Source organism: Staphylococcus sp. GDY8P57P (assembly GCF_017892585.1).
Classification (GTDB): Bacteria; Bacillota; Bacilli; order Staphylococcales; family Staphylococcaceae; genus Staphylococcus; species Staphylococcus borealis.
Window position 1 is genome coordinate 115344 of the sequence record NZ_JAESLK010000018.1, and the last position, 57671, is coordinate 173014.

Genomic DNA, 57671 nt, shown 5'->3' on the forward strand with positions numbered 1-57671 from the left:
AATTTTACTCATCGTTCCACCTCTGTTTATTAAAAATTCGTTCTGTCATTTATCTATGAATATATCTTTCTAAATAACCTTAAATCAAAAAGCGAAACATTGTGTATTATTATTCTTTTTATGTATAAATTATATTGCGAATATTAAAAAGGAGCAGGACAATGAAATAAATTTTAGAAAAATTATTTCTGTCCAGCTCCTTTTTGCTCACATACTATTAAACTAACGTTTTAACTACTTGTTGGCATCGTGGGCATAAGTGTTCTAATTCACCTACTGCGCCTAATGCTTCAGTGTAGTTCCAACATCTTTCACATTTTTCGCCTTCAGCGTGGTCAATTCTGATATCACCATGTTGGTAAGTCTCTGCATTGTCCACAGCATCTGTAACTTCAACTTGTGAAACTATGAATAATTGTTGTAAATCTTCAAATTGTTGTAAGAACGCTGCAGCTTTAAAGTTGTCGTTATTACCAATAACAACTTTTGCTTCGAGTGATTTACCGATTACTTTATTGTTACGTGCTACTTCTAATGCTCGGTTAACATCATCACGTAATGCCATTAATTGATTCCATTTATCAAGTAATGCTTGATCAACTTCAACTACTTTAGGCATATCAGCTAAATGAACACTTTCTTCTTTCACATGTGGTGTGTGTGTCCAAACTTCTTCAGCTGTGTGGACTAAAATAGGTGCTAATAATTTCGTCATATCAACTAAGATTTGGTATAACACTGTTTGCATACTGCGACGTTTATGCGCATTTTTCTCTTCGATATAAAGGATATCTTTACCATAATCTAAATAGAAGTTACTTAATTCAACATTAATAAAGTTTTGAACTTCTTGATAAATGTTTAAATAATCAAAGTTATCATAATGGTTAATTGTGCTTGCAGTGAATTCACGTAAACGGTTTAATAAGTAACGGTCTACTTCTAATAATTCAGATTCAGGAATTGCATCTGTTTCCGGATTGAAATCGTTAATGTTACCTAACATGAATCTTAATGTATTTCTAATTTTACGATAAACATCAGATGTTTGTTTTAAGATTTCATCAGAAATACGAACGTCAGCTAAGTAATCCGTACTACTAACCCATAATCGTGCGATATCAGCACCCTTTTGTTTTACAACTTGGTCTGGAACAATAACATTACCAAGTGATTTACTCATTTTCTTACCTTCACCGTCCATTACAAAGCCGTGAGATAATAAGAATTTATATGGTGCTTGTCCTCTTGTTGCCACAGCAGTAGTAATTGAAGAGTTAAACCAACCACGATATTGGTCACTACCTTCAAAGTATAAATCTGCAGGGAAACTTAATTCTGGACGATTTTCTAATACACCACGATGTGATGAACCTGAGTCAAACCAAACATCCATGATATCCATTTCTTTTGTAAACGTACCATTTGGACTACCAGGATGTGTAAATCCTTCAGGTAATAAGTCTTTCGCTTCTTTTTCAAACCAAATATTTGAGCCATGTTCTTCAAATAAATCTGCTACATGGTTAACCGTTTCTTTAGTCATGATAATATCGCCGTTTTCAGCATAAAATACTGGTAATGGTACACCCCATACACGTTGACGAGAAATAACCCATTCTCCGCGATCACGAATCATATTATAGATACGTGTTTTACCCCAATCTACTTTGAAGTCTGTGTCTTCAATTGCATCTAAGATATCTTGTCTTACCTTATTGATTGAAGCAAACCATTGTGGTGTTGCACGGAAAATAACTGGTTTCTTAGTACGCCAATCATGAGGGTAACTATGTGTAATAAAGTTAAGTTTTAATAAAGCATTTTTTTCAGTTAATAAATCAGTAACTGCTTTGTTAGCTTTATCGTAAAACATACCTTCAAATTGTCCGCCTTCTTCAGTGAACACACCTTTATCATTTAAAGGACTAATTACTGGTAAATCATATTTTTGTCCAACGATATAGTCATCTTCCCCGTGACCAGGAGCGGTATGAACACAACCTGTACCTGCATCAGTTGTAACATGGTTACCGTTAATTACAAGTGATACACGATCTAAGAATGGGTGTCGGGCTTCAACGTACTCTAATTCTTTACCTGTAAATTCTTTTTCTAATTGAATTGCTTCTTTATCCCATTCTAATGCTTCTGCTACATTTTCAGATAAAGCTTGTGCAATGATATATTTCTTACCATTCACGTTATATTGACCATATTTAAGTTCAGGGTGAACAGTAATCGCAACGTTTGATGGAATAGTCCATGGTGTAGTTGTCCAAATAATAAATTGTGCATCTTCATCTACAATACCTTTTGAATCTTTTACATCAAACGCAACATAAATTGATGCTGAACGTTTATCATGGTATTCAATTTCCGCTTCAGCTAAAGATGATTCACTTGAAGGTGACCAATAAACAGGTTTTTTACCTTTATAAATTAATCCTTTATCAGCCATTTCACCGAACAAACGAATTTGTGCCGCTTCATATTCTGGTTTCAAAGTGATGTATGGATCATTGAAGTCACCACGCACACCAAGACGTTTAAAGTCTTTCTTTTGTAATTCAATTTGTTCTAAAGCAAATTCTTTGCATTTTTCTCTAAATTCGGCAATTGACATTTTTTTACGATCAACGCCTTTTTTAGTTAAAGCTTGTTCAATTGGTAAACCGTGCGTATCCCAACCCGGAACGTATGGTGCATAAAATCCTTGCATCGTTTTATAGCGGACGATGATATCTTTAATGATTTTATTTAATGCATGTCCCATGTGTAGATTACCATTCGCATACGGTGGACCATCATGTAGGATATAAGATTGGTTACCTTTATTTTTTTCTAGTGCTTTTTGGTATTGGTTGTTAGCTTCCCATTGTTCTTGGATTTGAGGTTCTTTATTTGGCAATCCACCACGCATTGGGAAGTCAGTCTTTGGCATTAATAAAGTATCTTTATAGTTCATAATTGTTTTCACTCCTTAAATGTAAAAAAGAACTCTAAGTTCAATTAAAAAGGGACGGAATGACCGCGGTACCACCCTTGTTAACTCAACTTAGAGTTCTCTCATATATATCGTATTACTTTGTCTAAGTCAGTGATATAAGAGATAGACTTTTATTAGGCTTTCACCGACCCTAATTCGCTGTAAAAAGTTGATTATCTCCTACGTGTCTGTCTTATTTGATAACATTTATTTATTTGTATTTGATGTTGATTCACTTTGACTCACACTTGCCTCTGAAGCAACAGGTTCACTTGTACTAGTAGCGTCGCTTGTACTTAGTGAATCGGTTGATTGGCTATCACTTTCGCTCGTAACCGCACTTTCAGATTGCTGAGCCTGAGCTTTAAGTTGTTCCTCAGGTGTAATATCTTGACTATTTAAATGTTGAAAATTTTCTTGCGTAACTTGTTCTGCATCGATATCGTAGTTGAGTAAATAATCCCAATCGTCATTTTTTAATAAATCTAATTGAGCTTCCACTAACATACGGAAACGAGATCTAAAGATTTTAGATTGACGTTTCATATCTTCCGTTTGGAATGATAAATGACGCGCTTTCTCAATAGCATCATTTACGATTAAGTCTGCTTGTGCCTGCGCTTTACTAATCACAGCTTCCGCTTCTTTATTTGCTGCTTGTTTTGTTTCTTCGCCAGCTTGTTGTGCTTGAACAAGTGCATCGCTAACTGATTGATGTACTTGTTGATAAGATTTAATATTAGTATCTCTCTCTTCAATTACTTTTTCAAGTTGTTTTTTTTCATCTTTTAATCGTTCAATTTCATGACTTAATTGATTTAAATAATCACTTACTTCAGCTGGTTCAAGACCATTTTTCACTTTTGTAAATTCTTTATTTTTTATTTCACTAGGTGTAAAAGGCATCCTACATCCTCCTTAAATCAATTTTAAATTGACTTCTATTTATTACTTAAACAATGTTCGATAATTAATGTGTATTTTGTCTTTTTTAGTTCTACCACCTATATCAGTGATTTGGGCCCTTCCAAATCCTTGAATAGATAATAAATCATTGGTTTGTATTTGAAAATCTGGTGAATCAATAATCGTATGATTCACTTTGACACGTTTCTTTTCAATTAATTGTTTCGCAATTGATCTAGATTTATGAATCATTTCTTTTACGACGACATCTAATCTCAATGCGCTTACAGTACTTCCTTGAATTTTCCAATTCTCTACTGATTGTATCATATCTTTAAATGGAATAGAATTAAGTTTAACTGTAGCACCTTTAATCTTTGTTAATTCCAACATAATATATGATTCTAGTTGCTTTGTCAAAACAAATTGAATATGTTCTCCTACAATGATATCTCCGACTTGTTCTCTTTCAATTCCTAATGACATGAGTGTGCCTAACACATGCTGGTGTTGAAGATGAACAAACTTTTCAGGGTAATTAATCTGAATTAATACTTCTTCAAAATCGTCTTCCTCTGGATCAAAATAACTTGGTGCTATCATTCCTCTTCTTCTTTCAGCGTGATTTCCACCAAAAAATGTCACATGCATATCTTCATAACTGCCTGTGATAACTTCAAGAATATATTGCCCTCTCGGATCAAGAAAGTTTGTCAAAATAGGTGCATACTGCTGTTCGACCTGATCACACTTATCTATTAATTGATCGATTAGCACTTGCTCTTCATCTCTAAAATGTTGATAAATATCGATTACTGTTACACCTCTCTTATATCTAATTCAAATGATAAAAGAGGTTGAAACAAACATTTGTATTGTCTCAGCCTCTTCAACTTCATTAATTATTACACTAAATAAATAAGTATCATATTAAAAATACTTCTTAACCCAGCTTGGAATAATACAAGTACAAACAAAGCTACAAGTGAAGAAATGTCAATCATTCCAATTGGTGGGATAATCTTTCTAAATGGTTCTAAAAATGGTTCATATAATTTACCTAGTATTTGGCCTAATTTAGATTCTCTAACACTTGGTACCCAAGATGTAAAGAAATATATAATCATTCCAAAATAATATATTTGTACTAGAAATATTATAAAATCAAAAATAGTAGCTAATAAACCTACATCCATATAATGTCTCCTTATTCGTAGTGCTGCGTTTCCATTTGTTCAATGTGGTCTGTGATACTTCCCGCAACTTCCACGTTATCAGGTGTACAAAGGAATATGTCAGTACCTACACGTTGAATATCCCCACCAATCGCATAAACTGTACCACTTAAGAAATCAATAATACGTTTAGCTGAAATTTTGTCAATGCGTTGTAAATTAACTAATGTAGCGCGACGGTTTTTTAATTCATCTGCGATATCTTGCGTATCAGAAAATACACGTGGCTCGAATAAGCACATTTTTGAACTTTCGTTGCCACTATAGCTTTGCGACGATTGATTCATCGTCACAACATTTTTACTGTTTGACTTTGATGGTGGTTGATTCATACGCACATTCCTTTCTTCTGAGTTATAATTTCTTGATGCTTTCTTTTGCGGTACGCTCTTTAATTTACTTTGATTGCTATATGAACGTTCAGATTGTTGTGGTTGATTCTGCTGAACATGGTTTGTTTCTGTTTCTTCATTCTGAACTACACGACGTTGTCGCTCTTCAGGGCTTTCTACTTCCTCTTCATCATCCATTAGAAAAAAATTATTAAATAAATCTTTAATAGCCACGGGGCTCACTCCTATTCTCCAACAAGTTTAGTCCCTATTCTTATAAATGAAGCACCTTCTTCTACAGCAATTGCATAGTCATTACTCATTCCCATAGATAAATCATCACATGGTGCATAATCTAATTTAAGGTTTTTAATTTCATCTCGTTTTAATCGTAATTGTTTAAATAACTGACGAATATAAGCTGTATCATCTGTATAGGGTGCCATAGTCATTAATCCGACAATTTTAATGTTATCATATTGTTTCATTTGTTCTATGAAGTGATTAACTTCATTCAAAGCAATACCATGTTTAGATTCTTCACCTGAGACATTAACTTGTACGAAGCAGGCAATCTCATGATCAGCTCGTTTATTAATTTCCTTAGCTAGACTAAGTCGATCTAATGCATGCAGGTAATCAATGTCGTTAATTACTTCTTTTACTTTTCTAGATTGTAAAGAACCTATAAAATGCATCGTAACATCGTCAGGTAACGCAGATTTCTTCTCTAAAAAGCCTTCTAATCTGTTTTCACCAAAATGTCTTAGCCCAGCATCATAAGCTTCTTTAGCACGGTCTATTGTAACATATTTTGTCACTGCAATCACGTTTGGCAAGGAACTTGCTTCACTATTTTCAAAGTGTGCTTGAATTTCACTTTCAATATTTTTTAAATTATCTTTTACGTCCATATTCTACCCAACCTCTTTAACATTTGTTAAGTACAATGATTATTAATATTTGTTTTCACATACCTATTGTATTTCGACAATCATTACTTTAAATAGCTTATTTTTGTCCTATAAATGCCAACATTCTTCCTGTTTGGCCCTTTTCAATACGATATGAAAAGAAAAGAGACAAATCTTCTGATGTAGCATAATCAGTAATATATATATTGTCCATTGGCACACCATAATGATGAAGTAATAATGCATTAGCACGTTTTAAGTCAATGCCATGTCGATTTTCTCCACGTGTCTCAATATATGACTCTACATTAATTGGTAACGTTTCAAACTTCGATTTAATATCATCATTAATTTCATACGTCGTTGATGTCGATGGTCCTATCACTATATTTAAATCTTTTAAATCAAAATCAATTTGTTTTAACATTTCATTAACGATTTGGCCATAAGTACCTCGCCATCCTGCATGTGCTAAACCTATATAGTGGTGTTTCTCACTGTAAAAGTAAACGGGTACACAGTCTGCATAACACATAGTTAATAACGTATCAGATTCATATGTATACATCCCGTCGATACCATATAGTTCATCTGTTAAACTATTAATGTTAGTCCCACGATGACTTTGTGTAATCTCAATCACACGATTTTCATGTGTTTGAATCGGGAATACCCAATGCGCGCTTTCAAATCCAATTGCATCCGCCAATATTTCTTGATGTTTCGTAATATTTTCAGGTTCATCATCCACATATCTGGCCATATTAAATGACGCTTCAGGATATAGGCTATAGCCACCCTCTCTTGTAATGAATCCCAAATTTACACGCATCAAGTCTTTAGATTCATAATTTAAGTAATGGGGATACTTCACAAACTTCTCTGACACGAAATCAAACCACCTTAATTTTATGTTTTATATTTATCGATTTAAAAAGCCTTACTCTAAAATTGAATATAATTATATTATATAACAATCTTCACTTTACTTGAAAGTAAATAAAAAGGGAGCGAACATGAATCCACAAGTGAATTCGTCGTTCTACTCCCTTTTAGGAATGATTAAGACGATAAAAACACTTAATCATACAACGAAATATAGTCTAAACTTATTTGAATTAACGTCTAGTTCTTCTAGAACGTCTTTCTTCTCTATTTCTGATAAAGCTAGGAATGTCGTCATCTTTAGTAGTATGACTTCTTTCAGATACGCTTTCAGAAGAACGCGTGCTTGATGAACTTTGAGAGAATGATTCTTCTCTAGGTGTACTTGCTTGAGATGAAGTACCTGAAGTTGCACTTGTTCCGAAACCTGTGCTTGAAGCTTTACGTCCTTGTGAAGTTGGTTTGTCTTCAAAACCTGTTGCAATTACAGTAACTACGATTTCATCTTGTAATTCAGGATTGATAACTGTACCAAAGATCATATTCACATCTTCATCTGCTGCATCTTGTACGATGTCAGCTGCTTCTTGCGCTTCGAATAATGAAAGTGATTCTCCACCAGTGATGTTCATTAACACACCTTGAGCACCAACGATTGAAGTTTCAAGTAATGGTGATGAAATAGCTTTTTTAGCTGCTTCAACTGCTCTATTTTCACCAGAAGATACACCAATACCCATTAATGCTGAACCTTGGTTAGACATGATTGTCTTAACGTCAGCAAAGTCTAAGTTTACTTCACCTGATACAGCAATTAAGTCAGAGATACCTTGAACACCTTGGCGTAATACATTATCTGCTTCTTTAAATGCTTCCATCATAGGTGTTGATTTGTCAACGATGTCTAATAAACGGTCGTTAGGGATAACGATTAATGTATCTACAGCTGCTTTCATAGCTTCAACACCAGCAGCTGCTTGTGTTGAACGTTTACGTCCTTCAAATCCGAATGGACGCGTTACAACACCTACAGTTAATGCTCCCATTTCTTTAGCAATCTTAGCTACTACTGGTGCAGCACCTGTACCAGTACCGCCACCCATACCAGCAGTTACGAATACCATATCTGCGCCTTGGATAGCATCTTCAATTTGTTCACGAGATTCTTCAGCTGCTTTTTTACCAATTTCTGGGTTAGCACCTGCACCAAGTCCACGTGTTAATTTCTCACCAATTTGGATTTTAGATTCTGCTTTAGATAAGTTTAAAGCTTGTCCATCTGTGTTAATTGCAATAAATTCTACATTATTCATACCATGGTCGATCATACGGTTAACAGCGTTATTACCGCCACCACCTACACCGATGACTTTTAATGTCGCTAAATGATTAAATCCTTGTTCAAATTCTAACATTTATATTTCCTCCTAGTCTTAATGGCCCATCATTCAAATAGAGATTTCATAAGTTTTTTAAATTTACCCTCTTCTTTTTGAGGTTTTTCTTGATCATCATCATAATGTTCTGTCGTATCGTGATGAGTTTCATGGCTTTCATACTTATCATCGTCGCCTACTTTTTCTGTTCTTTCATGTGGTTCGTTGTAGTCTTCTTCATAAGTATCTTCATTTTTATTTGACTTACGTTTAAACCAGTCAAATCCACCAGATTTAGAAGTATGCTCTTTTTCGTTATCTTCAATAACTTCTTCTTCAAATTCATCATTATCTTGATAACTCATTGTAACATAATCTAGCAGCTCATCAAAAGTGATGCTACTAGATATAGTAGAAATCGCTGATGTGAATTCTGGTTTTCTGATACCCATTTGTGATGGTGTATGAATTCTGATTTTTTCATTTACCATCGTATTGAGTAATTCTTTAACGCCTAATAAATTTGAAGAACCACCTGTTACAATGAAACCGCCGTTTACTCGTGTTAAACCTAAGTCGACTAATACATCAAATACCTCATCAAAGATATCTTGCATTGTTCTCTCAATTACTGCACTTAAGTCTTTTTGAGTATATTCTACTAATTCATCACTATCTACTTGGTCAACGCTGAATACATCTTGTTCTGATGCTGAATTAGCAAAAGCATGACCATACTGATGTTTAATCTTTTCAGCTGTTTCATATGTAGTATTTAATTCTTCAGCAATATCATCAGTAATATCGCGACCTGCTAATTCAATTGAATCAGCATCTACTAATTCGCCACGTTCATAAAAGGCTATTTGTGTTAAATCTTCACCAATATCAATAACACACGCGCCTAATTCTTTTTCAGTGGCAGTAAGAATTGAACCATAGTTATATGCATCTGAATAAACATCTAAAACGTCTACGCCACATGATTCTACACATTTAATCATGTTGATTAAAATAGATTTGTGAATTGCAATAACCCCAGCTTCAACTCTCAATGAGTGTCTAGCAATTAATTCTTTAGGGTCTGATACTTCGTTATCCCCATCTACTATAAAACGAATCGGGAAAACATCAATGACATCAGTATCCGCTACATCATTTTTTTGACGAATACCTTCTAGCACTTCTTCAATATGTGTGCCGTTTATTTCAGTATCTTCATAAAAATCAATTTCATTTGCTTCATCATATACTTCTGTACCTATGATAGGTAATTTTAAGAAAACTTCTTTAATGTCTACACCTGATGCGATAGAAGCTTTTTTAATTGTATCTTTAACTGCTTGTTTAGCAATGTCGAAATCATCAATTAATCCGTTCTTAATACCGCTAGTGTAGGTTTGTCCTGTACCTATCACATTGATACCATTGTGAAATTTCTCGCCTACTATTGTTTTTACACTTGATGAACCAATATCTATGCTTACATAGTAATGTTCCTCCATAGATAGGCACCTCCTGACAAATTACTATTAAAATACACTATGTTTAGTTTACAATACGTCGAAAGGCTTGTGAACTATAAACACATATTAATATCGAAATTTTTTAATTATTTGAATCTGATTGTTCGTTAATTTTATTTAATGCACTTTGTAACTCATCTTTTGCATCTGTTTCTTGTTGTGATTTTTGACGAACATTTTGATCAGATTTAGAATCTCCGCTACTATTTTCATTATACGGGATAAATGATGCACCTACAGATAAATCTATATATCCTTGTGTTTTTAGATTTCCTGAATCATCTTTCGCTAAAGATTGTGACATTTGAGGGTAATATTTAATTTTATTAGCAATTGTTTTGATATTACCTACCACTTGCATGTCATCTTGCATATATAAAAGAATTCGATTAGGACTGTTTTGTTTGGGTGCGTAACTCACCTCTGAAATCATATCTCTCACTTCTGGAGACATCTTAGACAACGCTTTAATCATGTTATCTTTTTCTTTACCTTTAAATCCATCTATAATTGGACCGCTACCGGCAATATTACCATCAAAGTTTTTCAATTCTTCGTTGCCTTCAATGATTGGCACATATTTATTTTTCTCTTTGACAACACCCACAACTTGATTTTCAGTTATTTGTACTTTCAATGTATTAGGTAATTGTTTTTTAATTTTAACGTCTTTGATTAAATCGTTTTTCTTCAGATTTTGAATCCCTTTACGTTTACTATACGTATACATCCTTGAATTGTCTTTAACATCTAAAGCTTTTTCAACTTGACTATCAGTTACGTTGTTATTTCCACTAATTTTAATATTTGAAATTCTACTTAGTGGTGTAAACATATAAAGTAAAAATAAGATAATTAACAGTATTAAAACGGTTAGGATAATATACTGAACTCTTTTTTGACGTTTCCTTCGCTGAATTCTTAGTTGTTCTTTTCTTTCTTGAGGTGATAAATGATCGAATCGAGCATCCTTTTCACGCTTTCGTCTCTTACGATTATCGTTAAATTCTTTCAACCTATCTTTGACAGTAAATTTGTGCGTAGGTTCTTCTGACTGAGTAGAAAGCGTATGCCTTTTCTCTGGTTTTTCACTATCATGACTATGATTATTCTCGGCTTTTTTCTCTATGCTTTTATGCGATGGATCACTAGATGTATTTTGTTCTAATGATTCAGAATCCTTGATTTGGCTTTCCGTTTTCTGTGTGTCTGCTGAATTGTTCTCATTTTCTCGATTTGATTCATCAGTTTGCTTTTTTATTTTATACAATTGATCATCATCAGTGGGTAAGTCATTATTATTTACATGATTTGAAAGGTGGTCTTCATTATTTAGTTCTCGATTTCTCTTTTCGATAAGACTTTGAATCGAGCTCACCTTATTATTTTTACGTCGTTTATCTTTCACTTGATTTCACAACCTTTAATAAGATGGTAAGTGGGCACGGAAGCTCTCTATAAATCTTTCTCCACGTTCTTCAAATGTATTATATTGATCCCAACTTGCACAAGCTGGAGATAATAAGACAACATCATTCGGTTCAACTACATCTTGTACTTTTTTCACTGCATCTTCAATATCTGTAGCTTTGACGACGATTTTGCCTTGACTATTGCCAAGTTTAGCAAATTTTTCTTGCGTTTGACCAAAAACAACCATAACACGAACATTTTTCATATAAGGGATTAATTCATCAAATTCATTCCCACGATCTAAACCACCACATAACCATACTATAGGTTGTTTAAAGGAATTTAATGCAAACTGTGTTGCTAATGTATTCGTAGCTTTAGAATCGTTATAATATTTATTCGTGCGATTGGCGCCAATATATTGCAATCTATGATCTATGCCGGAGAATGTCGTTAAACTATCAACGATGGCCTTTATTGGGACACCAGCTAGAATAGAGGCCAATACCGCAGCTAGAATATTCTCTAAATTGTGCTCACCTGGTAGAACTAAATCATCTATATTTATGATTCTTATGCCCTTATAGATAATAAAGCCATCTTTAATGTAAATACCGTCAACTTCCTGATGTGTAGAGAAATACAGTGTCTTAGCTTTTAAATTCTCTGACTCAATTAATTGTCTTTGATGATAATTACATATTAAATAATCATCTTCGGTTTGATTTTTATAAATTTGTTTCTTAGCATTTTGATAATTTTCAAGCGTTTCGTGATAATCAAGATGCGCTGAATATATGTTTGTAATAATTGCAATATGCGGACGATATTGCTCTACACCTAATAATTGAAAAGATGACAATTCAGTTATAAGAAATTCATCTGGCGACGTTTCTTGTGCTACTTTAGATGCCACATAACCTATATTTCCAGATAAACGACCAGTCAATCTACTTTTCTTGAACATATCTCCTATTAAAGAAGTGGTAGTTGTTTTACCATTGGTACCAGTAACTGCAATAATAGGTGCTTCAGATATTAAATAGCTTAATTCGACCTCAGTTAAAATCTTTAAATGACGTTGATAAGCCTCTTTAATAATAGAAACGGTGTATGGGATACCAGGGTTTTTGACAATAATAGGATTATTATCAAGTAACGATAAAGGATGACCACCATCAACAATTTTAACACCTAATGCTTCTAAATCTTTGGCATGTGGATCTTGAGATAAATCTTTGCCATCATTGACTGTTACATTTGCACCTAGTTTAATTAGTAACTTAGCTGCTTCATATCCGCTTTTTGCTAATCCTACCACAAGGACATCTTTATTTTCTAATCCTTTATAATCGAGCATGCTAATGCACTCCTATCCATAATCCGATTAATCCTGAAATTAAACCAACTGTCCAAAATACTGTTACAACTTTCCATTCTCCCCAACCACTTAATTCAAAGTGATGGTGGATTGGGCTCATCTTAAAGATACGTTTTTTTGTAAGTTTGTAAGAAGCAACTTGTAACATAACTGAAGCTGTTTCGATTACAAATACTAATCCAACTAGTAATAATGATAATTCTTGATTTAACATAATTGAGATTGTAGCAAAAATACCACCTAAGGCTAAACTACCTGTATCACCCATAAATACTTTTGCAGGATTAAGGTTATATGGTAGAAAACCTAATAAAGCAAAAATCATTATGATACAAAATGCACCAATTGCTGGTGAATCTAAAACAAAGCTCATAATGGCATACATTGTAAAACCAATGATTGATAGTCCTGTTGCTAAGCCATCTAAACCATCTGTTAAATTCACAGCATTTGAGAATCCAACTTGCCAAAATACGATAAAAATAACGTAAGCAAATGATAATGGAATGCTAATATTTGTAAAAGGTATATTTAGATCAGTTGAAAACGCTATAAGATGAAATACGTCACTAAGTACAAAGAATACTATTGCAATAGCGATTTGTGCTAAAAATTTCTGTTTGCTTGTTAAACCTTGATTGTTCTTCTTAACTACGATGATGTAATCATCTATAAAGCCAATCAAACCAAAACCAATGGTTACAAATAATAATAATATGATTGGATTTGAATTATCTACAAAGAAAATTGCAATAATTGACGTAATGATAATACTAATTAAAAAAGTCAAGCCACCCATTGTAGGTGTTCCTGTCTTCTTCATATGACTTTGCGGACCTTCTTCACGAATACTTTGTCCAAATTTCATTCGCTTAAGTGTTGGGATTAATATTGGTACTAAAATAAAAGTAATTAGTAGTGCGATAAACGCGAGTATAAAAAGCATAATGGTCTCCTTTATATATTTAATTTTTAAACGTTGTACTCTGAGTTAACTTCGTTATAATATCTTATTTATTTTATCAATATTTGTAAGTGAATTCATTTAAATATGAGTACAGTATTGAATGAAACACTTTGATGATGCGTAATTTATAAAAACATCAGTGTTCATCCAATACCTGTACCTCATCATCTACCTTTTCAAGACAATGTCTGATTACTTACTAGCGTTGTGCGTCGTACTGGACTACTCGTCTTGGCCAGATGAACGAGATGAATCTTCTTTGTTGTCTTCCCCACTAGTGTCAGAAGACGAATTTGATTTGTCTTTATCTGACGAATCATCACTTGATTGTTCTTTATTAGAAGCATCATTTGATGTTGAATCATTAGCACTAGCATTTGTCGACGTGTCATCAGGGTCTTCAGTAGATAATTCAATTTCAACTTTACTATTATCTTTTAATGTTATTCCACTCGTAACCGATTGTTTTGTGACGTAACCACTACCTTTTGTTGTAACGTTAATGCCGGTTAATTCTTGGAAGGCAAGTACATCATCTTTTGTCCAACCCTTCATATTTGGCATTGTGATATCGCCATCGGTTAATAAAAGCACTTTACTATTAGGCAATAGTTTTTTGTTTGGTTTAATCGATTGCGATTTAACATTATCTCCATTACCAATAACTACTGCTTGTAAATCTTCAGATTGCAGACTTTCTTTCGCTTTATCTGTAGACTGTCCTGATACATTCGGAACTTTTGAATATTGTGCTGATTTTGTTTCATCAGTTTTAGAACCTACATTTAAATATTTAAGTGTATTTTCCATGATTGGTTTAAATGCTTTACTTACACCCATTTCATAGGCTTCTTGGTCGTTTTTCTGAGCTAAACTCATTCCAGCATAAACGATAACCTTAGGATTTTTCTTAGGTGCGTCGCCTATGAAACTTACAAAGTAAGGGTTCTCACCTTTAACATAACCGCCACCATTTTCATCTGCTACTTGGGCGGTACCAGTTTTACCTTCAATATCATAGCCGTCTACTCTATAGTTCATCGCATGACTTTTCTTACTATTAACTACTTTATCTAGTTCAGTTTCTACTTTACTTGCAGTTGAAGCAGTGATGGGTTTGCCCGCAAATTCTTTTTTGCCTTGATAGAATGTTTTCTTAGAAACTGGATTGTTAATACTTTCAACAAACCAAGGTTTCAACATATTGCCATCATTAAAGAAAGCAGATTGTGCCTGAATCATTTGTACTGGCGTTACAGTTGTAGATTGTCCAAATGATGATGTTTTTTGTTGTAATTCATTTGACCAGGCAATATGGCCTTCAGCTTCACCATCAAATAGGCCGCCTGTTTTTTTACCAAAGCCAAATCGTTCATACCAAGATTTCATTTTGTCAGCACCTACAAGGTCTTGTAAATGCATCATCAATGTATTTGAAGAGTAAGTGAATCCAAGAGACATTGGGATTTCTCCCCAACCAGTTCTATTCCAGTCAGAAATTCGAGACCCCATAATATCACGGTGTCCAGACTCATATTTCTTATCAGGATCAAACTTACCTTCTTGTATAGCTGCTGCTAAACCGAATGATTTAAATGTTGAACCAGGTTCATACGTATTTTGATATAAGTCGTTTGCCCATTTTTTTCCAAAGTTTTCGCCAGTTTCTGGGTTAAACGTAGGTCGTTGACTAAAAGCTAAGATCTCACCCGTTTGTGCATCCATCACAACAGCAAATAAATCTTTTGGTTGATATCGCTTAACCATATCATCCAGTGCTTCCTCTACGAACACTTGAATATTAGAGTCAATCGTTAAATGAACATCGTCGCCACGTTTAGGTGATTTTTCATTTTTAGTATTTGGAGCTATATATCCCCAAATATCTTGAATATACGACAACGCACCTTTAGTACCACTTAAATAACTGTCAAAGATTTTTTCTACACCAAGTGCACTTTTTAATTCGCCTGTATCCGGATTTTTCTGAGCCATCCCAATTAAATGAGACGCGAAATTACCATTTGGATAAAATCGTTCAGTTTCTGGATATAATGTGATGCCAGGTAAATCCATTTTTTCGAGTTTTTGCTTATCTTGATACGTTAAATTGGTTCCTTTTTGCCCAAATTCTACTTGGAATGCTTTTTTCTGATTAAGCCTTTTTTCAATTTCTTCAGGTTTCATATCTATAATTTTAGATAATGCTTTAGCAGTTTTTTTCTTATCTTCAACATAGCGTGGTTTATCACCACTTTTACCTGCACTTTTATCGACAACAGCCACAACTTTGTATCTTTCTACATCTTCTGCGAGAATTTTACCGTTTCTATCGTAGATCTTACCTCGTTCCGCCTGTTCATTGGTTTGAACAAGATACTTTTCATTTGCCCGCATAACTAAATCTTGTCCATCTGAATGACCTGTAATCATTATGTACGCATATCTTAAAACCAATATAAAAAAGAGCAGTCCGAATATACCAACAAGGAGGACTGCTCCTAATTTATTTTTTCTAATTTTAATTTTTCGCTTCGCCATTTGTACGCACTACCTTTACATTGTCGTTATTTAGGCTCATACCTTGTGCTTTAGCCTTGTCGTAAATGCGTTGGTAAGAAGAACTTTTCTTTATTTCAGATTGAATCGCGCTATTTTCACTTGATTGTTGTTCAATTTTAGAATCTAAATCTGCAATTTTTCCATTAGTATCATACGCATCCATTTTTAAAGATAGCATATAGATAGCAATAACTGCAATTGCAGTAACAAGTGTTATGTATAAGTATTTCTCAAACCTTGTGAGTTGAACTACAACCTTTTTTGTGACAGTTCGTGTTTGTGGTTTGGGTTGAGGTTGTTGTTTCGGTATACTATTGTGCTGGACGTCTTCATATGGTTCATATATTTCTTCTACAGCCATCGTCAATTACTCCTTATTTTAAAATTTCTGCAACACGTAATTTTGCACTGCGCGCTCTGTTATTTTCATCCAAATCTGTGTCAGTTGCCGTTATTGGTTTACGATTTACTCTTTTAAGTTTAGGTGTGTAAGCTTCAGGAATAATTGGTAACCCTCGTGGCACTTCAGGACCCTTTTCATACTCTTGGAACATTTGCTTACATAATCTGTCTTCTAAAGAGTGGAAAGTGATTACTGAAATTCTGCCTCCAACTTTCACAAGCTCAATCGCTTGTTCAATTGAATCCTCGAATGCAGATAACTCATCATTGACTGCTATACGTATAGCTTGAAATACACGTTTTGCAGGATGACCACCTTTTCTTCGAGCTTTAGCAGGAATGCCTTCTTTGATGATGTCAACTAGCTCTAATGTAGTTTCGATAGGCTGATGTTCACGATGTGCTTCGATTCGTCTCGCTATTTGTTTAGAAAATTTTTCTTCTCCATAACGATAAAAAATCTTAACAAGCGCTTCATATGGCCATTGATTGACTACTTCATATGCGCTAAGTTGCTGCGTTTGATCCATTCTCATATCCAGTTTGGCATCATGATGATAACTAAATCCTCGCTCTGGAACATCTAATTGTGGACTCGAAACGCCTAAGTCATAATAAATTCCGTCTACCTTTTCAATGTTCAAATTTTTCAAAATGTCAGTCAATTCTCTAAAATTACTATGTACGAACGTGACTTTGTGTAGATGATCTTTCAATACTTCTTTAGCATTATCTAATGCTGTTGTGTCTTGATCAATCGCAATTAATCTACCGTCATCGTTTAATTGATTTAATAAATAGAGAGCATGACCCGCGCCACCAAGCGTACAGTCTACATAAATACCATCTTCCTTGATGTCTAGATAATCTATTGTTTCGTTGAGCATGACGCTAATATGATGAAACACGACTTATTCCTCCATTAAAAATCAAAATCTATTAAATCTTCAGCAATATCTTCGAAACTTTCCTCAGATTCATCATAAAAATCTTTCCAAATTTCTCTGTCCCAAATTTCAATTCGATTTGAGACGCCTATTACTGTACATTCTTTTGTTAAATTAGCGTATTTCCTTAAATTTTGAGGAATATTAATACGCCCTTGCTTATCCAATTCCACTTCAATCGCACCTGAGAAGAACATACGCATAAACTTACGTGCGTCTTTTTTTGTCATAGGTAAGGTTTTCATTTTGTCTTCTATTTGTTGCCATTCTTCAAGTGTGTAACCGAATAAACATTTATCAAGGCCTCGTGTGATAATAAAACGTTCGTTTAAGTCATATCTAAACTTAGATGGAATTATCATACGTCCTTTAGCATCAAGTTGATGCTCGTATTCTCCCATGAACATTATTATCACCTCACCTTATTTATAATTTACCACATATCCCCACTATCCTCCACTAATTCTGTAAAATATCTTAAAATTCTTTTTTCTATACAAAAAAACCCTATTTTATCATTTCGATAAAATAGGGCTAATGCCTGATTTATTAAGGTTTTACAATGATTTGATCAAATGTGTATTCAAGTGGTGGATAAGTGGAGGGACTGAACACATCAATCCCAAAATCATTCATAATTTGGAGTGGATTCCAAATTCTTTCTTGCAGTCCGTGGTGAGGATGTAATACGAAATCCAATTCTCTAAATTGTCTCATGCTAATATCATTTTCTCGTTCAATATTTAATAAATAGCGCTTAAGTAAATAATCAAATTGTTTATGATGAATGTCTCTATTTTTAGTAACTAAATTTAAATTGTCTTGATTTCCTTGAACTTCATTTAATAATTGCTCATATACATTGTCATGTTTAGCTTGCAATTCTTCTACTTGTTGAATGAAGGTGTTGGATGCTTTTTCTCGTACAAATTTATTTTTGTCATCATCAATACCAGTTTGAATTACTTTTTCAACATTCAAATTGTATTGCTTCAATAGCTTTTCTGTTCTCTCCATCATATAAGTGATTTTCATACGTGGTAAAACAATAGGCATTTCAACATCTAGTAATTGGAACACACCATTTAATTCTGCCCAATACTTAATCTCACTTGGGCCACCTATGAATGCTACAGTATTGAATAACCATTCTTCCATGACTGGTCTTGTGACAACGTTGTTTGAGAATCGCTCTGGCTCAGCTTCTATCAATTCCATGAGTTCCTTTTCTGAGAAAGTGCTCTCAGACTTACTTAATTTAAAATAGTCCCCATCTCTTGTAATTAATTGTCGCATCCCATCTTCATGAAGGAATAAATGAACATTCGTGTCAGTCTGAATCATTTGTGTTAACCCAGCCTCAATAGTTTGCTCTTGTGTTTGTCTAAATGCCTGATTAATTTTAGCGTGATGATTTACAATTTCTTTTAATAATGGTTTCTCCAGTTGTCTAAGGTTATTATTTTGTGCATCAATGAGTAACAAACCGTAATCTTTAAAGACTTCATGTAATAAAGCTTTAAAGATATCTGTCCATGTATCAAACGTATTAATAATATCCACACATAAGTTATATAAAGGTTTAGAATGCTTAGTTTCTTTTAATTCTTTGAAGAAAAGATTTAATGCATTGATTAGTGCTTCCTTATCAGGTGTATATCTTGAAACATTAGTTTCTGGTGGTGTCATTGTATGATATTTAACTTTCTTTACTTGTGCCTCATTGCCATTATATGCATACGTATGATTGACTTCATCAAAGTCATGATCTTCCCCGGCAATCCAAAATACTGGTACAACCGTTTCACCGTATGCTTTAGTTAGTTGATTACTTAACGTAACAATTGAAAGTATTTTATGGAACGTATATAAAGGTCCACCAAATAGACCGGCTTGTTGACCACCGATGACTACTTTTGCACCTTGTCCAAGCGCCTCTATGTGCTCTAGTTGAGAAGTCGTTAATTTTAAATCTGCCATTTCGTCTTTAATGATTTGTGCTAATTGTTGTTCTCTACCATTATTTGGACGTTCCATTCTCGCAGTGAAGCTAGATGATGCAACAGGATCATACTGATAAAACGCTAATAATCGCTTGTCACTTTCTTTTAATTTTGAAATAAATAAATCTTTTTCTTTAAACTGAGTTACTCGACAGTCCATATCCATACTCCTTCAACATAGCTATTACTCATATAGTATAAAGATTATAGCACTATATGACAATTTTACGGCTTAAAAAATTATAAATAGTATTGTAAAAGATGTCTTTGCTAAGGAAAATATAATTGAATGAAATTTACATATTATTTAAGTTATAATAAAACTAAAGAAATAAGGGGGATAACGAAAATGAGTGAAGTTAAACATCTTGAAATTAATTATAAAACAGACGAGTTATTTGAAGCTTTTAGAGCGTTTGGAAACAAAGATTTATACATGGTAGAAGAACTACAAGGTCAAATGATAGACGCTAGTTCCGATTCACCATTCTATGGCATTTTCCATGGTGAAAACCTTGTTGCGCGTATGGCGTTGTTAAAAAAAGGTGATGTTGAGGAAATTTATTTTCCAGAATTTGATGACTATTTACTATTATGGAAATTGGAAGTATTAGAGAAGTACCAAAATAAAGGATACGGCCAATCACTCATTGATTATGCCAAATCTTATAATATGCCTATCAAAGCGATTGCACGTCAAAATTCTAAAAACTTTTTAATCAATCAAGATTTTGAAGATGTTCATGCCAAAAACCCTGAAGGCCACGATGTACTTGTTTGGTCTCCTAAATAATCGTTTCATAGCGTGAACAAAAAAGTGATTCAAATCATTTCTATATAAAAACCAAGATTCAATTACTAGAAAAAAGCCAGTAAATGTGTTTTGACTTAATTCATTTACTGGCTTTAATTTTTGAAAAACTGAGAATTAATAGCTCACTAGCACAACTTGACATATGTGTGACGTTTCTGTTTGGAACCTGCTACGTTAAGCCCCGCACTCAGCTATGTTTCATTATCCATTTCAATTAATTTAACTAATTCGTCTAATGATTTAATTTCATAATCCGGCTCTATGTTAGAGGTGTTCTTCTTGTTTCTTATATTAAACCAGCATGTAGCGATATTAGCATTTTTGCCTCCTAATATATCTGAAGTTAACGAATCTCCTACGATAATGGCACTTTCGCGTTTCGCTTCACCAATTTCATCGAACACATAATCAAAAAATTCTATCATAGGCTTTTGATAGCCTGTCTCTTCTGAAATAAACACACCCGCAAATGTATCTATAAACTGTAATTGCGCAATACGTCTTTTTTGCGTATCAGTAACGCCATTCGTTACGATATACAGTTCATTATTTTGAGCTAAGCGATCTATGGTTTCTAAAGTTGAATCAAAGTGCTTAATAGGTGCCTTTGCTAATTCATCTCTAAACATAATATCCGCTTGTTTACCATCAACTTCTATACCATAATGATTAAAGTATTCAATAAAACGGTGGGATAGAACTTCTTCTTTAGTAAGTTTATTTTCTTGAAATGCCTCCCAATGTGCTTGATTAATTTGTTTAAAAAATTAAAAGTCTTCAGCTGTTGGATAATGTTGATAATGCTTTGCCATATTATGAAATGCTTTATCTTCAGCATCATAAAAATCAACTAAAGTATCATCGAAGTCTAATAGAATTGTATTATATTTCATCGTTTCATCCTTACTCATTATTTACTACTATGTATTTTAACAGAAATTGATCTATAAATTAAAAAAAGACCAGAGCGCTTGCCCTGGTCCATATGACTTAAAATTTATATTAGAAACCGAAGATTTTACCTAAAGCACTAATACCGTTTTCTACGATACCTACGATGTCAGTACCCATTTTACCCCAGTCTTTATCTTGACCTGATTGAATTGCTGATGCAATAGATTCTGCTAATTTTTGCATATTTATCTCTCCATTTCTGTTTGTATATTTATGATATTAACTAAGTTTTAAAAAAAGCGTTGAATTAGAAACCAAAGATTTTACTTAATTCTGTTACACCGTTAGAAATTACATCTAAAATGCTTGTACCTAATTTAGTCCAGTCTTGGTTTTGACCTGCTTCAATTGCACCTTTGATTGCGTTTGCGATTTTTTCCATGATAATAATCTCCTTTATAATGTAGATTTATATTTTAATGAAATGTTATTAGTCGAAATATTAGAATCCGAATAATTTACCTAAAATGCCAACACCGTTTTCTACGATACCTACAATGCTTGTACCTAATTTAGCCCAATCTTGGTTTTGGCCTGCTTGAACTGCATCTGAAATTGCTTGTACTAATTTTGACATTTAAATCGCTCCATTTCTTTTTAGCTAGAATATTTGAATCTTAATGCACTCGTTTGTTCGAAATACATTAAGCTATTTCTTAAAACTAAAAACGATGAATTGGTAAGTTTTTGTTTACCTATCGTTTTGATACTTATACTATATACCGATTTGTTGGTTTTGCGTTCTATCTTTCTTAACTCAAACATTAAACATCAAAACTGTAGGCATTTGATTTATTAGAATACACTTAGGCATTCATATATGTTGTACAAAATCAGACAATTCTGCAAACGTTTACAATACCTTTACATTCGCTTAAAATTAGATTATAAAAGCCTCGCTTAAACAGTTTATTTCATCAATTATAGTCCTTGCTAAGTTAATCTGTGTCTATTTTCATTCATAAAACAAAGCATAATCGTAAATAAACGCGTATTAATCAATGATCATACTAATTAAATGACATTACTTTATCAATACCATTCCTGTTCACGCATTTCATTGTACTACTATTGATAACTAACGTTGAAATTCAAAATCGGCAGATAGTATATAAAAGGTTTAACGTCTAATTTTGGTCAATTCGTTTCGTAAGAGTTACAAATGCGCATAATTAGTGAAAAATATAAACTTTTTTTATATCAAAGCTATTGATAAATAAGGTTTCTTTAGCTATAATTATTCTTGTGTTAAAAAATCATGTCCTGGTAGCTCAGCTGGATAGAGCAATGGCCTTCTAAGCCATCGGTCGGGGGTTCGAATCCCTCCCAGGACGCTATTAACCGAAAATTAAACACTTTTCGAAATTAAGAATCCCATAACGACGGGGTTCTTTTTATTTTGCCTATTAATAACACACCATATAATACAAATTTTTAGGGACTTTTTAGGGACCCGAGTCCCTCGCATAAAACCACGCTCATAAGAACGTGGTTTAACCTCATAAATAAATCTTAAAAATCTCTACTATCACAAATTGGGCATGCATCTATTATAACATAAAATAGCCATACCCCGAATAGAGATATGGCTAGATCAATACGTATTGGAACATTTTCAAATGAATTGTTCCTTGAGATCATTACGTTTTTAACTGGGTGTAAACCCCTTGTGAGTTAATTATAGCATATTTAACTTTATTTTGTTTCGATTACTTCTTCTAATGTGAATATATCATATCTCATTTTAAGATATGATAATGCTTCCTCATATTTTTTGAAGAATATTCTATCTTCGACTTCCTCATTGTCCCAAATTGCACGTTCAACTTCATCTTTAAAGTAATCTTCTTCTATTTCAATTTCATCAGCATATTTAAATTCTATTTCGAATAATTCTTTGTCATTAACTTCTACTTTATTAATACTCTCAAAGCTAATAAAGTAACCGTTATTCTCATTATTAGTATTAATCATGCTGTAATTAGTATATAAACTTTCTACAAATTCTATTTCACTTTCAGGATCTACCTCAATTTGTTTTGCATTTGTATATAAGTCCCAATCATTTTTGAATTGCGCTAGTAATTCAGCGTTCTTTAGTGATATATTATCTAAATTACGTTTGCCACTTCTTAAATTACTAATAACACTTTCACCAATACCTGTTTTCTTTGCAATTCTATAACCTGTAACTTCGCTTTTTAATAATTCTTCGATTTGTTTTCTCATTGTAATAACCGCCTTTGTTTTAATTTATATACTTATAATAATTTAAGTATCATATATTGTCAATACTTTTACTTAAATTTCTTTAAGTATTTTATAACAGGCATAAAAAAACAGGGACAAGCACCGTTATGCTTATCCCTTTACGAACTAATAGTGAAATGTCATCTGAGTGTATTATATCATATTAATACCAACTAATCTTACCATACAACTCTTTAGTTTCTGATTTAATACGTTGCTTTTTATCGTGTATTCTACAAAGCGCTACATAAAAGTATTCACCTTTATTATCAAATTTAAAACGACACCACCAGTAACCGTCCTTTTTGATAATTTGGTCAAAGTCTGTATAATCTCCTGCTTTGAACCATTGTTTACTATTTAACACAGTGCCAGTTAGTCCTGGTTTTTTGCGTACCTTCATTAAAGTTGTAAAATGAATATGTCCTTTCCAATTCCAAGTAGTGTTTTTAGGTTTACTTTGTTTTGCGTCGATTTGTCTACCGTGAATAGCCTCTGCAATCCGTTTAGTAAAGCTATCTAAGTGATCATTGATGTAATTCATATCCTTTTTAGATGTGATGAAACCTAATTCAACTAATCGATAGTTAAGATTTAATTTACCAGCTACATTTGCATTTAATAAATCGTTACGTGCTGTTACTCCTCTGATTTTACCAACCGTTTTGTCTAACGCACTACTGATTGCTTTATCAATATTATCAGCCGGGTATTGATTGTTAATAATCACATGTCCACCACTTGCACTAGCCCCTGCTGCATCTAAATGGAATTCAACGATTACATCTGGTTTGACGTTATATTTAACCCAATATAAGCCATAGTCAGTATAGTTACCAACTTGTTGACCGTACTTTGTATCTTGATATAAATCTTGGTTCATTGTTGAACCACCGTATAAAACAACGTCGTGTCCTACTTTTTCAAGATACTTTTTAACTTTAGGTATGATATTTTTTCGGTTAAAATCACGCTCATTATAACCATTCGCTACTGCACCTGGGTCATTAGAATATGCCCCTTTACCGTGACCGGCAACAAGTAAAATCTTTTTACCTTTCTTTTTAGTAGCTTTAGCAACTGGTTTAGATTTGCTTTTAACCTTATTAACAGTCGTTTCTTTTGCGTAAAATGGACGAATAAACCACATTGGAAAATCATAACCATGAACACGTTTAGTCGTAACTTCCGGTGGGTTCCAGTACGCACCACCAAGCCAATTTTGCTCTAAGATTTGTATTGAGTTTAATGTAGCACTTAATACAATACCAACATGACCGTAACCTTGCCCGTAATTACGGTTAAAAATAACTAAATCGCCTGGTTTCGCTTGGAAGGTAAGCGTATTCTCATATACCGTAGCTTCACCTGTAAAATTATTCCATGTAGGTATATCTGCTGCACCTACACCTTTTAATGTATGATTGAACAGATACAACCACCATTGGTTAGCTAAATCAAAACACTGAAATCCATAGCTTCGGTCCGGGTTGTAAGCATTACCTTCCATTGATTTTAAATATTTAATAGCATCTTTATATGTCCTTTTACTTGCCATTTAATCATCTCCTAACGGCGAACCAGTACCACCAGTCACACCTGCTTTAGATTTATTGATTTCTTTTTGACCTTTATGCGCATGTTGAGTAAAGTTGTTGTTTTTCCACCAAGCTAAAAGTGATACTACGCCAGTAATCACTGTGCTTATCGTCATTTCATCGACTGGAATGGGTGATATTTTATTCATAGCTAAAATTTGATTTATCCACGCTAATGCTAAAGCGATTGTACGTGCAATTGAACCTACATCTGTTTTCATCTTCGCTTCACTCCTTATTCAAAATAAAAAGCCGACACATAAGTGCCGACTTAAAAGAACGCTGCAGCAAAGCCAATCGAAGCAATAATTACACCAAAAATTCCTGTAACCACTGCACCTACTACCGTCGCATTGTAGTTTTTCTTTTGTTTGATAGCTTCACTAACCATTTTTAATTGTTTACTGTGGTCCTTTACTTGATACTCCATATCAACAAATTTATCTCCAAAATTCCCCATTGTTTCCGATAACTTTTCGAGATGTTTCTCTGATTTTTGTTGGCTCACTAGAGATTGCTCTTGTAAAACACTTTGCCGTTCCACTTTGACAGATAAATCGTTTAAAGCGTCAGTATGCTTTCTATCTATCTTATCAATTTTTTTATCTACTTTAATGTTGTTATCGAGCCATTCTGTACGTGTTACAAAACGGCTATCGTTTTCTGACAACTGCAGCACCCCCGTAAAAACCTATTAAAATATTGATTGTGGTAAACGTTGCAAATTGCAAAGGTGTCAACCAATTAATCGCATTATATATAGATGCCGAAGTCATTAAAAAATAGAAGATACCGTTCCCGGTACCTCCTATTAAGCATAGATAATTAAATTTATTATTGATATGTTGCTTAGGTAAAAAGAAAGGTGCAATGATGATGAGTATACTAAAAATCATACCCATTACGCCCCACATCCAAATTGGCATAATCTGATGAAGCGCCATATAAAAATCGCTATCATCTAGCACATCATTTTGTTCTTTCGTCCAAAAAAAACCACGTTCGAACATAAGCAATCCGAAACCAAATAAAAAAATGACTAGAATTTTATAATTAATCGCATTTTCTTTCACATTCTCAACTCCTATTCTGCGTTAGTTTCAGTTGTTTCTTCCACGTACTCTAGTGAAGTTGTTAATTTTACTGGTTTAACTGTCACTTTTTCAGTAATAATACCAAATTCATAATTTAATTCATTTAAACTATTTAAACGTTCTGCAAGTGCTTTAACTTTATTTAAATCATCGAATTTAGTTGCGATATTCACGTTACTAGTTGGGTAGAATTGACCTCTGAAGTCATTATCTAAAACTGCTTCTTCTCCTTTTCCATTCACTTGTACTAAGATGTAACTTTCTGTGTTTTTTACGATTTCATTTGCCATGATAAATTCCTCCTAAAATTTGGTATAAAAAGAGTGCTAAAGGTTACTCTCCTTCAGCACTTACAGTATCTTTATTTTGTTGTTCTTCTTGTTCTCTGATTACTGCTCTTAATATTGCGTTTTCTTGTGAAAGTTTAGCGTTTTGAGTAACTAACTCCTCGATAACATAACTTGGATTAGCTTGTAATTGATTTTTCATTTAATTGTTCCTCCAATTTATCTACTTTTTTAATTAATTCTTGTATCGCTTTAGTGTTCCAAAACATTACCTCATTTCCATCAAAACCATCTCCATGTCGCCATTCGATAGGCAGCTCACGTTCAATAATAACACCATGATGATTGCGAATGTACTTACTATCTTTTTCTGATTTATATTTATATGAATACAATTTAAGATCATTTCTGTATGCGTCTAATACACTGTAATTCCATTCTTTAATATCGTATTTGAACTTTTCAGATGACATAGCGTACCATTTACCAAAACGTATGTCTTGGTAACCTGTATTTCCATCGTTGTAATGGTTGTTATTTGTTATTCTTAATTCGTTATAACCAACACCAAAATAAACATTGCCACCACTATGATTTGAAAAAGCAGAAGCCTTCATAGTGTTTATAGCGTTCACTCTTAAATCTTTGTATTTTGTATTATCATTTTGATAACCATTTCTATCTGTAACACGTAATTCACTGTCTACCAGAGCATAAACATTAGTCGTTTTTGCCCACCAATTACCCATAAAATTATTACAGTAGAAATTGCCAGTACCGATAACACCTGTTGAATCGGTTGCGTAAACAGTTGGATTTTTAGGACTTTTGTCAAAACGAATACCAGATCCGAAACTGTTAGGGTCAATACCCCCACCTTCATAATCAGTAAGATTTCCGTAAGTTAAAACGCCATCTGTTTCTGCCTCTGTATCTCTTTCTTTAGTCCAAAATCTAAATTCATTTTGTCCTACACGAGTGTTTTTCATAGGCCTTACATACACTGAGCCTATTTCACTTTCAAGATGTACTGTGGAAGCAGCGTCTAATACAACTCTGTGACGTTCAGAATGTAACGCTACTGTTCCTCCAGCACTATCAATAGTAATACCTCTAGCGTCTTGCCCTCTCGCATAACTTGTATCCCAAAATTGAATAGTACCTGAACTTAAATCTTTATCCCCGTCAACAAAAGTTGAAATACCAAAGTCTGAATAATATAGCGAACGCGCTCTTGAATTATTTCTAAAACGTAATAAACCATTTTGCGCTCTCATGTATACATTATCTTTTTGTGTATCGCCACGCCATGTACGTTGGAACGTTCCAGCCATTTCAAATTTATCTTGACTTAAATAAGTGTAGTTGACACTATCGCCACCACGTAATGCGACTTTATTCACATCAATATTTAAACCTTCGGGACTTAAATTAATACGGTTTATAATATCGTCTTTACTTACTTTGTCATCGACACGGTTAGCTACAACGTTGAAATCTTTATTAACCGTAATATCTACTTTATCTCCTCTAAGTTGAATACCGTTTCTATCCATTGTGTATGATTGGATATTACCATTCTCATCGTAACTTAAATTGATACCTTTGGTTGTCGCTGATATTTCTGAAATAACTTGAGATAGCGTTTTTCGACTAGCATTAAAATCTTGTTGACTAACTCTTTGTCGAATTTCTCTACCGTTTTGACTGATAGAGGTTTCCATTTGGCTTAAACGATAATCGTTTGAAGTTACTTTTTGATTTGCATAATATTTTGCATCTGCTATTCCATAGTTTAATTCGCTTAGCGATACTTTATCTGATATTTTATTTGATAATTGAATACGTTCACTATCTGCGTTATTTAAACGTTGAACGATATTATCTTTATCCAAAGTGTAATCTCTTTTAGAAACTTTACTATCAATTTGAGTACTTAATACGTTTAAATAAGCATTATTTTGATTTACTTCTGTTTTAATAGGTTGTAATTGTGAATTTAATGTTTGGATAACTTCATCTTTCGTAGCAGTCGCGACTAATGCGTCTTTTACTATATTTAAATCAGCATTTGTTTTAATGGAAGTAATATTTAAATTCGTCAATGCTTGGTGGTTATCATAATTATTAATTTCTATCGAACCAACATTTGTTCCTTTAGCTAATTGGAAAGCTTTTACTAATACTCTCTTAAAATATGAAGATGTAATTAAACTAATACCTTCCGTCTTACCTTCGTTAGGTGTGAAAGTTATTGATTTTATAATCCACTGTTTACTAGGGATAATAACAGGATTGATAGAATGTATTGTTTTGCCATCATCTATTTGTGTGATAGTGACATCTGTATAGCTATCATTATAAATATCAAATGAAAAAGTATAAGATTCATTAGAATACTGTATATAATCAAGTGTCCCAAAAAACATTTTATTGTCACTATAATATTCAATAGCTTTCACCTTATCTTGAACACTAGGATAATCAATTTTATTATCCGGCAACTCATTAGGGGGTGTTGTAGATGTTTTAGTACCTACTACTTTTATTTCATCTCTACCACTTGTTTGAATAGTTTCTTGACGGTTTCTTGTTTCTCCAGTACTCGCACCATTAACATACTTTTCTTCCCAAGTAACAAGCACTTCTTTGTTGATACCACTTTGTCGAACGTATGATTGTTCAGGTGTTATAGAATTATCATATTCAGTACGACTTACAAATGGTGTTGAGTTCGTAGTGCTTTTTTGCCGCCATTCAGTTGTATCGCTTTTAGTACCTACTACCTTTATCTCATCTTGGCCATAATCTTGTATCGTTTCTGTACGATTTCGTGTTTCGCCAGTACTAATTCCGTTTACATATTTTTCTTCCCATTGTATTAATATAACCTTATCTCTTCCATGTTGTCTTATATGCGATTCAGAAGGATCTAGTGAACTATCATATTCATTTTCACTTTTGTAAGGCGTTGAAGTAGTTGAACTTTTACTTCGCCATTCTACTTGTTCAAAACTACTCGCTTCCATGTACACGCTCACATTGTAGTAATAGCCAGTTGGTGCAAATGCAGTATTATCTAGTACAAGAAACTTTCCATTTGCTTGAAATGGTGGAGAAAATGAAAAGTTACGACCTTGAACGTTTACAAGTTCTATTTGAGTGGCTTGATTAATTCCGCTTAATTCACTTTCACTTGCAGCTGAAATATATATTTTAGTTGCGTCTACATTAACATAGACGGTATTTATTAATTTCCTAGCCATTGACATCCACCTCTACAATTGCTGACGCTTTATAATAACTTGCATCTTTAAAGTTTAAATTATTACTGTATCTATACAGATTTTTAGTTGTATCAATTTGATTTACTTTGTTTTCAATGCTACTTACATTTGCATTGATTTGGTCTTTAGCTACGTTCACTTTACTATCTATTGTGTTTGTCAATTTATCTTCTAACGATTGAATATTACCGTCTGTATAGCTTTTTAGAGCAGTCCTTATATTTTCTAATTCTTCTTTATTAGGTATGTCTGCATATAATTGTTGGTTTTCACTATCCCAACGACCATTAGGCAATGATTGAGCTATTTTATCCATAGCATCATTAAATTTCTCATCAGTATATTGTGATTGAAGTAACTTCAACCGTTTATCAATAGAAATTTTAGCGTCAGTAACGTATTTATATAATGTTTGTAACTTTTGACGATACACTGTAAATAAAGTTTGTGTATCGACTAATTTTCCTATTGTAGCTGTATCTTCGTCCATACTATCCAAATTAGTTTTAATCTCTTGATATACACCGTCTACATCCAACAATGCTTGGTTTAAATTACCTTTTAAATCATCATCGACAAGATATTCACTATTTAAAACATCATACACATCATTTTGTAACTTACTGTGTTGGATAGTTAAATTGATGAAACTATTATTTAAATCTCGATACATTACTTGCTCACGTCTTAAACCGCCTATTTTTTCTACATCATCGGCTGTTTGAGTTATCCATTTTCCGTTCCAATATCTTCGTAATACTGCAACATCCGGGTTTGATGTATCGTACCAAAGCATGTCATTTACTGGGTTCTCTGGTGACGTATTGCTTTTAATTATCTTACGTTCATAGTATTCAAGTTCCCCGGCAATCGTATCGTTAACAATAGTGTTTATATTTGTGATACTATCATTTAACTTTTTATTAATTGCATCAAAACGTTTATTAAAAGCATCTCTTAACTTACTTTCTTCGTATTCAACTACATTGCCAAATTTATAAGTACTTTCATCATTCAATAGATCATAATCAATTGCAATGACTTCTGCATCTAAATACAAAGGCGGTCTGAAATCTCTATCTTTAACTCTTACAGTATCATGCAAACTAATTGTGATATCTTTATAAAATTTATGAATATCAGTTGAACCTATCTCATAACTAATAGCCGATTTATTACGTTTGTTAAGTTCTGTTTTAGCTAGTGTGGTTAAGCGTTCAAGTGTCATATTTTCGTCATCACTTTCTGGCTCATACACACTCCATAAATAACGACCGGGTAACCCAAATTGCATTTGTGCATCATCATCTGTCACTATTTTTTCTAAACGCTCACCTTTTTCTTTTTCAGGACCAACTGCATACAATGCCGTACGTACTTCCGACATATCAACTGTACGTGTCATCCCTGTTAAATCTTTACCTTTAGTAATTTCTTTACCTTTAAATAGACTAACTGGTTTTTTAAGAGATACATAACGGTGTTCAACCGTGTGGGAACTCAATTCGATATAGTAATCTGCAACCATACTATACGTTGTACATAGTTGGTTGATTAACTCATAAGGCGTAACGTAAGAGGTCCAACTTGTTGTACGCATACCACCATGTTCAGTGTCATCTGATAACTCCCAACCCGTATTACGTAATGTTTCGTTTAATGCTTGCGTTGTACTATAAGCGCTATATTTTCCAGGTTTAATCGGCTTAGATGAACCGATATCTTCTAAATACGATGCGTTACTTTCTATTTCAGTTGTACCGTCAAAGTTATCAACCACATGTGTAACGATAAACTCCCTATATAAACCATTACTATCTTGTGCAATGATACGATTACGTTCTCTTAAATTATCAGCACGTTCATTTAAAACGGTAAAATCAAAGGTTTCTGATTTCTCATCTGCGTTTATACTCATAACCGCATTGAGTAAGGCCCCGTCATCACGGCTTATATAATCTATAATTTTATCGTTAAAATCTAATATATGAATACCTGTTTGTTTCACTTTCACACCTCCTTAGTAGAATCTGTCCTGCCAATAAACAGTAGTGTCAAAAGTTTTTTCTGGATAAATAATACATTCGTTGTAACCACTATCGATATTAAAAAAATCACTGCCAAATGTTTTTAAATCAAGGGCTGGGTCTTCATTGATCGTCACTGTTTTATCCTGCATATTAATGTTGATTAAATCACCTTTTTTAATAATCATGTCTCTAGCTTTAGGTGGTTTAGGCAATTTCTCATGGGTATAACTACCTAACACATACGTAGGCATGTGATAATTATTACCATTCTTAGCAACATAAACACTGACCGCTGCGATAGGTCGTTGATAAAACTTCCCGCTATCTTCCCATTGTTTTTCATGCACATCCACAGGAACAACACGTTTAGGGTATTCAACTTCTTTGTATTTCCAAGTTTTTACTTTGAATGTTGTACCAACACGTTCAAGTCGCATATAAATAACGATATCGTCCCATTTATAAAACTTAGGTAGATTTGTATATTCGTAAATTTTCTTTTGAACCCCTAGTTGGTCAAATAGAGTGACGACAATACTGCCTATTGCTTGACTTGCTCTAGCATTACGGTAACCAATACTTGCAATTAGGCGATTATCTGTATCGTATAAATATTGGGCAAAATGCGTAGAACCTTTTTTCTTCTGATTAACATGAATTTTGCAGGTTGATGCAAAGTCTTGCGCAGATTTACCAAAACTATGCTTGTATTCTGCACCGTTCCAACCGGATGTGGCGGTAATGCTACTACTATTCAATACAAAACTTTCTTTCGAGCCACTCAGTTGCATTGAACCGCCTGTCGCACCACCTGTGTAGTTATCATTAATTGCGCCATTACCCTGCTTAGTCCACCCTGTAAAGTTACGCATTTCGTTATTCCACAAGATAGGTGTGTAATCCTCAACTTTTTTGTCTAGATCATCATCGCCAATCATAAAATAATCTTCATCATTTTTAGTAATCATATAATAACTTGCGTTTTGTAATGCAGTAGCTTGTACAATAACCGGACTATCTGCTGTTCCTGTACTTACTACTGATACTTGGTCAGAAATAGCTGTGTTTTTAGTACCTTCGACTGCGTATTTATATGGATCAGCTAAAACTACATTAATACTGAATTGCCAAAACGTTTTACTGTATTTATCTAACTCAATCGGTCCTTCAAAGTAAGCATTCCAGTACCAATCTTGTGATTTAAACTGTAAAGGTACAGCATGGTCATAATCAAACAGCTTAACTAACTCATTTAATACTTCATCATGTGTTTTTATACCACCAGATGAAAGATAATCATTTCTGATGATTAGTGGAAGTTCGAATTTATATTCTTTAAGTTGTCTTTGCTTAACTACACTTCCACTTCTACCTAATACTTCTTCAGTTTCAATACCAAAATTAAAAGAGGGTATTTTAAACCCTCTTTCAACTACTAACCACGGAAGTGTCTTGTTATTTACTTTTATAGTATCAATCAATTATGTTACCTCCCCCGGTCTAAATCTCGATTTTCTTTGTTTTTGCCTATTGTATTTATCAATAGAATTAAAAACTTGTTGTTCATGTGTATATTTATCAATCGTTGGTTCAAAGTTTTTATCTGCAATTGTTTGATTACTTGTTACAATTTGAGTTAATAAAGCGATTTGTTGTTGTTGTGCTTGTAGCATTTGCAACAACACATCATTGTCATTACTTCCACTTGGATTAGGCAATGAATTAGGTCGTTTATTACCTCTTGCACTACTTTTTTTATCAATATCATGTGCTGCAAGTGCTAACAACTTCATAGCATCACTGCGTCTAGCAGGGTCTGTAGGAATAATCCATTCAGGATATCCACCTTCTGCAAGGTTGTACCAACCTGCGTTTTTGATTAATCCACCTGTGGCATAACCATGACCGTGGCCGATAACTTGTAACATTCCAGTTCTTCCGTAACGTTTTTTAGCGTAATTGATAGCTGCCATTGCGTTATCTAAACCATTCATGATATTGCCGTGACCCGGTAGTTTATTTGCAGCGAACGTTGTAGGTATAACTTGGAGCAAACCTCTTGCTGCGTTTGGTCCACTGTTTCTATCTTGAACCTGTTGTCTTGCACCAGCGTTACCGCCACTTTCACTTTGTACTTGTCTTATCCATGCATTGACATAGTTACTGCTTGTTGGTAAACCGTTAGCTTTTAACGCTTTGATAATTTCCGGACGCCACTTACTTGCTGCACGTGAGCCACCAGATTTACCTCCACCTTTTGATTGTTTTTTCAAGAAAGGCATAGGATCAATTGGTTTACCGTTTTTTCGCATTTCATAGTGTAAGTGCGGTCCAGAACTCATACCAGTATTACCAGATACACCTAAATAACTACCTGGGTGTACCTTTTTAGAACCGTGGAATGCCAGTTTGCTCATATGACCATAAATGATGTCATAGATACCAGATTTTATCCACATTGAGTTACCAAAACCACCGTTATATCCTGTTTTTGCGGTAGCTGTACCATTGTGAGTTGAGTATAATTTGTCATACACATAGTTTAAGTCTACACCCTTATGTGGATAAGGGAATGGATACCCAGGTGCTCTACCATGCGGGCTAAATGGGAAGTTGACGCCTTTGCCAATATCAACCCAACCGCCTTCGCCGCCACCGGCTTCATCGAACCATTCAGTGAATTTATCTTTTATGCCGGTCTTTATTTTTTTAAACATCGCTCTCATCATGTTGAACGGTAATTCTGCACTTTTAGTTATGCCAAAACCGTCAAGACTGACACCAAACCCTTCAAGTATCTTATCTACTAATTTACCAGGTTTGTCGAACCAATCCATAACGTCACCAATCGCGCTTTTCAACCAGTCTTTGCCTTTGCCTGCAGTTTCTAAGGTCTTACTAACTACTGCTTTACCACTATTTACTACTTTGCCGGCTAGAGCTTTAGTACCGTTTAGTACATCACCCACTAGATTGTCATCATGCTTATGTTTCTTAGGTTTTTTACCCCCGCCTAAAAGATTAGACAAGGTACCACTAGCAAACTTAGGTATTGTACCCATACTAAACTGTGGTCGTGTTAACATTGCATGAGTTTGGGCACCGTTTAAGATACGTGTACCTTTTGATAAAGGCATAGTAGTATCTTTCGCAGGTGTAATGAAAGGTTTACCTTTAGGTGGGATTACTGTTTCATGTCTAAATCCACCAGGACCGTTACCTTTACCTTTATCACCAACAGTTGCCAATGTATCGCGGTTTAATTTACCGTTTGTTACATAATTTTGTGTGTGGGTAGTTTCAGTACCTGTATGCAATTTAATCTTAGGTAGTTTATCCATGCCTAATTTACCAGCTACCCAGTTTACACCGTCAATCAGTTTATTCAAACCGCTTTTAACCGAATTGACCATGCCACCAATATGCCCTTTAATTTTACCAATGATAGATTTGAGGCCATCACGCATATTAGTGAAGGTTGATCTAACTTTAGACCATAAAGCTTTTGACATATCAACAACAGAATTTTTCATACCACGCCAACTAGCTTTGGTACTACTAGCTATTTTAGACATTGTGTTATGTGTACCGGATTTCATACGATTCCAAGTTCCACGTACACCGTTCCATAATGATTTAGCTAAATCAGTGACTTTATTTTTAATAGAACGCCACGTATTAACGAGCCAATTTTTTAATTTGTTAAAGATATTCTTAGTACTTGACCACAAATTATTAAATGTATTTTTAACGCTAGAATATAAAGATTTAGCTAATTTTACAACGCTATTTTTCAGTGAACGCCAAGTATTTACTAACCAGTTTTTCAACTTACTAAAGATACTTTTAGTTGAGGACCACAGACTAGTGAATGCTTTTTTTACTCCTGAACTTAAAGCTTTTGCTAAAGAAATCACTTTATTTTTTATAGAAGTCCAAACTTTATATATAAATTGTCTTAAACCACTAAAAATTGTATGTGTAATATTCTTAACTGCAGTAAACCATTTTTTTACTCCATTAAATATAGCTTTTACCGAATTTACTATAACGTTTTTTATTCCACGGAAAACAACGCCTATAAATCTACGGACTGCACCAAAAATTGTTTTAGTTATCCCTAAAATTCTTCTAAACACTGTGCTAATAATATTCCATATAAATCTTAAGACAGTGCTAATGATTGTTTTCACACCATTAAATGATTTACTAATAACTGACTTAAATAAGCCGCCAAATATTTTTACAACTTTCAATATTTTTCCGATAAACCACAATTGTATTAAGTTCCAAATTAAAACTAATGCACCTTTAAATACTTGTTTGACGCCTTCCCAAACTAATCTCCATTGACCTGTGAAAATGCCAGAGAAAATTTTAACGATACCCAGTATCACATCTAATGCAGCTCTAATGATGTTTTTAATATTATTCCAAGTGTCTACTACTAGAATCTTAATTAAAGGCCATACAAATTTCATTATGCCTAAAATAATGTTCATAGCGCCCTTAATTACTGGAACAATAACATTCATAAATATTAATTGAACTAAGTTACCTAAATCTCTCAAATTTGGCCCAATAAGATCTTTGAGATATACAAAAAAGTCAACGAAGAAATTTCCAATATTTTTTAAAGCTTGTATAATTGTATCGCCATTTTCATTCCAGAAATCTGTTAACTTTTTGCCAATTTCTTTAATAAAATTAAATATAGAGTTAAAAGTATCTACAAATAATTGACGAATTTGTAACAATCTCATTGTCAATTTAGTCGCTGTTTCTTTCGGCATTATCTTTGAGAGCAAATCAAGTGTCGGCAAGAAATTTCCAGACAATAATTTTTTTAATGCTTCAAATATGGTTTTAACTACTCCCCACATTTTTTTGAAGCTATTAATGACTGGCTCTATTACAGAATTAACAATATTTCTAAATGTTTCAGATTTCTTATAAGCAACCACAAATGCCACACCTATCGCTGCAATAGCTGCAACTGCAATTCCTATTGGTCCAGTTAATGCAGTCATCAGTCCACCTATTAATGGTATTCTAGTAATCAGCCCACCTATCTTAGGTAGGATTCCCTTAATATTAGCACCAAATTTAGTAAAGAATGCTTGTCCACCTTCAGTAGCCGTTAATAAGGTTACCGCTTCTGAAATGCCAACAATACTGTGAGCAAGTATCCCGGTTAGTACCAGTAAAGGCCCTATAGCAGCACCTAAACCGACAAATATTGTGGTTAAAACAATCAATGGTGTTGGCATGTTGTTGAACTTCTCTACTAAAAAGGTTACCGCTTTAGCTAACCCTCTTAATACTGGTGCAAATGCAGTACCGATTGTGATACCAAGTGATTCAAAAGCACCACCTAATTGTTCAAGCGACCCTTTTAAATTATCTTTCATTTTATCTGCCGCTTCTTTTGAGGCACCATTTGAGTTTTTCAACGAATCACTGTACTTTTTAAGTTTAGCTGGACCTGCGTCAATCAATGCTAAGAAACCACTTGCAGCTTCTGTACCAACAATTTGTGCTACATATGCAAGTTTTTGGTCTTTAGTCATACCTTGTAAAGCACCTTTAAATTGACCTATCAAATTAGGCATACCTACAAATTCACCTTTAGAATTTGATAAAGAAATACCCAATTTATCAATGGCTTTTTGAGATTGAGCGGATGGTTTTGCTAGTCTGATGAAAGATGCACGTAATGCAGTACCAGCTTGTGAGCCTTCAAGTCCACTATTACTCATAACTTCAATTGCTGCAGAAGTATCTTCTAATGTAACACCTAATGAATGTGCAGGTGTACCCGCATATTTAAGTGCATCGCCCATATATTGAACGTCTGCTGCACTATCATTAGCTGCAGTTGCTAGTAAATCTGCAACATGACCTGAATCAGAAGCTTTTAAGTTAAATGAGTTTAAAGATGAAGCCATAATTGTGGCAGTTGTTGCTAAATCTGAACCACTTGCTTCTGCCGCACTAATAACACCTGGCATAGCTTTCATAATCTGATTAGTATTCATACCTAATGCTGCTAATTCTTCCATGCCCTTTGCTACTTCTGAAGCAGAGAGTGAAGTTTTAGCACCTAAATCAACTGCTTGGTCACTCATAGCTTTTAATTGCGATTTAGAAGAGCCTGCAATAGCGCCTACTCGTGACATTTGCCCTTCAAAGTCTGCACCCGTTTTAATTGCCGCACCAAAACCGGCTACAACTGGTAACGTAAAGTACATAGACATGTTTGAACCAACATTACGCATTGATGATCCTACGTTATTAATCGAATCTTTGTACTTGTTTACTGTTTGAATACCTTTACCAAATCCTGAACCACTCAAATATTGAGCCTGTTTTTGCTCTTGTGCCAACCGTTTATAGCTTTGAGTTGTTTCATCAATTTCGGTTTCAAGTTCATTCATCTTGATTTTTTGTTGTGTAATAGCACTAGCCAATTCTCGTGCTTCTTGACTGTTTTCACCTTGAGCATTTGCAACATGCTTATACTGAGCACTCAATTCACGTAACACTGTACGTTGCTTAGTTAAATTACCACTTAAAGTGTCTAAATGAACTTTATAAGCTTTAACACTTTCGCCTGCACGCGATAAATTACTACGAGATAAAGCTAAGGTATCATTAAATTGCGTCATCTTTGCTCTTATTTGAGACATAGATGAGATGCCTTGCTTTTGTTCCATTTCAAGTCGATTATGCGCTTGTGTAGTTTGTGTAAGTTGACCGTTTAACTCTTTTAACTTCACACGTTCTTCAGTTAATTTAGCATTTAGTTGTTGTGCTTCTTGACTTGTAGCACCGTATTGCTTTTTAGCATAGTCATATTGTCTAGATAGATTTTGAACAATGAGTTGTTGTTGCTTCATGCCATTATTTAATTCGGCTATGCGTGCTTTATAAGCCTGTGCAGTTTGTCCACTAAGCTTAAATTTATTAGCACTGATAGTTAATGATTGAGATAATTGCGTCATCTTTGCTCTTATTTCACTCATTGATGAAGTTAGCGTTTTTTGTTCAAAAGAAAATCGCTTAGCTTCTGCAGTTGTCTTTTTGTATTGGTTATCTAATTGATTTAAAGAATTTTTCTCTTGCAAGATTTTTTCTTTCAATTCAAGTGCTTCTTTACTCATAACACCTTGTTCACGTACTACTTTTTGATATCGACTTTCTAAGACTCTAATCGTGTTTTGATGTTTTTGAATAACTGTGTTTAACTGAGTTAAATAGTTTTTATAACTTGTAGTTGACTTCTCTGCACTTTGAAATGCCATGTTTGCGATATTCAATTGACGTTTCATTGTACCTAACACTGTGTTTATTTTTTCCATTGAGAACAAAGTTTGTTTAGAAGTTGTACCAAATTGTTTCATTTCGGATTGCGTAGAGTTTAATTGACGTTGATACATTTGCAACGCTCTATGCTGCTTACTGTATTCTTGACGTAACTTCTCTGCTTCCACACTTGTACGTTGCTCTTCTAGAGTCATTTTTTTCAATTGACTTGAGATATCTTTCATTGAATTTTCAGTCACGTCAATCGCTTTATTTAACTCTTTTGTTCTTGTTTGGAAAGACTGCATAGACTTTTCAGAGTTTTTAAAGTTAGCATTAGAACGACGCATTTCAGTATCTAATGTTTTAAACTGACTACGTATCTGTTTCATAGTCCTATCAATACCAACATCACGCATATTCATTAATATGGACATGCCTTTAAATCTTGATTCCGCCACTCATTGTCACTCCTTTCTTATTTTAGGTATAAAAAAAATAAGCCTTAGTGTTGATAACTAAGGCTATAAGGCAGTAAATAACGCATCTGCTCTATCATCAGTATCAACAGTATTTAGATGACGTTCATCTAAAATTTGAAGTATATAATAAAATGGCATTTTGAGTACTTGGTCGGCAGGTGTGCCATTCTCAATCATCTGTTTAACAACTTTGTCCAAGTTCTTTTTCATGCCACGATACGTTAAATCTTCGTCTTTTATTTTATTTAACTGATGCTCTGAATAAACTTTTTTGTCTCTTCGTCTTGTTGCCCATTTGCAATGAATTCAACTTGCTTTTGTAAAGTTGGAATTGCATCAGGTGCATGCAAACGTGTTCTAATATCTTTAGCTGCAAATTGTCCACCATAAATTTTTACAACTACATCAATTAATTTATCTAATTGATCTTTGAATGATAATTCGATTTCTCCATTTTCAGCTTGTTCTAATTCTGACATTACGTCAGTTGCTTCATATAATACATCTAATGGAATGAAATGAGGTGTTAAATAAGTTTCTAATTTAATTTCTTCTGCTTCAGGATTTTCTACTAATCTAATATAATTACGTTTTAATTTGTTTGACATGTCTAAAAAACTCCTTTTTATTTCGAAATAAAAGGACGGCTCTTACACCGTCCTAAGCTTTACTATTCTTCTTCAATGCGTTCAAAAAACGGTAATTCATACCCTTTGTTTTTCAAACGCTTTTCAAAGTCGTTGATATCTTTAACTTTCTCTTCCACAACTTCGTTTTTACGATACTCTTTATCGGTTTTTAAATTAATCGCATCTTTTAAGACTCTAAATTTAGCCATAAGTCAAAACTCCTTTTTAAGCTGATGCAGTACCAGCACTTGTTTCAACTTTTTCGTCGTAAGCACCTTTTAATAATTTTTCAAAGAATGAATCTACTTTGGCGCCTTCACGTGCGCTATCGAATAAAATTTTACGTACGTCATCATTGATACGGTGCATTGCAGTACCTTCTGATTCTTCAGAACTGAATTCCCAATCATCTTCTGCAGTTTTACCTTCTAAGTTTGGATCTGCGAATAACACTTTAGTTAAGCCAACCATTTGGAAAGTGCCATCACGACGTTCACGTTTAAACCAAACTGCCACATATTTATTTTGTTTACCTTTTAATTCTTGGAAAACTCCGTTTTCATCATAAACTTCATTGAAGATTAACTCACGAATTTCTTGTGGGAATGCGTGCATTGTCATTGAAATTTTACCTTCACCATCAGTTGTACCAGATTCAATAATAGTACCATCTGCATAAGCGTTTACTGTTTCCCCACCTGTTTCAACTGAAATCTCTTGTAACCCACGAGTTTGAGTTACGTTTGTGTATTTAACATTATCTTGCTCATCTGTATCTAATAGAGCGAAACCTAAGTCTTTAATATTAATAAAAGCTTTTGGTGTTTTTGCATATTTAACCATTTAATTTTCCTCCTCATAAAAAATCGCTTCATACCGTCTTGTAGAACGATATAAAGCGAACTGTTTATCATATTCATTACCTAAATTACTTGTTTGCCCTGCTTTCAATTCTTTCCAGAGCAAGTCACTGATACGTTGGGATATTTCATTTCTACGAAGCCTTGCATTGTAGCTATCATTTGCCTTAACAAAAACATCAATTTGAACAATGTAGTTATAAGCTACTCGGTTACCGTCATAGTGCAATTCCGGGATAGGATCATCAAAATCATCAATCACTACATAAGGTTGCGTTATATCCTTAACATCAGGATAATCATTGAATTTGATGTTATTAACATTGAGTAACTTCATTAGTTTTTCGTCATTTTTTAAGACGCTATAAATTGTATTTAAAATATCAATCATAATAACTTTTCAACTTCTTCCTGTACTTTTTTATAAAACGCAACTTCTGCAGAACGTAGTGCTTTTTCAATCGCCCCAAAGCCTTTAGGTCTAACAAACTTACCGTTTCTAGCATAAAAACCTTTTTCGTTTAAATGCACGACTGAATATCTATGATGTGGACCTTCCCAATAAATACGGACTGAGCGCACGCCTTTATCCCAATAAGGTTTTGAGATTTTAGCTTCTGCATATTCGGCACCTGTGTCTCTGAAATATCGGATATTCGCTTTAATCGCATCTAAAACTATTTGACCCGCTTCTAAAAGCGCATCATCAATAATCTGTGTAATACGTTTACGATTAAAACGTCTATCAAGTTCTTTTTGCAATTCATCTAACCCTTCTGCACGAATGCCTGAAAAGTTTTTACTCGCCATTAGTTACCACCCCTGCAGTTAGCATTAAAAATTGTTCGTTCTCTACATCAGGTTGTACTAACTTAATATTCAAATCTTGATGAATATATGGCGACTCTATTGCAACGTAATGCTTTTCATTCGGAACGTACTGACCATGTGTTTCTCTTATAAAGATTTTAACGTCATGCTCAGTTCCGTTTGATATAGCTTGTTGAAGTTCAGTCATCTTCCATTGGGGCACATAAGCCCAACAACTGTAGAGTTTAACTTTACGTTTGACACCGGCTTCAGGGCCTTCATTCTCTTGATATGAATAAAAATGAACACGAGTATTTAATTTTTTAGTAGTAATAAAAGGCTTTTTAAAATTACTCTTCATTGCTATCACGCTCAATTCTATTTATAAAACCAAAATTAAGAAGATCATCTTGATAATTGTCGTTAAAAAACTCAAGTAGGTCTTCATAATCATAACGAGCTCGTGCAAAAACTAAGCTTTTACCATTTAAATTACTACTTAAATCAAACTCCCCAAAACGTGATATCAAATTGTTATAGGACATAGCTAATACACGTTTTAAGTGTTCATCTTCTGTATCATGAGATATCTTTGTATATTCTTTAAATTCGTCTAGAATCTCATTTGATATAGTGATGTTTTCCATTTACATCACCCCGTTTCTATGCTTGAGCTTTACCGTCTGTAGTGCCACCAGCTGGTGTTGAAGTACGAACTGCAGTAGATAATTTCAAGTCATAAACACGAGATGCGTTATTATCTGCAGGTTGTGCATAAGCAAACGTTTTAGCAGTGTATAAAATACAATCTTCTAATGCTAAAGTTTGGTCGAATTTTTTCACTGTTAATCCGCCACCACGTACTGCATCATAACGATCTGATACAAAAGCTACTAATTTATTAGCAGGTACGAATTCAGAAGTTACAATTGATACGTTGTAAGGTAAAACAGTTACAAAACCACCATTGGCAGTTAAATAAGTGTATCGAGCTTGGATATCCCAAGAATCTTGTGGATTAACAACTAATACAACTTTTCCATCAATTTTTACTGGTTTACCATCTTCTTTAACTGATAAGCCTTTTAATACATCCTTTAATTCATTCACAGTAGTATCTGCATCAGCAAAAGTTAATGTGCCTGATGATGTTTTATCTACAACGCCGCCGTTACTTTGAATATCTTTCATTAAACCAACTGGTTGGTTTTTAGCAGCACCTTCACCAGTTAAGAATCCTGCTTCTAATGCTACTGAAATAGCTTCTTCAATTTGAGTACGAACAAAGCGCTCAACCCAATTTGGTCCAAACATTGTTAAATCGTCAGGTACAACTACAAAACAAGTTAATTTAGATTGTTTGAATTCTTCTTCGTTGAAAGCAGCATCTAATTGGCCTTTAATTTCGCCAAAGATTTTACCCCAAACTGCTTGACCTGTTGCGTCAGCTTTAATGATACGAGTAACTAAGCCTGCATTTTGGATGTTGATTTTAGAAAGTAATGGATGTTCGGTTGATAAGTCATCAAATACACGTTCAATAACTGTTTCAGGTAATAACTTTTCTTCTTTGTAGCCAACTTCAGTATTGATTTCGTTGAAGAATTTACGTTCTTCAGAAGTTAAAGGCGATTGTGAACGTTTTGCTAAAATACCATTATCAACCACACGGTTGTTTACTTCAGCAGAGATTTCATCTCTTAAATCATTTGATAATGCATCGAACATCTCACCAAATGCTTTTGATTGTTCTTCATCAGAAGCACCGTTTTGTACTAATTCTGCAAAATGTGCTTTATGATCTTGATAGCTTTTTAATTTGTCTTTGACCTTAATAGTCATATATAAATTCCTCCTTAAATTAATGCATAAAAAATAGCCGTTAGTTTCTATTACTAATAGCTAGTTAAAATGCGAACCTTTTAAATTTGTTGTTTTGTGGTGGTGTAGGTTCTTTCTTTTCTTCTTCACCTTCACCATCTTCGCCTTTTTCTAATTTATCAAGACGAGATTTGATGTTTTTAATATCGTTTTCGACATCTGCTACACGTTGTTCTAAAGAATCATCACTTGATGGTTCCTTAGGATCTTCTTCCGCTTCATCAATCATAGCTGTGATTGTTTGTAATTGTTGCTTAAGCATTGCAACATATTTAGTGTCTTTCACGTTATTGACCCCCTCCTTATTTTTATCAATCGATTTACGAGATGATTTTTCATCTGCAAAACCTTTTTTAATCGCTTCATCTGCAGTAAACCAGGTCTCGTTTGTAATCAGATTAATAATCTCATCACGGTCTAAACCTGTTCGTTCTTGATAGATATCAACAATTGATGTATCAATCGCATTCAAAGCGTTTAAGGTTTTTTGGATGTCTGATTTGTTGCCAAAAGCCATTGTAGAAGCTTCATGCACCATCATATTCGCGCCTGTACGAATAATAATCTTATCTGCTGCCATTGCTACTAAAGATGCAGCACTTGCAGCTAATGCAGTAACTTCAATAGTGATATGATTTGAAAGCGATTTGAGATAGTTATAAATTTCAATTCCTTCAAACACATCACCACCGCCAGAATTTAAGCGAATGATTATATCTTTGTCTACATTATCAAGTGAGTTTTTAACAGCCTTTGAAGAAATACCATCTTCAAAAAACGGAAAGTTAGCAATAGTACCTGACAACGTTAAAATGTGCTTGTTATTCTTAGTTTCGTTTCTAAAAACTGGCGTGACATTTCTTACAATCGGATTACCCATTATTAGTCTCACCCCCTTCTGTTGATGAAACTGATTCGTAGTTTTTAGTTAATACGTATTCATCTAAATGTTCATCATCTCCAGGTTCATCACCAAGCATGACGCGTATCTGATTACCAGTATATGTACCAGAAGAACGTAACTTATCAATGGCTTCTGCTAATTCAATTGGATTTTTCTTATCTATACCGACAATTTCAATACGTTTGTTATCTTTTAAGTATTCATCTTTAAAGAATAATTTAGCGTTTAACTCACGCTCTAATTTCTTAGTTAACGGTTTGAAACAGAATTTGTTAGTTGCTTCAATTGCTTTTTCTAAGTCTGCATTTTCGCCTAGAATTAGAGAGGGTGATACACCGACAATGCGTGCAATATAGATGAGAATATCTTCTATTGCTTGTCGTAACTCTTTGAAATCTGAACCATTCGCACTAGAATTATTTGTTGAATGTTCTTCGTATTCTAAACCTTTCGTTAAAGGTACAACTGCAACTTGATTTTTTTCAAAGGTATTAAAAATCATATCAATATAATCTTGGATGGATTTCGTAGACAACGTTGTACTATTCACATTCAAAATACCTCGTATTTGATTTTTCTTGAGCTGCATATTCAACATACGACCGAATACTTCACCATAATCTTCAAATAGTCCTAATGAAAATTTATCTAACTTTTCATTGGCATATTCTAAATAAACAACATCATCCATTGAAAAGTAGCGATTATATTTATAATCATTAACCATAACTGAATTAAAACGATGTGGTAATAGTCCTAATTCTGTTTCATGTTCGAAGTCATCTGCCACATATAAATAATCATCATCTGATTTAATGATTAAAGCTTCGTTATCGACAAGAAGTTTATAAATAAATTTTTGCCAAAACTGTGTAGCATTTTGATTAGGATTAGGTCGAACATTTAATAAATAGTACATATCATCTTTAGTGACATGATCACTTTCTTTCACTCTAAATTCAGACTGAGCGATTGTCCTTGCTACATACTCAACTACCACATTTAAAGCCATTCTTTTAATATAAGCTTTTGAACTTGTTTCTTGTAAAAGTTCTAAGTCATACATCCATGAAATCTCTTTATTTTTTTGAAATATCTTATCAAATAGTCCCACAACTTACTCCCTCCTTCCTTTAAAATCTCAAGCCCCTTAACAGATTGATTTCTTCTTCTAAATTAGAATCTTTTAAATCATCTGCTCTATACAATGCATGTATAAGGGCTTGGAAACCATCAGTTTTACGTCTTATTGGCTCTTTCTTTTCATACTCTTTATTACCGTCCTTGCGTATCTTAACGGCTACATTTTGCGTGTACCAACGCATTAGAGGGTTATCACCAAAGATAAGATGATGTTGTGCGAACATATCTTCAACTCTTGGTGCAAGTAATGATTGAATTGCACGAGTGTTTTTTATTACTTCATATTCGATGCCTGCATCTTCAAACAACGGTCTAAGTAAGTCCATACGGAAGTTATCGGCTACGATTTTTTGTAATCCATAATTCTTTTGTGCTTCAATAAACCAATCAATTATATGTTTAGGATTTATCGTTGGCTCATCTACAATAGTAAGCAAGCCTTTTTTCTCCCATTCGTGAATAGGTGGTTTTAATTTATATTTATCAAGGAATTCCTTTCTAGCGAATGAATGAGTTTTCCAAATATAATCATCACCAGATCTAAATAGTAAACCGACTGCTGCAAAGTCTTTTAAACTTGCATAGTCAAGACCACCAATACATTCATTGTTTTCAAGTGGGGGTATAGGTCGATTTGTAGCCATTATGTCATCCCACGGTGCTACAACACTTTGTGTGTCGGTTTCAGGCATGTTCATTCGTTTAGTCATAAATTCTGGTCGGTTAGATGGATTAAATTGAAGTCCTAGATATTGTTGATGCACTTCTTTAAATAATTGAGCGCCATATTCACTTTTAGGGTTTTCAAACATTGGATTTGCCTTTTCCCAAAGTTCCGGTTTATCTATTTCTTTTTTGTCATCGATTTTGCAGATGAAAGGAAAAAGTCTATCTTCTGGATTAATACCTTTTAAGACATTTTCCGCTCTATCTTTTAATCTATCTAAAAAACCTTCTCTTACATATCCGTCTGTACCTATGTAGAAAGTACGAGGATGAGCAACTTTACCTAGTCCACTTCGTTTGATGTTAATAATTGTATCTTTTTCATAAGCGTGTACTTCATCAAAGAAAATACAACCTTCACGAGCGCCATCTTTTGTTTTTTCATTAGAAGTATCAAATAAGAATTGTGATTTAGTGCTTGTACCTTCCACATAAACTTTACTTAAATAAAAAGGGTTATTAGGTCGTTCGCCTGTAATATATAAGTTGTTACTTTCTATCATTTCATAGATTTCTCTAAAACTTACTAACGCTTGTTTCTCACTATTAGCTACAACCGACATATTATATTTAGGAATACCGTGCAATGGTGTCATGAAGAACGCTGCTAACGTACTAATATATCCATTTTTACCGCCACCACGAGCCATTGAAATGAAAAACTCTGAAAAGTAAGGTGTCTTGGTATCGTTCTCGTATAAGAAAACAAAACATGAAATGAATTTTTGAAAATCCTGTAGCTTGAAAAACCATTTCTCACTAAATTTGATGTAATCTTCTATTTTCTGATTATCAAAATATAAATCATCACGATGTAAGATGTTATCTTCAAGGAAAGAAACAAGATCTGCACGTTCATCATTAAAAATTACATTGCCTGATTTATATTTTTCTATATAGTCTGTAACATGTTTAGGTATCTTCATGTTAAATCAGGTCCTTTCGCTTGTTCTTGTCTGCGTCTTTCTTCGGCTTTTCTTTCTAAATGGAATGATTTCTCTAAAGCTAACAATGAACCATTCACTTTATTCTTCTCTGCTATTGCAGGATTAGGTTTGATATACTCTTGTGAAGCATTTTTCACTACTGTAATTGGTCCAGGCTGTTCGATATAAACGTCTAACGCGTAAAACAATTTAAGTAAGTTGGTATAGCGTTCAACTTTCTCAACTTCTATATCATTATCTGTATCTATCTGTTCCATTAAGTAATCTTCAGAAGCGTTAATTCGTTTAATTTGACTAGCTGTTAATTTATCTTTGAGGTATTTATCCTTTTTCAAGACCCTCCCCCCCTTTGCTCATTTTTTTATTTTTTTATTTTTTCGAAATGTCAGGCCCCCTTACGTATCTTTTTGATGAATAAATCTGCGGAGTTGACCCAAGCGCCGGTTTCCGTGATTCCTTTTGTGGTGCGATTATTTTACCCGGGGGTATTTGACACTTTTTACACTTTTTTATTTTTTGAATTAAATAACATTTTTATACAATTTTATTTTTTACCACTGTTCATCGTTGAATTTGTTTTTTCGATTATTTGGATTATGTTCAAATCTGCCATGCCTTTTATTATGATGATACTTACATAAGGTTCTTAAGTTACTTAAATCGTATGCAAGTTCTGGTTGCTTTTCTAATTCAATAATGTGGTCAACTTCTAGTGATTGTTTCTGATTAATCGTCAATCTACCTTCTGCATTGCACATCACACATTCATAATGGTCACGTGCTAACACCTTCAGTCTTGTCTTACGCCATTTGGCATTTGAATAAAAACCTTTGTTCTTGGTTCGTTGTTCTATATAATCTGCATATGATTTGCTCATCTCTGTTACTCCAAACAAAAAGACACAACACTAATGTGCTGTGCCTGTGTAATCATTATCGTATATCTATATTATAAATCTGTTTATATATTGATTGCACATTCCCTTCGATGTCTTCTATCTCTTCGATGTCTTCTCATTATCGTAGTGTCCTTGTTGTGCATCCATGTATACATTGACTATCTCATTAATGCATGCATAGAACTTAGAGTCACTATTAATCTCCATTAAATCTTTAATAGTCTTATGCTGCATATTAAGCTTAAGCATTTGAAGTATGTGGAAATTCTTCTCATCTGTAATGTACTCTTCATACTTATCTATAAACTCTATCTTATTAAGTAGCTTAAGGTTGCGTCTATACTCTCTATTCCTATTCAGTACCTTAACTAACACCTTATCACCTGTACCACCTTTAGCTTTAGGCATCACTGCTTCTATGCCATATTGTGCTATTGAAGTACTATTTGCATCATACACCTGTGACTCTATGATGTTACGCATCCACTTATAATCATTGATCATCTTCTTAACTTCATTACGTGTGTACAAATGATTACCTCCATTACTTAAACTGTTTCTTCGCTCTCTCTATCTCACGTTCAATATCTTCTATATCACTTTCTCTTACAAACTTACTAAAGAGATATACGTTGGTGTATTTCAGTGCATCTAACTCCTGACGTAACACTGTGTTGTTGCCTATCACTATGAGTAGAAGTATGCCGAGTATAATAGTTAATGCTATCCACACTACTCACTCACCTCCACCCTAATTTTATTCAAATCAATCTGATCCCACTCACTAGCAAAGCCTTTAGGTGCAGTATCAACATCATCTACACTCTGCAACTTCACGATAAGTTCGTTAGTTAGATATTTACTAAGTTCATACATTCCGATGATGAACCATATTTTTAGTATGCGTTTAATCATTCCTATCACCTAGCTTTCTTGACAAATTTTTCATAACATTACCTAAAACTCTAAACCTTTCTTTAATCTTGTTAGCAGTATGTCTTAGTTGTGCCTGCTCTTTACTATTCGCTTCTACAATATAAATCTTCTCATTCTCTCTAGGTTCTTCTACATTGACATGCACATAACCTGTGCTATCTGTGAATTCTCTGATTAGGTATTGTTTCACTTCCCTAGCACCTCTTTTACTTTTTCTAGTATGTCCTTAGTACCCTGTACTTCCAAACCCGTCTGTCCCTCTCTCTGACACATAACTAAACTCCTCTACTTCTTTTAACTCTGGTGTCCAAATAGGTACGATAACAAGTTGAGCTAGTTTGTCGCCTTTGTTGATTTTGTAAGTACCAAGTCTATATGTTTCCTTTCCATTTGTTTTAATATAGTAATTTTCTAAACCCTTATACTTAGCCTGACGTAAATTAGGTATTCTCGGTAAATCATCATTCTTAATATTAATCCTCATATTTCCCTGAAAACCTGCGTCTATCTTGCCTGTTTCAATCACTAAATGTGTTTTACTACTTACACCACTTCTTGATGTTAATAGCCCTACATACCCCTCTGGAATGTTCACAGCTATGTCTGTTCTAATTGTTGCTTTCTCCTGTGGCTCAAGTATTACTGTTTCTGCTGCAAAGATGTCATACCCTGCATCTAAGCGTCCACGTTCTGGTTCAGTTGCGTCTTTCGATAACATTTTGAACTCTAATGTGTTAGTCATTTTTCATTCTCCCTTTTTCAACATCTAACATAGTTTGTCTTAACATTAATCCAGTACGTTTTATTCTTTCATTTGATATTTCCGGCTCATACGCAGATAAGTCAGGTTCTAACTCTCTACGTTTTTCAAGCAGTCTTGTGTATTCTTTGCTTAACGCTATTAAAGTATCTAATGTGTTAGTCATTTATTGTTCCTCCTTAAATTTGAAATACTCTTCGAATTCATATTCATCTGTAAAGTAATATTTTGGTGTTCCGTGACCACTAGGATTTATCCAAATCATGTAACACGGATAATTAATAAAAGATAAAGTAGCAATAAGTAACTTTTTGTTAGGAAATATAAAAAAACAATTTGTTTCTTTTTGTACTTGTTCAACATTGTTATCATCAATGTAAATTGCTTTTAAATTTTTATTTTTAACTGTGTGATGTTTCTTTAACTTTTCAATCGTTTGCCACTTACTCATCACTACCACGCTCCAAATCTCCCAATATTTGATCTAATAAGAATAAGCATTGATTTAACTCTTTATTTTTTATAGCTTGTTCAATTTCAGTTGTATAAAAATTGCTAATAAAATCAAACGCCTCTGCCTTCCTTTTCACTTCTGCCATATCATCGATTATCTTGTCACGTTCTTTTGATACATCATATAAATTACCTTCTATTTCATAACTTAATTTAATCTCTTTATTCAATTTTTCTTCCAAATCTATATTGCACTTGCGCAATTTCTCAAGATCATCAAGCAATGCGTTATAACTTTTTTGTGATAATGTTACTGTCATTACACCATAGCACCGTCCTTCCACAGTAAAGTCATCGTCATATCATCATTAAGCATGTAAAAAGCAACAGTATATTCGTTTTTCACTTCTGCAATAGTGTGGTTACCGTACATATAAGATTTTAATATTTTTAAGTCTTTCCAACCTTTCTCTTTTGAAGGTATTGCATTTCTAACTTCTAAAAGTCTAGAAATTGCCGTTTCCTCCGTAATTTCTTCTTCAATTTCGACCGTGAAAGTTTCATAAGAAGGGATAAAACGATACTTACATTCAATTCTAGGTTCTCCGATATCATTAAAATATACCGACACATTTTCGTTATGAAATTTTTCTTCAGTTTCATAATTATGTGCCGTCATACCCCACGCGAGTAACTCCGGTAAATTCATTTGTTTTTTAACTTTAATCTTTGGCATTCCTTACACACTCCCTGTTCATATCCTTACTTTCTCTCGGTACTCGCATTGTTACATGTACATTTGTCATACGAATAACAAAACCTTCAATGCCCATATCCTTTAGTTCGTGCTGAACTTCGGTAGGCGATTTACCTTTTGTTTGATATTTGTATGTCTGTTTTACTGTTTCGCTTAACTTTAGGACACTAGCCACGCTGGTACACCTTCTGTCTGTCTAATATCTGGGTATTTATGCTCTACAAATTTAATATTAAGCTCTTTCTCGATATCTTCTGTATAAGGTAATCTATTCAAACTACTAAAGCCTAAGTGGTCGTTAGCATCGTTTTGTATAAACCATGCGCCATATGCCTCTCTAGTAAGCACATCGCATTGAACAACTACGCCATTCATTCCACGAATAAGCATATTGAATAGTAAGAAAGGAATAGTACGATCGCTTAATTCTTCTGCTGTATAGAAGTACATTCTAGGCTCATAATCAAAAGGCGAGTGTTTCATTCTATCCTTATTCCATTTCTCAATCACAATGCCACCTGTACCTGCTGCTGGCTCGTAGTAATCGCCTTTACTGTCTGCTACCATTTCCACAAGTAATTTGCTAATTGATTGCGGTGTAAAGTCTTGCTTGTGTTTCTTACGATTAGCATGTTCATCTTGAAAGTATTCATGAAACCAGTCATAATTGACGTCTTTATCAAACGCCTCGAGAAACTCCATAAATATTTTGTTACGTTCTTCTATATCGCCATACAGGATATCCATAATACGCTGTGGTGCTTTGTAACTGTCATTGATGTTTAAAATTTTGTTAATCATTCTTCCACCAACTCCTCACATATCTCATCAAACGTTTGAATACCTCTACTATCAGTGATATCCATAATTACGCCATACACATATTGATTGATGCTGAACTCTGCTCGGTCCTGCTCGTCTGAAATATGTCCTGTACCTTGTCTGATATCGGTACATTGAACATAGATCTTAATATCATTCTCACTTTCTTTTTTAAGACGCTGTGCGTACCCCATTTCGCAAATTGTCCCTTGTGCATGAGGTAAGTAGTCGAATATCATTACATCGCTTGTTTCCATGCCTAATGTGTCATTAAACACAATACGTTCTGCTAGTTTATCTTGATTAGCATTTGCTTTATCGTTGATGTCTTTATCGTCATGTGGTGCGTACACTTTAAAGCCTAATCGTTGTAACTCTTGCTTCTCCCACTCACGACGCATTTGTTGCCCTATGCTAAGCATATCGCCACCTAAATAGATCATTGTTAGTCCTCCCATTTCTCAAATGCACGATTTAAATACCAACGTGCTTTATCTAAATCTTCTTTACCATTCTTATGATTAGCACGACTGATATATTTAATTGCGTTACCAATCGCAAATGCTAATTCTGGCTTGTAGTTCTTTGTTACTTGCTCAATGTAATCAATGACTTCAATATCACCGTAAGTGTAATGTTTCGGTTTATTTACTACATCTTGTTCTTCCTGCATATCCACCTTACGTGTGAACGGCTCGTTTACTCTGATAAAATCATCATTATCTGTAAGTGTGAATTTATAACCACCTGCATTCTCTACCTCTGCATACCAAACTGTTTTTAATAGTATTTCTTTTGCATACACACGATTGACTATGGCCGTTTGCATAGCAGTAATACCTTTAAATGCCGCTTGAAACTGAACAATATTGTCTACTTTTAAATCAATTATTCTTACATTTTCCATTCCGCTACCCCCTCTGTACATTGCCGTATTGATCTGTCTTGACTTTAACCACAAGATTATTTTGTACTAGATTTTTAAAGTATCTAGTGTTCACTCTGTGCTTAGCAACCTCACGTTCTGCACGTTTAGCCCTAGCAATACGTTCTTCTCTACGTTTACGTTTCAACGCTCTTTCGTGTCTAAGTTTAGCTTGCTGTATCTCATACAACTGCTTAGCTGTTAATTGCTTTTCATTTCTTTCGTACATCTGCACCATATTCATATACTCCTTTACCATGTATTAATTCTGGTCCACGTAAACCTTTTGCATAACGTTTCCTAACTGTGCTATCTGATACATCAAAATATTTATATACATCACACAATCTGTAACGTTTACCGTTTAAATTCACTTTTATCATGGTGTCACTTCCACCCCTCTGATATAACGCTAAGGTTTTCTACTTTTTTAATATCTAAGTGTTTGTCAAATTCGTTTGGGTACTTCTCTGCCATCTCAAGCACCTGCTCTTCCGTCTGCTTTTCGTTATCCGGAATAATGTAAGCGGTGCCTTCGATTTTGAATGTAACTGCTAATTTAGACATTTCTCTTCAACTCCTTCTTACGCTCCCTGCGTACTTTGCTTAATTCTTCATACGTTATCCATTCTTGACCTGTATATTTAGGCGCTTTACATATCCATGTGAGTTTTACTTTTGGATATTTATGTCTAAACATTTTCGCTTTCAACTTCGCTACTTCTGTTGGCATTCCTTTTACGTCTATCACTTCGACTAGCACATCATCTTTGAATAGTGCAAAGTCTGCGATATATTCTGTTTTACGTTGCTTATCGAGTTTAGGTATTAATTCATATCTAGGTTGCAACTCGATACGATCATATCCCTTACCTAAGTTACGTTCTAAATATTGGTAGTAGTCGCATTCGATTTTGCTATCGAACACGACACCTTTATATTCAACTTTCTTAGCATTGTATTTACTCACGTTGTCACTCCCATAGAAAATCATCTATTGTTGTCTGCTGTTTCAGTTCTTCTCGTCTGAACAGCTTATGTTTTCTTTTCATCTTCGCTAATTCTTCTTTTGTCACATACTGCTTAAAATGTTTATCAGCCATTCCACCTAAGTTGGTTAAGTTGAAAGTGCCATCATCTCTAGGCAGCACTCTCAACATTTTCCAACCGTCACTTTCGAACAGGTCATAAGCATTAGGTTGATTTTCTCTAAGGCCCATATTCAACCAAAGCCTCCCTCACACGACGTTCTGCAAGTTTCTGGAAGTATATATCCTCCAACTTGTCTTGGTCGTCCTGTGCGTATTCTATGAGTTTCTGAGCATACACATCTGAACACTCAAGATTTAGTTTGATGTCATCTATCGTTACCATGCGTCACGTCCTCTGAAATCTTCTCCCAACACTCGAACCGTTCTCGCATTTTGTTTCATGCGTGAGTTGATCCGTTGCCAGTTCATATTTTGATTTAATTCTTTATCGCTAAAGTTAGTAGTAAAGATGTTATTCTTGCCTACTCTGTTATCTACGATTGAAAATAGTTTGTTTAATGTGTGTTCAGTGTTTTCTACACCCACATCATCAAGTACGAGCAAATCAATGCTGCTTAGTAACTGCACTAACTCATCTGTTGTTTCAGTAGCGTTACGATTGTACGTTGCTTTGATACGTTCCATAAGCATTGGTATGTGCATAAAAGCTACTGAATACCCTTGCTGTTTAATTGCCTTTGCTATGGCATAAGCTAAATGGCTTTTTCCAGTACCATACGAGCCTTGTAGTATTAACGACTTAGGTTTATCTACCGAAAAGCCTTTAACATACTCTATCGCTGTATTCTTAGCTTGTATTTGATGATTATTTTGAGGTTGATAACTATTGACTGTCGCATCACGTAAAGACGCATTCACATTAGATTGATTAAAGATACGGTTGAGATATTTCTCTTTTCTTTCCGCTCTTTCTTTTTTTCCTATTTCAATCAATTCACATTCACAACCATGTCTAAATTCTTTGCCATTACTAAATTTGTAATAGTCGTAGGTATTACCACATCTTTCACATTTTAGGTTATGTTCTTCTTCTACAATGTTTCGATTAGGCTTGATATTCCTTGCTAAACTTCCTAATGATTGCATGTCTTATCACTCCTAGTCCCAATAACTTTCGTCATACTTCATTCTGTTAAGTTGATCCATGCCACTAGGTTGTAGTTCTTCGCTAAAGTCATTTAAATAACTTTCTTGTGATAGGAAGGTTTTAGGGTACTTTTGATATTGTTTATCTGTAATTGTTTTTAGATATTCTCTAGTCCCATTCATAATGGTGTCGAATCCATGTTTTTTAAGTGCTGATTTGAATAAGCTAAATGCTTTCTTCTTATCTAGCTTTTTATCGTAAAGTTTCCACCATTCCTCAAAGCGTTCACGCGTAACGTCAGTTGCGCTATTATTAATTGTCTTACTGTTACTTGTAATACTGTTATTTGTAATACTGTTATTTGTAGTGGGTTGACTGTCGACCGGTCGGTCATAGGCGGGTCGGTCATCGACGGGTCGACCATTAGCCTGTCGAGGACTATGGAACAATGTGTATAAATTACTTCCGTAAATATTCTTAGTCTGCTTCCTATCAACCATTAAATAACCGTTGTTAATCAGCTCGTTTTTCGCTCTTAGAAATCGGTGTTTACCAATACCTAATTCATGTTTGATTAAATTTACACTAGGAAATGCACTTTCATCTGCACCAGCATAAGCTGATAAATAACTGTACAATGCTTTAGCTTCTATACTGATATTTCTATCTTTCATTACTCTTTTAAATACAAGTCCGTAACCAGTAATACTAGTTTTTACTTTGTCACTCATACTTCATCACTTCCATACAATATCCACTCTGGCGTAGTGTTGAATTCCTCTGCCATTCTTCTAATTGTTTTCATTGGTGGTAACTGCGCTCTATTTTCCCAACGACACACAGCTAATCGTCCTACACCTAAACGCTCACCAAATTCAGATTGGAGCATATTAGCATCTAATCTTATTTCGTTTATGCGTTGAGCAATTTTCATTCTATCCTCTGGTTTAATCATTATTGATCGCATTTATTTTCTCTCCTTTCAGCATAGCGTTTAAGAAATGTCTTTTAATATTCTGCCTACCGTCGTTACAGAAAGGCCTGTTTTAATAGATATTTCTTTGTTAGTTATTTCTGGATCATTTTTGTAGATAGCTTGAATCTCATTTATGATTTTTTTATTTATAATTTTCGGGTAATTTCCTGTTCTTTGCTCTTTTAATTCAAAACCATTTTTTAGTAAAAGTTTTTTCAAATCACGCAAATCCACGTGATATTTTTTAATTAATTTTGTTAAGTTAAACCCTTTACCATAATCGTTTATAATATCGTTTTCGAATTTTTGAATATTAGTGAGTTTTATCTTTGATGCAAATACATGTCTGCAATTATCTCTGGAGGTAACGTATTCCAAATTTTCTAATTTATTGTTATGTTTATCTCCATCTATATGATTGACAGTTAATTTTGACTCGCCCATGAACGCTAACATTACAATTCTATGAATTGATTTAGTTATACGACAATTATCTTTCGATAATGTTATAGCTAAATAGCCATTAGGCCTTTTTTGAGGTTTCAAAACCCTTTCGTCAGGAATATATTTACCTTTCAGTCGCTTTATTCTCCCCAAATTACTAGCTTGATAATAACCCTCATAACCTGGTATATCTTTCCAAATTTCTTTCATCTAACTACGCCCCTTTAACATATCGTTTAACCTTCTATCTACTGAAAGCCATGAATTTTCAAGATGATGTAATTTATCAAAGGTTTCTACTCCCATATCATGCTGCGATTGATGATGTTCTCTACATAGACACAGCACTTCATAACCGTAATGATCCATTTTTCTACGATTAGCACCTCTACCTATCGCTTTATGGTGCGCTAGTTCTCCACGTTTGCCACAGATAACGCAGTTGCGATTGACCGTCGACCAATATAGAAATGCTTTATCATTTTTGAGTAAGTCGCTTGTTTTGTAGTTAAGTGGGATATTGTTATGGAATATCCAGTCCAATGTAACCTCGATAATTCGGCTTGCTTGTGTACGTGTGCAATCACTTAATGAGATGCGTTTATCGTAGCCGTATAAAAACGTTACATAATCTTGAAACATCTCTCTCATATATTCTCGGGGTTGACCAGTATGCGATTCTATATCATTACAAAGTGCAAATATTTTTCTTCGTTGTTTA

Annotated in this window: 69 protein-coding genes, 1 tRNA gene and 1 pseudogene (2 of these 71 cut by a window edge); 2 read left to right on the forward strand and 69 right to left on the reverse strand. The window is 34.0% G+C overall.

All coding sequences use genetic code 11. The features are described 5' to 3' along the window. From KA878_RS05695 to bshC, 18 genes are all read right to left on the reverse strand, one after another. Window positions 1-12 carry the 5' portion of an NmrA family NAD(P)-binding protein gene (locus KA878_RS05695; RefSeq protein ID WP_193839449.1) on the reverse strand. The gene continues 1494 nt to the left of window position 1, outside the view, so only the first 12 of its 1506 coding nucleotides appear in the window; its start codon is at window positions 10-12; the stop codon falls past the left edge of the window. Window positions 13-217: 205 nt separating this feature from the next. Then, window positions 218-2968, reverse strand: a complete 2751-nt coding sequence (gene ileS, locus KA878_RS05700) for an isoleucine--tRNA ligase (RefSeq protein ID WP_193839450.1) — start codon at window positions 2966-2968, stop codon at window positions 218-220. A gap of 228 nt (window positions 2969-3196) precedes the next feature. Beyond that, a complete protein-coding gene (locus KA878_RS05705; protein ID WP_193839451.1) occupies window positions 3197-3895 on the reverse strand; it encodes a DivIVA domain-containing protein in 699 nt (232 codons plus the stop codon). A gap of 42 nt (window positions 3896-3937) precedes the next feature. Beyond that, on the reverse strand, window positions 3938-4735 hold the full coding sequence (locus KA878_RS05710; protein WP_193839906.1) for a YlmH family RNA-binding protein: 798 nt from the start codon (window positions 4733-4735) through the stop codon (window positions 3938-3940). A 65-nt stretch (window positions 4736-4800) separates the two neighbouring features. Beyond that, window positions 4801-5091, reverse strand: a complete 291-nt coding sequence (locus KA878_RS05715) for a YggT family protein (protein WP_193839452.1) — start codon at window positions 5089-5091, stop codon at window positions 4801-4803. Between the two features lie 11 nt (window positions 5092-5102). Next, window positions 5103-5696, reverse strand: coding sequence for a cell division protein SepF (locus tag KA878_RS05720; protein WP_193839453.1), 594 nt, complete (start codon window positions 5694-5696; stop codon window positions 5103-5105). An 11-nt stretch (window positions 5697-5707) separates the two neighbouring features. Then, entirely contained in the window at window positions 5708-6376 is a 669-nt protein-coding gene (locus KA878_RS05725; protein ID WP_193839454.1) for a YggS family pyridoxal phosphate-dependent enzyme, read from the reverse strand. A 97-nt stretch (window positions 6377-6473) separates the two neighbouring features. After that, on the reverse strand, window positions 6474-7265 hold the full coding sequence (pgeF, locus tag KA878_RS05730) for a peptidoglycan editing factor PgeF (RefSeq protein WP_193839455.1): 792 nt from the start codon (window positions 7263-7265) through the stop codon (window positions 6474-6476). A gap of 229 nt (window positions 7266-7494) precedes the next feature. Beyond that, complete coding sequence (gene ftsZ, locus KA878_RS05735) at window positions 7495-8676, reverse strand: cell division protein FtsZ (protein WP_107629863.1); 1182 nt, start codon at window positions 8674-8676, stop codon at window positions 7495-7497. Window positions 8677-8705: 29 nt separating this feature from the next. Further along, window positions 8706-10142 (reverse strand): cell division protein FtsA, encoded by a 1437-nt coding sequence (gene ftsA, locus KA878_RS05740; RefSeq protein ID WP_193839456.1) that lies wholly within the window; start codon window positions 10140-10142, stop codon window positions 8706-8708. A 103-nt stretch (window positions 10143-10245) separates the two neighbouring features. Beyond that, window positions 10246-11571 (reverse strand): FtsQ-type POTRA domain-containing protein, encoded by a 1326-nt coding sequence (locus tag KA878_RS05745; protein WP_193839457.1) that lies wholly within the window; start codon window positions 11569-11571, stop codon window positions 10246-10248. Window positions 11572-11586: 15 nt separating this feature from the next. Then, window positions 11587-12936: a UDP-N-acetylmuramoyl-L-alanine--D-glutamate ligase gene (murD, locus tag KA878_RS05750; protein ID WP_053029188.1), complete on the reverse strand. Its 1350-nt coding sequence runs from the start codon at window positions 12934-12936 to the stop codon at window positions 11587-11589. 1 nt (window position 12937) lies between these two features. Continuing rightward, entirely contained in the window at window positions 12938-13903 is a 966-nt protein-coding gene (mraY, locus tag KA878_RS05755) for a phospho-N-acetylmuramoyl-pentapeptide-transferase (protein WP_053029187.1), read from the reverse strand. Between the two features lie 243 nt (window positions 13904-14146). Next, window positions 14147-16465 (reverse strand): penicillin-binding protein, encoded by a 2319-nt coding sequence (locus KA878_RS05760; RefSeq protein ID WP_193839458.1) that lies wholly within the window; start codon window positions 16463-16465, stop codon window positions 14147-14149. Beyond that, window positions 16446-16847 (reverse strand): cell division protein FtsL, encoded by a 402-nt coding sequence (gene ftsL, locus KA878_RS05765; protein WP_053029185.1) that lies wholly within the window; start codon window positions 16845-16847, stop codon window positions 16446-16448. The genes KA878_RS05760 and ftsL overlap by 20 nt, the downstream gene beginning before the upstream one ends. Window positions 16848-16860: 13 nt before the next feature. After that, a complete protein-coding gene (gene rsmH, locus KA878_RS05770; RefSeq protein ID WP_075108608.1) occupies window positions 16861-17796 on the reverse strand; it encodes a 16S rRNA (cytosine(1402)-N(4))-methyltransferase RsmH in 936 nt (311 codons plus the stop codon). Window positions 17797-17810: 14 nt separating this feature from the next. Then, window positions 17811-18242, reverse strand: a complete 432-nt coding sequence (mraZ, locus tag KA878_RS05775; RefSeq protein WP_053029183.1) for a division/cell wall cluster transcriptional repressor MraZ — start codon at window positions 18240-18242, stop codon at window positions 17811-17813. Between the two features lie 142 nt (window positions 18243-18384). Then, complete coding sequence (gene bshC / locus KA878_RS05780; RefSeq protein WP_193839459.1) at window positions 18385-19998, reverse strand: bacillithiol biosynthesis cysteine-adding enzyme BshC; 1614 nt, start codon at window positions 19996-19998, stop codon at window positions 18385-18387. Window positions 19999-20187: 189 nt separating this feature from the next. Here bshC and KA878_RS05785 point away from each other — a divergent pair, with 189 nt between their 5' ends. After that, window positions 20188-20631, forward strand: coding sequence for an N-acetyltransferase (locus KA878_RS05785; RefSeq protein WP_053029181.1), 444 nt, complete (start codon window positions 20188-20190; stop codon window positions 20629-20631). A 212-nt stretch (window positions 20632-20843) separates the two neighbouring features. Here KA878_RS05785 and KA878_RS05790 read toward each other — a convergent pair. From KA878_RS05790 to KA878_RS05805, 4 genes and pseudogenes are all read right to left on the reverse strand, one after another. Beyond that, window positions 20844-21545: pseudogene (locus KA878_RS05790) on the reverse strand (YjjG family noncanonical pyrimidine nucleotidase). A gap of 109 nt (window positions 21546-21654) precedes the next feature. Continuing rightward, the gene (locus KA878_RS05795) at window positions 21655-21789 is read right to left on the reverse strand and encodes a beta-class phenol-soluble modulin (protein WP_075108605.1); all 135 of its coding nucleotides are present in this window, start codon (window positions 21787-21789) and stop codon (window positions 21655-21657) included. 64 nt (window positions 21790-21853) lie between these two features. After that, window positions 21854-21988, reverse strand: coding sequence for a beta-class phenol-soluble modulin (locus KA878_RS05800; RefSeq protein ID WP_070855429.1), 135 nt, complete (start codon window positions 21986-21988; stop codon window positions 21854-21856). A 60-nt stretch (window positions 21989-22048) separates the two neighbouring features. Beyond that, window positions 22049-22183: a phenol-soluble modulin PSM-beta-3 gene (locus KA878_RS05805; RefSeq protein ID WP_011276028.1), complete on the reverse strand. Its 135-nt coding sequence runs from the start codon at window positions 22181-22183 to the stop codon at window positions 22049-22051. 683 nt (window positions 22184-22866) lie between these two features. Between KA878_RS05805 and KA878_RS05810 the strand changes: the two genes are divergently transcribed. Then, window positions 22867-22940: transfer RNA gene (locus KA878_RS05810), tRNA-Arg, on the forward strand. 361 nt (window positions 22941-23301) lie between these two features. Here the strand turns inward: KA878_RS05810 and KA878_RS05815 are convergent. From KA878_RS05815 to KA878_RS06045, 47 genes are all read right to left on the reverse strand, one after another. After that, complete coding sequence (locus tag KA878_RS05815; protein WP_137689523.1) at window positions 23302-23835, reverse strand: hypothetical protein; 534 nt, start codon at window positions 23833-23835, stop codon at window positions 23302-23304. 184 nt (window positions 23836-24019) lie between these two features. After that, a complete protein-coding gene (locus KA878_RS05820) occupies window positions 24020-25414 on the reverse strand; it encodes an N-acetylmuramoyl-L-alanine amidase (RefSeq protein ID WP_210142076.1) in 1395 nt (464 codons plus the stop codon). Beyond that, a complete protein-coding gene (locus tag KA878_RS05825; RefSeq protein ID WP_069724899.1) occupies window positions 25415-25675 on the reverse strand; it encodes a phage holin in 261 nt (86 codons plus the stop codon). Between the two features lie 50 nt (window positions 25676-25725). Next, entirely contained in the window at window positions 25726-26124 is a 399-nt protein-coding gene (locus KA878_RS05830) for a hypothetical protein (RefSeq protein WP_210142078.1), read from the reverse strand. Then, window positions 26108-26527: a hypothetical protein gene (locus KA878_RS05835; RefSeq protein ID WP_193839462.1), complete on the reverse strand. Its 420-nt coding sequence runs from the start codon at window positions 26525-26527 to the stop codon at window positions 26108-26110. Before KA878_RS05835 ends, KA878_RS05830 begins: the two co-directional genes overlap by 17 nt. 11 nt (window positions 26528-26538) lie before the next feature. Beyond that, window positions 26539-26838, reverse strand: coding sequence for a hypothetical protein (locus tag KA878_RS05840; protein WP_210142079.1), 300 nt, complete (start codon window positions 26836-26838; stop codon window positions 26539-26541). Window positions 26839-26881: 43 nt separating this feature from the next. Continuing rightward, window positions 26882-27037 carry a hypothetical protein gene (locus KA878_RS05845; RefSeq protein WP_210142081.1) on the reverse strand — a complete coding sequence of 52 codons (156 nt, stop codon included), beginning with the start codon at window positions 27035-27037 and terminating at the stop codon, window positions 26882-26884. Continuing rightward, window positions 27015-30101, reverse strand: a complete 3087-nt coding sequence (locus KA878_RS05850; RefSeq protein WP_210142082.1) for a G5 domain-containing protein — start codon at window positions 30099-30101, stop codon at window positions 27015-27017. Before KA878_RS05850 ends, KA878_RS05845 begins: the two co-directional genes overlap by 23 nt. Further along, window positions 30094-32130 carry a phage tail spike protein gene (locus tag KA878_RS05855; protein WP_193839466.1) on the reverse strand — a complete coding sequence of 679 codons (2037 nt, stop codon included), beginning with the start codon at window positions 32128-32130 and terminating at the stop codon, window positions 30094-30096. The genes KA878_RS05850 and KA878_RS05855 overlap by 8 nt, the downstream gene beginning before the upstream one ends. 12 nt (window positions 32131-32142) lie before the next feature. Next, the gene (locus tag KA878_RS05860; protein WP_193839467.1) at window positions 32143-33633 is read right to left on the reverse strand and encodes a phage distal tail protein; all 1491 of its coding nucleotides are present in this window, start codon (window positions 33631-33633) and stop codon (window positions 32143-32145) included. Further along, on the reverse strand, window positions 33634-39894 hold the full coding sequence (locus KA878_RS05865; RefSeq protein ID WP_483883281.1) for a phage tail tape measure protein: 6261 nt from the start codon (window positions 39892-39894) through the stop codon (window positions 33634-33636). Between the two features lie 87 nt (window positions 39895-39981). Further along, the gene (gene gpGT / locus KA878_RS05870; protein ID WP_154392159.1) at window positions 39982-40149 is read right to left on the reverse strand and encodes a phage tail assembly chaperone GT; all 168 of its coding nucleotides are present in this window, start codon (window positions 40147-40149) and stop codon (window positions 39982-39984) included. A 35-nt stretch (window positions 40150-40184) separates the two neighbouring features. Then, window positions 40185-40547, reverse strand: a complete 363-nt coding sequence (gpG, locus tag KA878_RS05875) for a phage tail assembly chaperone G (RefSeq protein WP_037557862.1) — start codon at window positions 40545-40547, stop codon at window positions 40185-40187. A 62-nt stretch (window positions 40548-40609) separates the two neighbouring features. Continuing rightward, entirely contained in the window at window positions 40610-40777 is a 168-nt protein-coding gene (locus KA878_RS05880; RefSeq protein WP_210142086.1) for a hypothetical protein, read from the reverse strand. 16 nt (window positions 40778-40793) lie between these two features. Then, on the reverse strand, window positions 40794-41411 hold the full coding sequence (locus tag KA878_RS05885; RefSeq protein ID WP_210142088.1) for a major tail protein: 618 nt from the start codon (window positions 41409-41411) through the stop codon (window positions 40794-40796). Continuing rightward, the gene (locus KA878_RS05890) at window positions 41412-41819 is read right to left on the reverse strand and encodes a hypothetical protein (RefSeq protein ID WP_210142089.1); all 408 of its coding nucleotides are present in this window, start codon (window positions 41817-41819) and stop codon (window positions 41412-41414) included. Then, window positions 41816-42238 (reverse strand): HK97 gp10 family phage protein, encoded by a 423-nt coding sequence (locus tag KA878_RS05895; RefSeq protein WP_210142090.1) that lies wholly within the window; start codon window positions 42236-42238, stop codon window positions 41816-41818. The genes KA878_RS05890 and KA878_RS05895 overlap by 4 nt, the downstream gene beginning before the upstream one ends. Continuing rightward, window positions 42228-42599 (reverse strand): head-tail adaptor protein, encoded by a 372-nt coding sequence (locus KA878_RS05900; protein WP_210142091.1) that lies wholly within the window; start codon window positions 42597-42599, stop codon window positions 42228-42230. The genes KA878_RS05895 and KA878_RS05900 overlap by 11 nt, the downstream gene beginning before the upstream one ends. Continuing rightward, window positions 42589-42885 (reverse strand): hypothetical protein, encoded by a 297-nt coding sequence (locus tag KA878_RS05905; RefSeq protein ID WP_059748327.1) that lies wholly within the window; start codon window positions 42883-42885, stop codon window positions 42589-42591. Before KA878_RS05905 ends, KA878_RS05900 begins: the two co-directional genes overlap by 11 nt. Before the next feature lie 16 nt (window positions 42886-42901). Further along, entirely contained in the window at window positions 42902-44080 is a 1179-nt protein-coding gene (locus tag KA878_RS05910) for a phage major capsid protein (RefSeq protein WP_210142092.1), read from the reverse strand. A 64-nt stretch (window positions 44081-44144) separates the two neighbouring features. After that, entirely contained in the window at window positions 44145-44999 is an 855-nt protein-coding gene (locus KA878_RS05915) for a head maturation protease, ClpP-related (protein ID WP_210142093.1), read from the reverse strand. Beyond that, window positions 44992-46137, reverse strand: coding sequence for a phage portal protein (locus tag KA878_RS05920; protein ID WP_210142094.1), 1146 nt, complete (start codon window positions 46135-46137; stop codon window positions 44992-44994). Before KA878_RS05920 ends, KA878_RS05915 begins: the two co-directional genes overlap by 8 nt. 19 nt (window positions 46138-46156) lie before the next feature. Continuing rightward, window positions 46157-47818 carry a terminase TerL endonuclease subunit gene (locus KA878_RS05925; protein WP_210142095.1) on the reverse strand — a complete coding sequence of 554 codons (1662 nt, stop codon included), beginning with the start codon at window positions 47816-47818 and terminating at the stop codon, window positions 46157-46159. Beyond that, a complete protein-coding gene (locus tag KA878_RS05930; protein WP_210142097.1) occupies window positions 47815-48174 on the reverse strand; it encodes a hypothetical protein in 360 nt (119 codons plus the stop codon). Before KA878_RS05930 ends, KA878_RS05925 begins: the two co-directional genes overlap by 4 nt. A 216-nt stretch (window positions 48175-48390) precedes the next feature. Beyond that, window positions 48391-48717: an HNH endonuclease gene (locus KA878_RS05935; RefSeq protein WP_210142099.1), complete on the reverse strand. Its 327-nt coding sequence runs from the start codon at window positions 48715-48717 to the stop codon at window positions 48391-48393. Between the two features lie 117 nt (window positions 48718-48834). Further along, complete coding sequence (locus KA878_RS05940; protein ID WP_210142101.1) at window positions 48835-49269, reverse strand: hypothetical protein; 435 nt, start codon at window positions 49267-49269, stop codon at window positions 48835-48837. A 13-nt stretch (window positions 49270-49282) separates the two neighbouring features. Then, window positions 49283-49471: a DUF1514 family protein gene (locus KA878_RS05945; RefSeq protein ID WP_210142103.1), complete on the reverse strand. Its 189-nt coding sequence runs from the start codon at window positions 49469-49471 to the stop codon at window positions 49283-49285. Continuing rightward, the gene (gene rinB, locus KA878_RS05950) at window positions 49471-49653 is read right to left on the reverse strand and encodes a transcriptional activator RinB (protein ID WP_210142105.1); all 183 of its coding nucleotides are present in this window, start codon (window positions 49651-49653) and stop codon (window positions 49471-49473) included. Before rinB ends, KA878_RS05945 begins: the two co-directional genes overlap by 1 nt. Further along, the gene (locus KA878_RS05955; RefSeq protein ID WP_210142107.1) at window positions 49646-49864 is read right to left on the reverse strand and encodes a DUF1381 domain-containing protein; all 219 of its coding nucleotides are present in this window, start codon (window positions 49862-49864) and stop codon (window positions 49646-49648) included. Before KA878_RS05955 ends, rinB begins: the two co-directional genes overlap by 8 nt. Before the next feature lie 36 nt (window positions 49865-49900). Then, window positions 49901-50416 carry a dUTP diphosphatase gene (locus KA878_RS05960; protein WP_210142108.1) on the reverse strand — a complete coding sequence of 172 codons (516 nt, stop codon included), beginning with the start codon at window positions 50414-50416 and terminating at the stop codon, window positions 49901-49903. After that, window positions 50409-50600: a hypothetical protein gene (locus KA878_RS05965; protein ID WP_210142109.1), complete on the reverse strand. Its 192-nt coding sequence runs from the start codon at window positions 50598-50600 to the stop codon at window positions 50409-50411. The genes KA878_RS05960 and KA878_RS05965 overlap by 8 nt, the downstream gene beginning before the upstream one ends. Further along, window positions 50601-50885: a hypothetical protein gene (locus KA878_RS05970; RefSeq protein WP_228480598.1), complete on the reverse strand. Its 285-nt coding sequence runs from the start codon at window positions 50883-50885 to the stop codon at window positions 50601-50603. Next, on the reverse strand, window positions 50878-51207 hold the full coding sequence (locus KA878_RS05975; protein WP_193839483.1) for a hypothetical protein: 330 nt from the start codon (window positions 51205-51207) through the stop codon (window positions 50878-50880). The genes KA878_RS05970 and KA878_RS05975 overlap by 8 nt, the downstream gene beginning before the upstream one ends. Beyond that, window positions 51207-51623, reverse strand: a complete 417-nt coding sequence (locus KA878_RS05980) for a hypothetical protein (RefSeq protein ID WP_193839484.1) — start codon at window positions 51621-51623, stop codon at window positions 51207-51209. The genes KA878_RS05975 and KA878_RS05980 overlap by 1 nt, the downstream gene beginning before the upstream one ends. Window positions 51624-51803: 180 nt before the next feature. Beyond that, complete coding sequence (locus KA878_RS05985) at window positions 51804-52445, reverse strand: N-6 DNA methylase (RefSeq protein ID WP_193839485.1); 642 nt, start codon at window positions 52443-52445, stop codon at window positions 51804-51806. After that, the gene (locus KA878_RS05990) at window positions 52442-52909 is read right to left on the reverse strand and encodes a nucleoside 2-deoxyribosyltransferase (RefSeq protein WP_228480597.1); all 468 of its coding nucleotides are present in this window, start codon (window positions 52907-52909) and stop codon (window positions 52442-52444) included. Before KA878_RS05990 ends, KA878_RS05985 begins: the two co-directional genes overlap by 4 nt. A 2-nt stretch (window positions 52910-52911) precedes the next feature. Beyond that, on the reverse strand, window positions 52912-53295 hold the full coding sequence (locus KA878_RS05995) for a DUF3310 domain-containing protein (protein ID WP_228480613.1): 384 nt from the start codon (window positions 53293-53295) through the stop codon (window positions 52912-52914). 82 nt (window positions 53296-53377) lie between these two features. Continuing rightward, complete coding sequence (locus KA878_RS06000) at window positions 53378-53629, reverse strand: hypothetical protein (RefSeq protein WP_193839487.1); 252 nt, start codon at window positions 53627-53629, stop codon at window positions 53378-53380. Then, window positions 53604-53774 (reverse strand): hypothetical protein, encoded by a 171-nt coding sequence (locus KA878_RS06005; protein ID WP_210142110.1) that lies wholly within the window; start codon window positions 53772-53774, stop codon window positions 53604-53606. The genes KA878_RS06000 and KA878_RS06005 overlap by 26 nt, the downstream gene beginning before the upstream one ends. A gap of 4 nt (window positions 53775-53778) precedes the next feature. After that, a complete protein-coding gene (locus KA878_RS06010; RefSeq protein ID WP_210142111.1) occupies window positions 53779-53958 on the reverse strand; it encodes a hypothetical protein in 180 nt (59 codons plus the stop codon). After that, the gene (locus KA878_RS06015) at window positions 53951-54361 is read right to left on the reverse strand and encodes a DUF1064 domain-containing protein (protein ID WP_210142112.1); all 411 of its coding nucleotides are present in this window, start codon (window positions 54359-54361) and stop codon (window positions 53951-53953) included. The genes KA878_RS06010 and KA878_RS06015 overlap by 8 nt, the downstream gene beginning before the upstream one ends. A gap of 4 nt (window positions 54362-54365) precedes the next feature. Then, window positions 54366-54611, reverse strand: coding sequence for a hypothetical protein (locus KA878_RS06020; protein ID WP_210142113.1), 246 nt, complete (start codon window positions 54609-54611; stop codon window positions 54366-54368). 147 nt (window positions 54612-54758) lie between these two features. After that, window positions 54759-55529, reverse strand: coding sequence for an ATP-binding protein (locus tag KA878_RS06025; protein ID WP_210142114.1), 771 nt, complete (start codon window positions 55527-55529; stop codon window positions 54759-54761). Between the two features lie 12 nt (window positions 55530-55541). Then, on the reverse strand, window positions 55542-56261 hold the full coding sequence (locus tag KA878_RS06030) for a helix-turn-helix domain-containing protein (RefSeq protein WP_210142116.1): 720 nt from the start codon (window positions 56259-56261) through the stop codon (window positions 55542-55544). Then, window positions 56258-56497, reverse strand: coding sequence for a helix-turn-helix domain-containing protein (locus tag KA878_RS06035; RefSeq protein ID WP_210142118.1), 240 nt, complete (start codon window positions 56495-56497; stop codon window positions 56258-56260). The genes KA878_RS06030 and KA878_RS06035 overlap by 4 nt, the downstream gene beginning before the upstream one ends. A 27-nt stretch (window positions 56498-56524) precedes the next feature. Continuing rightward, entirely contained in the window at window positions 56525-57160 is a 636-nt protein-coding gene (locus tag KA878_RS06040) for an NUMOD4 domain-containing protein (RefSeq protein ID WP_210142119.1), read from the reverse strand. Beyond that, window positions 57161-57671: the 3' portion of a putative HNHc nuclease gene (locus KA878_RS06045; protein ID WP_210142136.1), read on the reverse strand. The gene runs 155 nt beyond the window's last position; the window shows 511 of its 666 coding nt (coding positions 156-666); its start codon lies off the right edge, out of view — the gene reads right to left on this strand; its stop codon occupies window positions 57161-57163. It lies immediately after the preceding gene.

Excerpts from the sequence above, each read along its gene's own strand:
- KA878_RS06025 (WP_210142114.1), bottom strand. The coding sequence starts at position 55,529 with ATGCAATCATTAGGAAGTTTAGCAAGGAATATCAAGCCTAATCGAAAC.
- KA878_RS06000 (WP_193839487.1), bottom strand. The coding sequence starts at position 53,629 with ATGGTGCAGATGTACGAAAGAAATGAAAAGCAATTAACAGCTAAGCAG.
- ftsL (WP_053029185.1), bottom strand. The coding sequence starts at position 16,847 with ATGGCTGTAGAAGAAATATATGAACCATATGAAGACGTCCAGCACAAT.
- KA878_RS05820 (WP_210142076.1), bottom strand. The coding sequence starts at position 25,414 with ATGGCAAGTAAAAGGACATATAAAGATGCTATTAAATATTTAAAATCA.
- KA878_RS05960 (WP_210142108.1), bottom strand. The coding sequence starts at position 50,416 with ATGACTAACACATTAGAGTTCAAAATGTTATCGAAAGACGCAACTGAA.
- KA878_RS05965 (WP_210142109.1), bottom strand. The coding sequence starts at position 50,600 with ATGACTAACACATTAGATACTTTAATAGCGTTAAGCAAAGAATACACA.
- ileS (WP_193839450.1), bottom strand. The coding sequence starts at position 2,968 with ATGAACTATAAAGATACTTTATTAATGCCAAAGACTGACTTCCCAATG.
- KA878_RS05925 (WP_210142095.1), bottom strand. The coding sequence starts at position 47,818 with ATGAAGATACCTAAACATGTTACAGACTATATAGAAAAATATAAATCA.
- KA878_RS05910 (WP_210142092.1), bottom strand. The coding sequence starts at position 44,080 with ATGACTATTAAGGTCAAAGACAAATTAAAAAGCTATCAAGATCATAAA.
- KA878_RS06010 (WP_210142111.1), bottom strand. The coding sequence starts at position 53,958 with ATGTCTAAATTAGCAGTTACATTCAAAATCGAAGGCACCGCTTACATT.
- KA878_RS05890 (WP_210142089.1), bottom strand. The coding sequence starts at position 41,819 with ATGATTGATATTTTAAATACAATTTATAGCGTCTTAAAAAATGACGAA.
- KA878_RS06020 (WP_210142113.1), bottom strand. The coding sequence starts at position 54,611 with ATGGGCCTTAGAGAAAATCAACCTAATGCTTATGACCTGTTCGAAAGT.
- KA878_RS05990 (WP_228480597.1), bottom strand. The coding sequence starts at position 52,909 with ATGATCTATTTAGGTGGCGATATGCTTAGCATAGGGCAACAAATGCGT.
- mraY (WP_053029187.1), bottom strand. The coding sequence starts at position 13,903 with ATGCTTTTTATACTCGCGTTTATCGCACTACTAATTACTTTTATTTTA.
- mraZ (WP_053029183.1), bottom strand. The coding sequence starts at position 18,242 with ATGTTCATGGGAGAATACGAGCATCAACTTGATGCTAAAGGACGTATG.
- KA878_RS05980 (WP_193839484.1), bottom strand. The coding sequence starts at position 51,623 with ATGCCAAAGATTAAAGTTAAAAAACAAATGAATTTACCGGAGTTACTC.
- KA878_RS06040 (WP_210142119.1), bottom strand. The coding sequence starts at position 57,160 with ATGAAAGAAATTTGGAAAGATATACCAGGTTATGAGGGTTATTATCAA.
- KA878_RS05905 (WP_059748327.1), bottom strand. The coding sequence starts at position 42,885 with ATGGAAAACATCACTATATCAAATGAGATTCTAGACGAATTTAAAGAA.
- KA878_RS05840 (WP_210142079.1), bottom strand. The coding sequence starts at position 26,838 with ATGGCAAATGAAATCGTAAAAAACACAGAAAGTTACATCTTAGTACAA.
- KA878_RS05725 (WP_193839454.1), bottom strand. The coding sequence starts at position 6,376 with ATGGACGTAAAAGATAATTTAAAAAATATTGAAAGTGAAATTCAAGCA.
- gpG (WP_037557862.1), bottom strand. The coding sequence starts at position 40,547 with ATGTCAAACAAATTAAAACGTAATTATATTAGATTAGTAGAAAATCCT.
- KA878_RS06030 (WP_210142116.1), bottom strand. The coding sequence starts at position 56,261 with ATGAGTGACAAAGTAAAAACTAGTATTACTGGTTACGGACTTGTATTT.
- KA878_RS05895 (WP_210142090.1), bottom strand. The coding sequence starts at position 42,238 with ATGGCGAGTAAAAACTTTTCAGGCATTCGTGCAGAAGGGTTAGATGAA.
- KA878_RS05715 (WP_193839452.1), bottom strand. The coding sequence starts at position 5,091 with ATGGATGTAGGTTTATTAGCTACTATTTTTGATTTTATAATATTTCTA.
- KA878_RS05785 (WP_053029181.1), top strand. The coding sequence starts at position 20,188 with ATGAGTGAAGTTAAACATCTTGAAATTAATTATAAAACAGACGAGTTA.
- murD (WP_053029188.1), bottom strand. The coding sequence starts at position 12,936 with ATGCTCGATTATAAAGGATTAGAAAATAAAGATGTCCTTGTGGTAGGA.
- KA878_RS06005 (WP_210142110.1), bottom strand. The coding sequence starts at position 53,774 with ATGATAAAAGTGAATTTAAACGGTAAACGTTACAGATTGTGTGATGTA.
- KA878_RS05815 (WP_137689523.1), bottom strand. The coding sequence starts at position 23,835 with ATGAGAAAACAAATCGAAGAATTATTAAAAAGCGAAGTTACAGGTTAT.
- KA878_RS05850 (WP_210142082.1), bottom strand. The coding sequence starts at position 30,101 with ATGGCTAGGAAATTAATAAATACCGTCTATGTTAATGTAGACGCAACT.
- KA878_RS05985 (WP_193839485.1), bottom strand. The coding sequence starts at position 52,445 with ATGATTAACAAAATTTTAAACATCAATGACAGTTACAAAGCACCACAG.
- ftsA (WP_193839456.1), bottom strand. The coding sequence starts at position 10,142 with ATGGAGGAACATTACTATGTAAGCATAGATATTGGTTCATCAAGTGTA.
- rinB (WP_210142105.1), bottom strand. The coding sequence starts at position 49,653 with ATGATTAAACGCATACTAAAAATATGGTTCATCATCGGAATGTATGAA.
- gpGT (WP_154392159.1), bottom strand. The coding sequence starts at position 40,149 with ATGAAAAAGAACTTGGACAAAGTTGTTAAACAGATGATTGAGAATGGC.
- KA878_RS05800 (WP_070855429.1), bottom strand. The coding sequence starts at position 21,988 with ATGGAAAAAATCGCAAACGCAATCAAAGGTGCAATTGAAGCAGGTCAA.
- KA878_RS05885 (WP_210142088.1), bottom strand. The coding sequence starts at position 41,411 with ATGGTTAAATATGCAAAAACACCAAAAGCTTTTATTAATATTAAAGAC.
- KA878_RS05900 (WP_210142091.1), bottom strand. The coding sequence starts at position 42,599 with ATGAAGAGTAATTTTAAAAAGCCTTTTATTACTACTAAAAAATTAAAT.
- KA878_RS05995 (WP_228480613.1), bottom strand. The coding sequence starts at position 53,295 with ATGCAAACGGCCATAGTCAATCGTGTGTATGCAAAAGAAATACTATTA.
- KA878_RS06035 (WP_210142118.1), bottom strand. The coding sequence starts at position 56,497 with ATGCGATCAATAATGATTAAACCAGAGGATAGAATGAAAATTGCTCAA.
- bshC (WP_193839459.1), bottom strand. The coding sequence starts at position 19,998 with ATGGACTGTCGAGTAACTCAGTTTAAAGAAAAAGATTTATTTATTTCA.
- KA878_RS05970 (WP_228480598.1), bottom strand. The coding sequence starts at position 50,885 with ATGAGTAAGTGGCAAACGATTGAAAAGTTAAAGAAACATCACACAGTT.
- KA878_RS05805 (WP_011276028.1), bottom strand. The coding sequence starts at position 22,183 with ATGTCAAAATTAGTACAAGCAATTTCAGATGCAGTTCAAGCAGGCCAA.
- KA878_RS05795 (WP_075108605.1), bottom strand. The coding sequence starts at position 21,789 with ATGCAAAAATTAGCAGAATCTATTGCATCAGCAATTCAATCAGGTCAA.
- KA878_RS05865 (WP_483883281.1), bottom strand. The coding sequence starts at position 39,894 with ATGTCCATATTAATGAATATGCGTGATGTTGGTATTGATAGGACTATG.
- ftsZ (WP_107629863.1), bottom strand. The coding sequence starts at position 8,676 with ATGTTAGAATTTGAACAAGGATTTAATCATTTAGCGACATTAAAAGTC.
- KA878_RS05705 (WP_193839451.1), bottom strand. The coding sequence starts at position 3,895 with ATGCCTTTTACACCTAGTGAAATAAAAAATAAAGAATTTACAAAAGTG.
- KA878_RS05825 (WP_069724899.1), bottom strand. The coding sequence starts at position 25,675 with ATGAAAACAGATGTAGGTTCAATTGCACGTACAATCGCTTTAGCATTA.
- KA878_RS05975 (WP_193839483.1), bottom strand. The coding sequence starts at position 51,207 with ATGACAGTAACATTATCACAAAAAAGTTATAACGCATTGCTTGATGAT.
- KA878_RS05880 (WP_210142086.1), bottom strand. The coding sequence starts at position 40,777 with ATGGCTAAATTTAGAGTCTTAAAAGATGCGATTAATTTAAAAACCGAT.
- KA878_RS05760 (WP_193839458.1), bottom strand. The coding sequence starts at position 16,465 with ATGGCGAAGCGAAAAATTAAAATTAGAAAAAATAAATTAGGAGCAGTC.
- KA878_RS05915 (WP_210142093.1), bottom strand. The coding sequence starts at position 44,999 with ATGGGTAATCCGATTGTAAGAAATGTCACGCCAGTTTTTAGAAACGAA.
- KA878_RS05845 (WP_210142081.1), bottom strand. The coding sequence starts at position 27,037 with ATGAAAAATCAATTACAAGCTAATCCAAGTTATGTTATCGAGGAGTTA.
- KA878_RS05935 (WP_210142099.1), bottom strand. The coding sequence starts at position 48,717 with ATGAGCAAATCATATGCAGATTATATAGAACAACGAACCAAGAACAAA.